Source organism: Corynebacterium sp. KPL4072 (genome assembly GCF_037908395.1).
GTDB lineage: Bacteria > Actinomycetota > Actinomycetes > Mycobacteriales > Mycobacteriaceae > Corynebacterium > Corynebacterium kefirresidentii.
The window spans coordinates 57,146-114,816 of the sequence record NZ_JBBMGE010000009.1; the positions used below are offsets into that span (position 1 = coordinate 57,146).

A 57,671-nucleotide genomic window follows, 5' to 3' on the forward strand; every position below is an offset into this window, starting at 1 on the left:
CAGGCTCTGTGCTTGTTGCACTGGGGTCATAAAGGCGAACGGGGCGTTGAGCCGGGTGAGAGCACCTGGGCGGGTATGCCAGGCCCAGACATCTGTGCGGGGTGCAGGGACTACGTGCTGTACAGAAAAACTCACCGTCGATGTACCTTTCTGGGTTGCCTCACCCGGATGGCGGGTGGAGTGCTAAAGTATCTTGTGTCTAACACCATAGACACTTTTGAGACCATCTATCGGCATCCTTTAAAGACCGCACCGTGAGGCGGGGAAGGAGGTCACGATGAGTGAAACTAACGCTACCGCGAAGCAATTGGAGCTTTTAAGCTCCGATGATGTCTCGCGTACCGTTGCACGCATCGCGCACCAGATTATTGAAAAAACGGCGCTCGATTCCGCGGAGGCTCCGCGGGTCATTCTGCTTGGCATTCCCTCTGGTGGCGTGCCGCTAGCACAGCGTCTTGCACTTAAGATCGCAGAATTTTCCGGGGTAGAAGTCCCATGGGGCTCCCTCGATATCACCCTCTACCGCGATGATTTGCTCAATAAGCCGCATCGCGCATTGCAACCCACCACCATTCCTACCGGCGGTATCGATAACGCGATTGTCATCCTGGTCGATGATGTTTTGTATTCCGGCCGCACGATTCGCGCCGCCCTTGATGCGCTAAGCGACGTAGGCCGGCCCGACATTATCCAGCTCGCCGTCCTGGTTGACCGCGGCCACCGCGAGGTTCCCATCCGCGCGGATTACGTGGGCAAAAACCTGCCTACCGCGCGAGAAGAAGACGTCACCGTATATAACAATGAGATTGACGGTCGAGACGCAGTCGTGCTGACCCGAGCTGCCGTCAACCTCGATGCCGCAGGCACTGAGAAGGGGGAGGCATAACCATGAAGCACCTCATCGATATGGCGGAGCTCGATAAGTCTGAAATTATCGGCCTGATGGATGAAGCGGATCGCTTCCGCGAGGCCCTCGAAGGCCGCGAAGTTAAAAAGCTTCCTACCTTGCGCGGGCGCACCATCTATACGCTTTTTTATGAAAACTCCACTCGCACCCGTTCCTCCTTTGAAACGGCCGGCAAGTGGATGTCGGCGGACGTCATCAACCTATCCGCCTCTACCTCCTCGGTAAAGAAGGGCGAGTCCCTGAAGGATACGGGCCTTACCTTGGCCGCCATCGGCGCCGATGCGATCATCATGCGTCACCCTTCCTCTGGTGCACCGCAGCAGCTGGCCCAGTGGGTAGCCCCTGAGGGCAAGGGCCCCTCCGTTATCAACGCCGGTGATGGCGCCCACCAGCACCCAACGCAGGCGCTGCTTGACGCGGTAACCATGCGGCAACGACTCGGCTTGCAGGGCGAGCAAGGCTTTGCCGGTCTCAAAGTGAGAATTGTGGGCGATTGCCTGCACTCGCGCGTGGTGCGCTCTAACGTGGATTTGCTTAACACGCTGGGGGCAGAGGTAACCCTCGTGGGGCCAGCTACGCTCATGCCCTTCGGGGTGGAGAATTGGCCGGTGCGCGTGTCCTATGACTTTGATGCAGAGATCGCCGAGGCCGATGTGGTCATGATGCTGCGCGTGCAGCAAGAGCGCATGAATGGCGGTTTCTTCCCGTCCCACCGCGAATACGCCAACCTCTTCGGCCTGTCCAAGGACCGCGCGGCGGCAATGCACAAAGACGCCGTTGTCATGCACCCTGGCCCTATGCTGCGCGGCATGGAGATCAACTATGGCGTGGCTGATCTGGATAAAACCGCCGTCCTGCAGCAGGTACACAACGGCGTGCACGCCCGCATGGCCGTGCTGTTTACGCTGCTGACCAATGGCGAAAACGCCGGCATTTAATATCGCGACCCGCAATCAACCTTAGGGAGAGAAAATGACTACTTACCCAGAAACCGGTCGCCTTTCCGCGCCGGCGGACACCCCGCTCCTCATCCAGAATGTGCGCTTGTATGGCGAAGGCGAGCCCACCAATGTGCTGGTTAAAGATGGCGTTGTTTCAGCCATTGGCGGTGACGTTGCGGCACAAGACGCTAAGGTCATCAACGGCGAGGGCAACGTTCTTCTACCGGGGCTCGTAGATATGCACGTGCACCTGCGCGAGCCCGGCCGTGAGGACACCGAAACCATCGAGACCGGCTCCAAGGCTGCCGCTAAGGGTGGTTTCACCGCCGTGTTTACTATGGCCAATACCAACCCGGTGACCGATCAGCCGATCATCGCGGAATCCGTGTGGGCTAAATCCCAGGCCTTAGCGCTGTGCGACGTCCACCCAGTGGGCTCTATTACCAAGGGCCTGGAGGGCAAGACCCTTACCGAGTTCGGCATGATGGCCCGCTCGGATGCCAAGGTCCGCATGTTCTCCGATGATGGCAAGTGCGTCCAGGACCCGCAGCTGATGCGTCGCGCCTTGGAGTACGCCAAGGGTATGGATGTACTGCTGGCTCAGCACGCCGAGGATGACCGCATGACCGGCGGTGCTTCGGCGCACGAAGGCGAGACCGCAGCCAAGCTAGGCCTGCGCGGCTGGCCGCGCGTGGCGGAAGAATCCATCGTGGCCCGCGATGCACTCTTGGCGCGCGACTATGGCAATCGCGTGCACATTTGTCACGCATCCACTCAGGGAACCGTGGAGCTGCTCAAGTGGGCCAAGGAGCAGGAAATCCCGCTGACCGCTGAGGTCACCCCGCACCACCTGTTGATGACTGACGATAAGCTGCGCACCTACGATGGCCTCTTCCGCGTTAACCCGCCGTTGCGCGAGAAGCGCGATACCGAAGCCCTGCGCCAGGCGCTGCTCGACGGCACCATCGACTGCGTGGCCACTGACCATGCCCCGCACGGCTCCGAAGACAAGTGCGTGGAGTTTGAAAATGCCCGACCAGGCATGCTGGGCCTGGAATCTTCCCTGGCCGTTATCGCCAAAATCTTCGTTGAGACCGGACTGGCCGATTGGCGTTTTGTCGCCCGCGTCATGTCCGAGCGCCCGGCGGAAATCACCCGCCTGCCGGGTCACGGTCGCCCCATCGCAGAAGGCGAGCCCGCGAATTTGACCATTGTGGACCCAGCCCACCACTGGGTGTCTGATTCCTCCAAGCTGGCATCCAAGTCCGAAAACAACCCGTATGCAGGTGAAGAGTTCGGCGCCCGCGTTACCCACACCATTTTGCGAGGAGCCGTCACTTTTGACTTGGCAGCCTCCGAAGAAGACTAACCTTGCACACTGAGACCACCTATATGGCAGAGAAAGGCCACGACGTGACTGATAGAACCCCAGCAATCCTCGTTCTCGCGGACGGGCGCACCTTCCGCGGTTATGGCTTTGGTGCCACCGGCACCACCTTGGGTGAGGCCGTATTCACCACGGCGATGACCGGCTACCAGGAAACCATGACGGACCCGTCCTACCACCGCCAGATTGTGGTTTCCGCAGCGCCGCATATTGGCAATACCGGGTGGAATGACGAAGACAATGAGTCCCACGGCAACCGTATTTGGGTTCCTGGCCTCGTTATCCGCGACCTCGCCCAGCGCGTATCCAACTGGCGCGCAGAGCGCAGCTTGAGCGAGGAGATGGAAAAGCAAGGCGTCATCGGTATTCGCGGCATCGATACCCGCACCTTGGTACGCCACCTGCGCAACTACGGCTCTATCGCCGCCGGACTCTTTTCCGGCGAGGATGCGCAGCGTCCAGTAGAGGAGCTGCTAGAGAAAGTTAAGTCCCAGGACTCCATGGAGGGCGCTGACCTCGCCGCGGAGGTATCTACGGATGAGCCCTACACGGTTGAGGCCGTGGGGGAGAAGAAGTACACCGTCGTTGCCTTCGATATGGGTGTGAAGACCGCGACCCCGCGCCACTTCTCCCAGCGCGGGATTGAGACCATCGTTGTGCCTGCAGATACCTCCTTTGACAAGGTGAAGTCCTATAGCCCGGATGGCGTCTTCGTCTCCAATGGCCCGGGCGACCCGGCTACGGCCGATGAGATGGTGGGCATCATCAAGCAGGTGCTTGAGGCAAAGATTCCGTTCTTCGGCATCTGCTTTGGAAACCAGCTCCTTGGGCGCGCGTTGGGCCTGGATACCTACAAGATGAAGTTCGGCCACCGCGGCATCAACGTTCCAGTGCGCAATAACTTAACCGGCAAGATCGATATCACCTCGCAGAATCACGGCTTCGCGCTCAAGGCGCCGGAGGGCTATGACCTAGCGGCCAAAGACGCCGAGTTTGATACCGACTTCGGTCCCGCGCAGGTTACCCACATCTGCCTGAATGATGACACGGTGGAGGGCGTTGCCTTGAAGAACGGCATGGCCTACTCGGTGCAATATCACCCCGAGTCCGCAGCTGGACCGCACGATGCCAACCCGCTTTTTGATCAGTTCGAAGAACTGATGGCTAACCACACCCCGAATAAGTAAACAACCAGGAAAAGGAAGAAAAACTATGCCAAAGCGCAACGACATCAACCACGTCCTGGTCATCGGCTCCGGCCCTATCGTCATCGGCCAGGCCTGCGAGTTTGACTATTCCGGCACGCAGGCCTGCCGCGTGCTCAAGGAGGAAGGCTTGAGGGTGACCCTGGTCAACTCCAACCCGGCCACCATCATGACGGACCCCGAGTTCGCGAACCACACCTACGTCGAGCCCATTGAGCCGGACTACATCGAAAAGATTCTGGTCAAAGAGCAAGAAGAGGGCCACCCCATTGACGCCGTGCTGGCCACCCTGGGCGGTCAGACCGCGCTGAATGCGGCGGTTCAGTTGGACCGCAAGGGGATTCTGGACAAGTACGGCATTGAGCTCATCGGCGCCGATATTGACGCCATTGAGCGCGGCGAAGACCGCCAGAAATTCAAGGATATTGTCGCCTCCATTGGCGGCGAGTCCGCTCGCTCCGCGGTATGCCACAACATGGATGAGGTACACGAGACCGTCGACAAGCTCGGCCTGCCTGTAGTGGTCCGCCCCTCCTTTACCATGGGTGGTTTGGGCTCAGGTCTGGCCTTCAATAATGAGGACCTAGACCGCATTGCCGGCGGCGGCCTGGCCGCGTCCCCTGAGGCCAACGTGCTTATTGAGGAGTCTATTCTCGGCTGGAAGGAATACGAGCTCGAGCTCATGCGCGATGGCGACGACAACGTCGTGGTCGTGGCCTCCATCGAAAACGTTGACGCCCTCGGCGTGCACACCGGAGATTCCGTTACGGTTGCCCCAGCGCTGACCCTGACCGACCGTGAGTTCCAGAAGATGCGCGACCTTGGTATCGCGATTATCCGTGAGGTCGGCGTCGATACCGGCGGCTGCAATATCCAGTTCGCCGTCAACCCGGATGATGGCCGCATTATCGTCATCGAGATGAACCCGCGCGTGTCTCGTTCCTCCGCGCTGGCGTCCAAGGCCACCGGTTTCCCCATTGCCAAGCTGGCTGCCAAGCTCGCCATCGGCTACACCTTGGATGAGGTACAAAACGACATCACCGGCGAAACCAAGGCCGCATTCGAGCCCACCTTGGACTACGTCATTGTCAAGGCCCCGCGCTTTGCCTTTGAGAAGTTCCCAGGCGCAGACGATACATTGACGACCACCATGAAGTCCGTGGGCGAGGCCATGGGAATTGGCCGCAACTACATCGCGGGCCTCAATAAGGTCATGCGTTCTTTGGAAAACAAGCCCAATGGCTTCTGGACCAAGCCAGATGAGTACTTCGCCGGCGAGCGCGCTGGTGACCTCAAGGCGGTACTCAAGGATCTAGAGCGCCCGACCGAGGGCCGCATGTACGACATCGAATTGGCCCTGCGCCTCGGCGCCTCGGTGGACGAGGTCCATGAGGCTTCCGGCGTAGACCCGTGGTTCATCGCTGAGCTGGCCACGTTGGTCGCCTTCCGCCAGGAGCTTATCGATGCCCCAGTGCTCACCGAGGAGCTGCTGCGCGAGGTCAAGGTCTTTGGGCTTTCCGACGCCCAGATTGCCGCCCTCCGCCCCGAATTCAACGGCGAAGATGGCGTACGCAGCCTGCGCTGGCGCATGGGTATCCGCCCTGTCTACAAGACCGTTGACACCTGTGCCGGCGAGTTCGAGGCACAGACCCCATACCACTACAGCTCCTATGAGCTTGATCCGGAAGCCGAGACCGAGGTTCGCCCCGCACCGGAGGGCTCCAAGGGTAAGGTCATTATTCTGGGCTCCGGACCGAACCGCATCGGTCAGGGTATCGAATTTGACTACTCCTGCGTGCACGCCGCCCTCGAGCTATCCGAGCAGGGCTATGAGACCGTGATGGTCAACTGCAACCCAGAGACCGTCTCTACCGACTATGACACCGCGGACCGCCTCTACTTCGAGCCGTTGACCTTCGAGGACGTTATGGAGGTCTACCACGCGGAGGCTGCTTCCGGTGATGTTGCCGGCGTCATTGTTCAGCTTGGCGGCCAGACTCCACTGGGCCTTGCAGCCCGGTTGGAGGAGGCAGGAGTACCAGTTGTTGGCACCAGCCCAGCAGCTATTGACTCCGCTGAGGACCGCGGCGAGTTTGGCAAGGTCCTCGACGAAGCCGAATTGGCAGCACCAGAGTATGGCACCGCCACCTCCTTTGCTGAGGCGCGCGAGGTTGCCTCCTCTATCGGCTACCCAGTATTGGTCCGCCCGTCCTATGTCCTGGGCGGCCGCGGAATGGAGATCGTCTACGACGAAAAGGCGCTGGAAGACTACATCGAGCGTGCTACCGAGCTTTCCCCGGACCACCCGGTCTTGGTGGACCGCTTCTTGGACTCCGCCATCGAGATCGACGTCGACGCACTCTGCGACGGCAACGAGGTCTACTTGGGCGGTGTGATGGAGCACATCGAGGAAGCCGGCATCCACTCGGGTGACTCTTCCTGTGCTCTGCCGCCTATGACGCTGGGGCCAGAGGATATCGAAAAGGTCCGCACCTCCACCCGACTTCTAGCGGAGGGTATTGGCGTCAAGGGCCTGATGAACGTTCAGTTCGCCCTGAAGGACGACATCCTCTACGTCATCGAGGCCAACCCACGTGCTTCCCGTACCGTGCCATTTGTCTCCAAGGCGACCGGCGTTCCACTAGCTAAGGCAGCTTCTCGCGTCATGATGGGCTCTACCATCGCGGACCTGCGCGCCGAAGGCATGATTCCTTCTGAATATGACGGTGGTTCCTTGCCGCTGGAGCACCCGATCGCAGTCAAAGAAGCGGTCTTGCCGTTTAACCGCTTCCGCCGGACCGATGGCAGCCTGCTCGATACGCTGCTGTCGCCGGAAATGAAGTCCACCGGTGAGGTTATGGGCTTGGCTACCAACTTCGGTGCGGCCTACGCCAAAGGCGAAATCGCTGCCTTCGCCGTGCCGCCTACGGAGGGCACTATCTTCGTATCCGTCGCCAACCGGGACAAGCGCACCTTGATTTTCCCGATCCAGCGCTTGGCGAACATGGGTTACAACATCGTCGCTACCGCCGGTACGGCGCAGATGCTGCGCCGCAATGGCATCGAATGTGAGGTTGCCGCCAAGGTCTCTGAGGCTAAGGAAGGCGAAGAGTCCATCGTGGATAAGATCTTCAACGGTGAAATCGACTGGATTCTCAACACCCCTGCGGGCTCTGCAGGCGCGCGCCACGACGGTTACGATATCCGCGCTGCCGCGGTCCACATGGAAATCCCGCTGGTAACCACCGTGCAGGGCGTAACCGCAGCCGTCCAAGGTATCGAAGCGATGCGCATTGGCAACCTGCAGGTACGCGCGCTTCAGGAGCTTGAGCATGGCCCACAAAACTAAGGGATTTGGTGAGCTGCTTGAGGCAGCGGGCCAGGCGCGTGGTCGCCTCTGTGTGGGTATAGACCCGCATCCGTATCTGCTGGAAAAGTGGGGACTGGAGCCCACCGCTGATGGTCTGCGGACCTTCAGCATGCGCTGCGTAGAAGCCTTCAGCGATACCGCTGCCTTGGTAAAGCCGCAGGTTGCCTTCTTCGAGCGCTTCGGTTCCCAGGGGTTTGCGGTCCTCGAGGACGTCTTGGCGTCCCTACGCGAGGTGGGATGCCTGACCGTGGCCGATGCCAAGCGTGGCGATATTGGCTCGACCATGGCCGGCTACGTAGATGCTTGGCTAGGTGATAGCTCACCCCTGCGCGCAGATTCGGTGACCGTGTCTCCCTATCTAGGCGTTGGTGCGTTAGGCCCGGTGTTTAGCAAGGCCGAAGAAACCGGCCGCGGCGTATTCGTCTTGGCGGCTACCTCCAACCCGGAGGCACGTGCCATCCAAGCCGTCCCAGTAGGCGAGGAGAGCACCATCGCACAAGGAGTGGTCGATGAATGTGCCGCGCTCAATGTAGCGGCGCACAAGGCCGACAAGCCGGGAGACATCGGGGTAGTCGTTGGGGCTACTTTGGACAATCCACCTCGCCTGGATGCGCTCAATGGCCCGGTTCTTCTGCCAGGCGTTGGCGCCCAAGGTGCTGGCCCAGAGCAGGTGCACAGCATTGTCTCTGCTCGGCCATCGCTGGGATTCGCGAACGTGTCCCGAGCAGTATTGGAACAAGGACCTGCTGTCGCTGACCTGCGCAAAGCGGTGAATCGCGTGGCGCAGGAGTTCCGGGACTAAAAGGGGCGGCGTGGCAGATTACTGGCCGCGCTGCTTACCTGGTACTTTGTTTAAGGTATGTGCGGTGACGTGCTAAAATAGGCGTGCTTTTGGACCCGCTAATCGTCACCGTTCAATGAGCAGTGCTAGGATTACCAGAAGTCGGTTTGCCCGAAGGTTATTGATAACTTTCCGCGGTGTATAAACTGCGTTAGGCAACCGTAATCTGGTACCAAGTACTAGACGTAACAGAATCAATCTAATGAATCGGAGGAAACCCGTGGCCCTTCCAAAGTTGACTGATGAGCAGCGCAAGGAAGCTCTCGCAAAGGCCGCTGAGGCCCGTAAGGCTCGCGCTGAGCTCAAGGCTGCGCTCAAGCGCGGCGAGACCGACCTGAAGGACGTGCTCGAAAAGGCTGAGACCGATGAGATCATCGGCAAGACCAAGGTTTCTGCACTCCTCGAGGCTCTGCCGAAGGTTGGCAAGGTCAAGGCTAAGGAAATCATGGAGGACCTGGAGATCGCTCAGACCCGTCGTCTGCGCGGCTTGGGTGAGCGTCAGCGTCGTGCTCTCCTCGAGCGTTTCGGTTACGGCGAATAGTTACAACCATGGCTGACGCAACTGCACGCGGTCGCCTCGTCGTTCTGGCGGGGCCATCCGCAGTGGGAAAATCCACCGTGGTTTCGCGTCTGCGCAGTGACGTCGAGGGGCTGTACTTTAGCGTGTCGATGACTACGCGCCAGCCCCGTCCCGGGGAGCAGGATGGTGTCGACTACTTCTTCGTCACCCCAGAAGCCTTCCAGCAGCGAATCGACGCCGGGGAAATGCTCGAATGGGCTGATATTCACGGTGGATTGCAGCGCTCTGGAACCCCTGCTCAGCCGGTAGAGGAAGCTTTGGCCGCAGGACGCCCAGTGCTCGTTGAGGTTGATCTTGCGGGCGCTAGGAGTGTTAAGAAAGCACTGCCGGAGGCAGACTTGGTCTTTTTGGCACCCCCATCATGGGACGTGCTTGTGGAGCGGCTCACCGGCCGCGGTACCGAGCCGCAAGACGTCATTGACCGTAGGTTGCAAACTGCGCATGAGGAACTAGCCGCACAGGATGAGTTCGACCACGTCGTTGTTAACGAGGATTTGGACCAGGCAGTGGCTGCCATCAGTGATATCCTGCAGGCATAGACCTCCTTTTTGACCATCTTCAATCAATGTAAAGGTGCATGTGACTAACGTGACCACCCCTTCTAACACTGAAGCCGCAAAGGCGGAGCCAGTATTTGATGATCCGATCGGCATTACTGATCCCCCGATCGATGAGCTTTTGGACAAGGTTTCCTCTAAGTACGCTTTGGTCATCTTCGCTGCTAAGCGCGCCCGCCAGATCAATAGCTACTACCAAGAGCAGGATGAAGGTGTCTTCGAATTCGTAGGCCCACTGGTTACTCCAGAGCCAGGCGAAAAGCCTTTGTCCATCGCATTGCGCGAAATTGACGCTGGCTTGCTGGACCACGAGGAAGGCAAGTAGCTAGCGCACAAGCGTGCAATAGCTTGTAGGCTCCACGCGTCGCCACGGACGTGTATCCCCGGCTAGGGGTGCACCTTCCCGGGGCGGCGGGTGGGGCCTTTCTTTGTGCCGCCAGGTACCATCGTGCGGTGTGATTGAAAAAGATAGCTCTCGCAATATTGTTGTAGGCGTTGCCGGCGGCATCGCCGCCTACAAAGCGTGCCACCTCGTGCGCAATCTCAAGGAGGCGGGCGATGATGTGCGCGTTGTCCCTACGGAAGCCGCACTAAACTTTGTTGGCGCTGCAACGTTTGAAGCCCTGTCTGGCCACCCGGTTTCCACCAGTGTTTTTGAGGCTGTGGATGAAGTGCAGCACGTTAACATTGGGCAGCGGGCGGATGCTGTGGTAATTGCACCCGCAACTGCCGATCTTATCGCGCGACTGGCCGCCGGTCGGGCTGATGATCTACTTACGGCGACCGTGTTGGTGGCGACGTGCCCGGTCATCATTGCTCCGGCCATGCATACAGAGATGTGGCACAATCCCGCCACGCAAGACAACGTCGCTACTTTGCGGCGGCGCGGTATTACGGTTATTGAGCCCGCCCATGGCCGTTTGACCGGCAAGGACTCAGGTCCTGGTCGCCTTCCGGAGCCGGAGCAGATTGTTGAGGTAGTGCGCACCGAATTGGCTGGTTACCGGGTTGAACATACCTGGCAAGACAAAAGGGTAGTCATATCAGCGGGAGGCACCCAGGAAGAACTGGACCCAGTGCGGTACTTGGGTAATCGATCTTCTGGTAGGCAGGGATTCGCGCTCGCGGAATGGGCCGCCCAGAAGGGGGCTCAGGTCACCCTTGTGGCTGGGAATACTGCGCAGCTGCCTGTCCCCAGCGGTGCGAAGGTGCGCCACATTGTTTCCACCCGGGAACTGGAGGAAGCGATGCACGAAGAGGCCCGTGATGCGGACGTGATCATTATGGCTGCCGCAGTTTCTGATTTCCGCCCCGCGGAGGCAGCTGAGTCAAAGATGAAGAAGGGGCAAGCAGACGACGCACTCTCGGCCCTACATTTGGTAGAAAACCCGGATGTCCTCAAAGGGCTTGTGGCCGCACGAGAGCGCTCGGAGATTCCGGCGGAGTGTGTGATTGTGGGGTTTGCCGCCGAAACGGGTGACGCCCACAAGTCTGCCTTGGAATATGCCCAAGAAAAGTTTGTTCGCAAAGGCTGCGATGTGCTTATGGCCAATGAGGTCGGTAGGGCCAAGACCTTTGGCCAAAAGTCGAATGAGGGATGGATTTTGCGGCCAGATTCCGCGCCGCAACGGGTGGAACATGGCTCGAAACAAGTAGTCGCCGCACAGATTTTGGCGGCTGTGAATGAAATGTTTCGGGTGTAGACAGCTAAAATTGCATTTATAGACCGCTTGGTCTAGGATTGCGAGGTATTAGGCTTGGGCGTAGAAAACCCACAGCATCGAATCAACAGTGAGAACGAAGGAAGTTTTTGTGACTGATAACGCTGCAGTGGCAACTCGTCTTTTTACCAGCGAGTCCGTTACGGAAGGCCATCCCGATAAGATTTGTGACGCCATCTCGGACGCCATCCTCGATGCCCTGCTGGAAAAGGATCCCGTATCCCGCGTTGCCGTTGAGACGTTGGTTACCACCGGTCAGGTTCACGTGGTGGGAGAGGTACGCACCGAGGCATATGTAGAAATCCCGGCGCTCGTGCGTGATACCCTAAAGTCCATTGGCTTTACCTCCTCTGAGGTGGGATTTGATGGCAATACCTGCGGTGTCAATATTGCCATCGGTGAGCAGTCCCAGGAGATCGGCGCCGGCGTAGATAACTCCACCGAAGCCCGCGCCCATGACGAGGACTATGACGAGGAAAATGACACCGCTGGTGCAGGTGATCAGGGCTTGATGTTCGGCTATGCCTCCAATGAGACCGCCGAGTATATGCCCCTGCCTATCGCCTTGGCACACCGGCTTTCTCGCCGCCTGACGCAGGTGCGCAAGGAGGGCATCGTGGATCACCTGCGTCCGGATGGCAAGACCCAGGTGACCTTCGCCTATACCGATGACAATGAGCCTTCCCACCTAGATACCGTGGTGATTTCTACTCAGCACGATACTGAGGTTGATAGCGCTTGGCTGGAGGGCCCATTGCGCAGCGAGGTCCTTGAATGGGTCATTAAGGACGCGGGCTTGGAGAAGTACTACACCGAAGACACGACGTTGTTGGTCAACCCTTCAGGGTCTTTCATTCTCGGTGGACCCATGGGTGATGCCGGTCTTACCGGCCGGAAGATCATCGTCGATACCTACGGTGGTATGGCTCGTCACGGCGGTGGCGCCTTCTCCGGTAAGGACCCCAGCAAGGTAGACCGCTCCGCTGCTTATGCAATGCGCTGGGTGGCTAAGAATATCGTCGCCGCTGGTTTGGCGGATCGCGCCGAAGTTCAGGTTGCCTACGCAATTGGTCGTGCTAAGCCGGTGGGCTTGTACGTGGAGACGTTCGGCACTGCCAAGGAAGGCCTGAGCGATGCGAATATTCAGGCTGCGGTAAATCAGGTATTCGACCTGCGTCCAGCCGCGATTATCCGCGAACTCGACCTGCTACGGCCCATTTATGCCCAGACTGCGGCTTATGGTCACTTTGGCCGTACCGATGTTGAGCTGCCATGGGAACAGTTGAACCTAGTAGAAGCACTGCGCGCGGCCGCCGGTCTGTAGAATCGGGGCTTATGCCTAAGAAAACACCCGCCACCCGGAAACCGGTTGTGCGGGTGTTGCCTCTTTTAGGGGTCGCGCACCTTGACCGGGGTTTTGATTACCTTGTAGAAGAAGCAGATTCGGAGGACGTTCAGCCGGGCATTAAGGTCCGCATCCGCTTTAATGGACGCTTGGTTGATGCGATAGTGCTAGAGCGCCTGCATGATTCTGAATTTGGCGGTAACCTGCGCTTTATCGAGCGCATCATCTCACCGTTCCAGGTGTATCCGCCGCAGCTTGCCCGGCTTATCGACGCCCTAGCGGACCGCTATGGCGGAGTGCGCTCAGATATTATCCGCTCTGCTATTCCACCTAGGCACGCAAAGGCGGAGGAATCCGATTTGGAAACCCCGTGGGAGGAGCTCGGTACCACGAGCGAGCCTGACCTTTCGGGGTGGTCTGCTTATGAGCATGGTGAGGCTTTCGTTGATTCAATCCTGTCTGGCAAGCTCGCCCGTGCCGCATGGCAAATCGCCCCGGGCGATGATTGGGCGCATGCCTTAGCTGCGCTCGCGGCCAAGGTGGCGTTAGACGGAGGCGGGGTGCTCTTAGTTGCCCCGGACCAGAAGAGCGTTGATGCGGTAGAAGCCGCCCTTCGACAGGTATTAGGGGCGAAGCAGATTACAGTGCTGACTAATAGTATGGGCCCGCAGGCCCGCTACCGCCGCTACCTATCAGCCCTGGTAGGCCAGGCGCGCATCGTAATTGGTACTAGGTCCGCCGCCTTCGCCCCAGTAAAACATCTACAGCTGGCGGTTATCCTCGATGATGGCAACGATAATTTGGTAGATAACCTCAAACCTTATGTCCATGCCAGGGAAGTGCTAACCACCCGTTCTGCTTTTGAAGGTTGCAGCATGGTCTTGGCAAACCATTCGCGGACTGCGGAAACGCAGCTCCTCGTGGAGTCAGGCTGGGCGCACGATGTGGTCGCCAAAGAACAAACGATCGGGGCGCGTTGCCCAGCCATTGAGGCGGTAGGCCCATTCGGTCTATCGATTGCTCGCGATTTAGAAGGCGGCACCACTTCAGTTCAGGCACAGGCCTTCCAAGCCGCCCATCAGGCGCTGGATAGGGGAGAGCCGGTATTGGTGCAAGTACCGCGCAAGGGATACGCACCAATTTTGGCCTGCGGCCGATGCCGCGCGCCGGCGCGCTGCCGGCACTGCAACGGGCCATTGGGGCTGCCGCCGACGGGGGCGTCGCCAAGCAAGGGCGGCGCGGAGGAGACAGGAATGCCCACCTGCCGCTGGTGCGGTCGCATCGAGGCGCGCCATCGCTGCAGTGAATGCGGATCCCCGCGCCTGCGCGCCATCGTTTTAGGCTCAGAGCGCACCGCGGAGGAATTGGGCCGTGCCTTTCCTAATACCCGGGTAGTGGTCTCTGGCGGAAATAAGATCCTCGAGGCAGTGGATAATGCGCCGGCCCTAGTCATCGCCACCCCTGGCGCCGAACCGAATGTACGAGATGGCGCCTACGGTGCGGCGCTGCTCTTGGACGCTGGTGCATTGCTCAACCGCCAAGATCTGCGTGCTACTGAAGACACGTTATCGAAGTGGGCGCAGGCGGCCACGCTAGTGCAGCCGCATTTCAAGGGCGGCCGGGTAATTGTAGCTGCCGATGAGTCTCTTAACGTGGTTCAGCATTTCTTGCGCTGGGATATGGTTGGCGCGGCCGCAGCCGAGCTTGCTGCCCGGCGAGAAGTACGATTCCCACCTGCGGTGCACTTTGCCGCCATTGACGGTGCGGATGCGTCCCTGGATGGCTTTGCTGAGCATGTGGATCTTCCTGAGCATGCGGAGGTTTTGGGCCCAGTTCCTCTTCCCCCGGGCCATAGCCTGCCCGGCGACTACGATAGCCAGCGCTTTGGTCCCGCGCAGCGGCTGGTGATCCGCACCCCACTGGGGCCTCGTTCCCAATTAGGGCGCGCCTTGCGCAGTGCAAACGCGGCGCGTAGCGCGCGCAAGGATGACTTGCCACTGCGTATCGTGGTTGATCCTATCCACGTGGGTTAGCCGTATCGGGTGGCTAGGGCTTATGCGCTAGTCTCGACGGGGAAACCCTCCATTGTCAGGCCGGCTTTATTTCGGCGCATCAGAAAGGTGTGATTGCCATGTCTCTTCGCGGAATCCGTATCTACGGCGACCCTGTCCTGGGCAGTCGCGCAGAAGAAGTAAGCACGTTCGATCGCGGACTGCGCATTTTGGCCAACGGTATGCTCGAGACCATGGACGAAGCTGGGGGAGTAGGGCTGGCGGCCAATCAAGTGGGCATACTCAAACGGATTTTTGTCTATGACTGCTCGCATACCCAATCTGGCTTGCGTGGCGCGATTGTTAATCCCGTCTGGACGCCGTTGGGCGCGCAGCAGCAAATAGGCCCGGAAGGATGTCTTTCTATTCCCGGCATTAGCGCGCAAACCACCCGCTTCAACCGCGTCTTTGTCAGCGGTCAGGATATAGAGGGCCGCCCCTTATCCATGGTGGCTGCGGGGCTGATGGCTCGGTGCATCCAGCATGAAACAGACCATCTCGATGGAGTGCTTTTCCTGCAGCGCCTCGATGCCGTGGACCGAAAAGACGTTATGCGCGCCATCCGTGAATCCGAGTGGTTTAACGCCTCATAGCCCGCTTACTGTGGCGGCAGCGCTACGGCGTTGTAGCCTAGTAGTTTGAACGAGATTAATAGGAGAGTTTCCCGCATGCGGATTATTTTTGCCGGTACCCCTGAGCCCGCTGTTGTGGCCTTGGAAAAGCTAATTGCCTCCTCGCATGAGGTGGTGGCGGTAATTACCCGCCCAGATGCTAGGAAGGGCCGCGGCCGTAGCCTTCACCCCAGCCCGGTGAAAGCAGTAGCCCAAGAACATGGCATCGAAGTGCTAACTCCTAGCAGCTTGCGTCCAGACACGGAGGACGGGCAGGCCCTGCGTGCCCGCCTGCGGGAGCTCGAACCCGAGGCAATTCCGGTGGTGGCTTATGGCAATCTGGTCACCAAGGACCTGCTGGAGCTGCCGCAGCATGGTTGGGTGAACCTGCATTTTTCCCTGCTCCCGGCATGGCGTGGCGCGGCACCGGTACAAGCTGCCATAGCTGCCGGTGATGAGATTACCGGCGCATCTACGTTCCGCATTGAAGAAGGCCTAGATACCGGTCCGGTGCTGGGCACCGTGACGGAGGAAATCCGCACCACCGATACTGCCGATGACCTGCTCACTCGCCTTGCCTATTCCGGCGGCGATCTGCTCGTCGCCACCATGGATGGCCTAGCGGCGGGTCAGTTGGAGGCACAACCGCAGCAGGGCGAGGCCACCTATGCCCCGAAAATCTCTACCGCACAAGCTCGCGTGGAGTGGTCCCAGCCTGCCTTTGCCATCGACCGGCATATTCGTGCGCACACCCCAGGTCCTGGCGCATGGACCATGTGGGACGAGGCCCGGGTAAAAGTGGGACCAGTAAGCCCCGTGGAGGCAGCAGCCGCGGTACCGGAGCACTTAGAGCCTGGGCAGCTCTACATTGCAAAGAACGCCGTTTTTGTTGGTACCGCAACGCAGCCGGTCCAGCTGGGTAAAATCCAGCCACCAGGCAAGAAAATGATGAATGCGGCCGACTGGGCCCGCGGACTAGGCAAGGATGCCGAGGTGAAGTTCCAATGAGTGGTGGTTTCCGTTCCCGTAGTAAATCTGGTGATAAGTCGCCGGAAGGCAAGCCGCAGGACCCCCGGAAATCCGGTGGAGCGAAAGGCCGTGGTGGCCGCCCGCACCAGCAGCAACATGGTGGACGTAACGGCCACCGCAGAGGTCGACAGGCTCATGCTTCTGGTCAGCGTTCCGGCAAGCGCCAGGAAGGCAGTCTGATTCAGGCTGCACTGACCGCTGGTGTGGACGCGCCGCGTGCGGTGGCTTTCGACGTCGTGCGTCGGGTGAGCGATGACGATGCCTTTGCCAACCTCATCTTGCCCACAGCACTGCGTAAGCAAAAGCTCACCGGGCGAGACGCCGCCTTTGCCACCGAGATCACCTACGGCACCCTCCGCACCCTCGGCGTAGTAGATGCCGTCATCGCAGAATGCTCCTCGCGCAGCCTCGAAGCCATTTCTCCAGCTGTGGTTGATGCCTTGCGCTTGGGCGCGTATCAGGTTCTCTATACCCGCGTGGAGGCCCATGCGGCGGTTGATACCACCGTGCGCTTGGTGGAAGCCAGCGGTGAGGTCAAGGCCAAGGGTTTTGCCAATGGCATTATGCGCACCATTACCCGCACGTCGGCCAAGGCGTGGCTGGACAAGCTTGCCCCGGAGGGAGAAATCGCCGGCATTGCCTTCAAACATGCCCATCCCACCTGGATCGCGGAATCGTTTAGTCGTGTGCTGGGGCTGGGCGAGCTAGAGGCCGCCCTGGCTGCGGACTCCGATAGGCCTGCGGTGCATCTGGTGGCCCGTCCCGGGGAAATCTCGGCCGAAGAATTAGCACTTGTGACCGGCAATGAGGAAGGGCGCTTTTCCCCCTACGCCGTGTATATGGAGTCCGGCGATCCCGGCCAATTGGAGCCGGTACGTCAGGGTTTGGCTGCAGTCCAAGATGAAGGCTCGCAGCTTATCGCCCGCGCGGTATGTGAAGCGCCGGTGGAGGGCGAAGACACTGGTCGGTGGCTGGATCTCTGCGCCGGTCCCGGCGGTAAAGCGGCCTTAATGGGTGCGCTTGCCCGCATCGACTCCGCGCACGTGGACGCGGTGGAGGTATCCCCCCACCGTGCGGCGCTGATTGAAAAAACGGTAAGTGATTTACCTGTGGACGTTCATGTGGCAGATGGACGCAATCCGGACGTGGGTCAGGGGTTTGATCGTGTGCTTGTCGATGCCCCGTGTTCCGGACTCGGCGCGCTCCGTCGCCGCCCCGAGGCGCGGTGGCGCAAGTCTGAGTCCGACATTGCCGAGCTTACTCAGCTGCAATTTGAGCTTTTATCCTCGGCCTTAAACCTGGTGCGCCCAGGCGGAGTGGTCATTTATTCCACGTGTTCGCCAGACTTGCGCGAGACTCGTGGCATCGTCGACCGCGCGGTGCGAGAGCTCGGCGCGACGGAGCTAGACGCACACGCGCTCATTCCGGATATGGGCGATGTGGGGCACGAAAAGTCCGTGCAAATGTGGCCACATCGGCACGGTACCGATGCTATGTTCTTTGCGGCTCTGCGCCGCGCTGCTGACTAATCGCGATAGACTAGTGGGCATGTCCGCACCGATTATTTCCCCTTCCATCTTGGCCGCTGATTTTTCTCGCTTGGGCGAGGAATTAGCGGCGATTGAAACCGCAGACTGGGTCCATGTGGACATTATGGACGGGCACTTCGTGCCCAACCTGTCCTTCGGCCCGGATATCACGGCAACGGTCCATCGGCTTACTAATAAACCATTGGATGTCCACCTCATGATCGAGGAACCCGAGCAATGGGTGGAGACCTATGCCAAGGCGGGTGCGCATACCATTATCTTCCACGTGGAGGCTGTCGCCGATGAGCAGGCGGCGGTGGATGTGGCGCAGAGCATTCGAGAACTAGGGGTGCGTGCTGCCTTTTCCATTAAGCCGGGTACGGCTATCGAACCGTGGCTGGATAAATTGCATCACTTTGATGAGGTGCTCGTGATGTCCGTGGAGCCTGGTTTTGGCGGGCAGAAATTCATGCCAGAGATGCTGGAAAAGGTCCGGGTGCTGCGCCAAAGCATTGATGAGCAGGGGCTCGACACCGTCATCGAGATTGATGGCGGAATTTCGCCAGACACCATCGCCCAAGCCGCCGCGGCTGGGTGCGATGCTTTTGTAGCTGGCTCGGCCGTATTCAAGGCAGAAGATCCCGCCGGGATCGTACATCAGCTGCGTGAATTGGCGGCTGGTGACTAGTGGGCGCGGAGCTAGAGGAGAGTACCCTTTCCGCAGCGCTGTCTCGGGCAATGGCCGCGGGAGCTGAGGTGCGTGGAACCACGAGCCCCAACCCGCCGGTGGGCGCGGTCATCGTGTCCACTGCCGGTGACATCGTGGGCGTTGGTGCTACGCAGCCCGTGGGAGGCGCGCATGCCGAGGTCATGGCGTTGCGCGAGGCTGGCGATAGGGCGCGAGGAGCCACCGCCGTGGTCACCTTGGAGCCGTGTGCGCATACCGGTCGCACGGGTCCGTGCGCACAGGCGCTTATCGATGCCGGCGTGGCTCGCGTGTACTACCTTCATGCAGACCCCACTCCGCAGGCCGCCGGTGGAGCGCGTGTGTTGGCGGAGGCTGGGGTGGACGTCGCCAAGCTTGAAAAGCCCCCGCACGCCGATGATGCGCTCGTGCCTTGGCTCTTTGCCATGAAAGCACGCAGGCCGCACGTAACCTTAAAGTTCGCCCAGACGCTGGATGGCTTTACTGCCGCAGCGGATGGGTCAAGCCAGTGGATTACGGGCGAAGGGGCGCGCGATTGGGTGCATGCAGATAGGGCTCACCGCGACGCCATCATCGTCGGCACCGGCACTGCGCTTGCTGATAACCCGTCACTTACCGCGCGGTTTAGCGACGGCAGTTTGCGGGAACACCAGCCACGCCGGGTGGTAATTGGCAAGCGAGATTTGGAATCGGCAGGCGATGCGGCAAGCAACCTACGCGAGTTGGGATATGAGCACTACGACAGCATCGAGGAAGCGTTATACGAGCTCTACGCCAGCGGGGCACGCGACGTCCTTGCAGAAGGCGGCGCCGGACTCGCCAGTAGCTTCCTCAAGGCCGACTTGGTCGATGCTATCTCTGCCTATATTGCGCCCCTGTTGCTGGGGGAAGGCCGTGGCGTGCTCGCCCATCCCGTGACCCAGACTCTGGCGGGGGCCACCCGATTCCAGCGCGTGGGAATGAAGGCGCTGGGTGATGACGTTCTAATTGAATATGTGCGCTAGGCGCTCGGATTAGCAGATAACGAGAAAGGCTGGATGTGTTTACTGGGCTAGTACAAGAGTTGGGCACCGTAGCCGGTATGGAACCGCACGCGGACGCCTTGCGCTTGAGCATTCGCGCCCCGCGCACCGTCGCGGAGGCTGCACTGGGGGATTCCATTGCTATCGATGGCGTATGCCTCACCGTGGCGGATCTATCTGGAGATATATTTTGCGCAGATGTGATGCAGGAGTCCCTCGACCGGACAGCTTTGGGCCGCCTAGCTGAGGGCGATTCGGTCAATGTGGAACCGGCATTGCTGCCTACCACCCGGCTAGGCGGTCACATCATGCAAGGACACGTGGATGGCACCGCGACGCTGCAGAGCCGGACTACCTCCGAGAACTGGGATATCCTCCGGTTTAGCTTGCCCGCCGAGCTTGCCCGGTACGTCGTAGAAAAAGGCTCAATTGCCGTTAGCGGCACCTCGCTGACTGTTAGCGCCGTGGGGCCGGACTGGTTCGAAGTATCCCTTATCCCCACCACTTTGCGGGACACTATTCACGGTGCATTGCCAGTTGGAGGAGAAGTCAACCTCGAGGTGGATGTGCTGGCCAAGTACGTAGAAAAGATGCTTCACCCCGAAGCGCTAACCCCTGAGGGCAAGGACTAGACTGCTACCTTATGAGCGCGAGTGATAATTGTATCCGTCTTGATTCCATTGAGCAGGCCATAGCGGATATCGCCGCTGGTAAGCCGGTAGTTGTTATCGATGACGAGGATCGCGAAAATGAAGGCGACCTGATTTTCGCCGCTGAGCTAGCCACCCCGGAACTGGTGGCCTTTATGGTGCGCTACTCTTCTGGATATATCTGCGCACCATTGTTGCCAGAAGATTGTAACCGCCTGAATCTACCGCCGATGTTGGCGGTCAACGAGGATGTGCGCGGCACCGCTTATACGGTGACGGTGGACGCAGCTACGGGTAGTACCGGTATTTCTGCGACCTCGCGGGCAGCAACTATTCGCCGGCTAGCAAACCCTGATACCACGCCGGGCGAATTCACCCGCCCGGGTCACGTGGTGCCGTTGTGCGCGCGCCCTGGTGGTGTTCTAGAGCGTGATGGCCATACGGAGGCTTCCATTGACCTTGCCCGATTGGCGGGCCTGCGCCCAGCCGGTGTGCTGTGTGAGATCGTCTCTGAGGATGACCCCACGGACATGGCACGATCGCCAGAGCTGCGCCGCTTCGCAGATAAGCACGGCCTGTCCATGATCTCTATTGCACAGCTCATCGAGTGGCGCCGCCATAATGAGAACCAGGTCATTCGCCAGGTAAGCACCCAGCTTCCCACCGAGTATGGTCATTTCACCGCCATTGGCTACCGCCATGAAATAGATGGACAGGAGCATGTCGCGTTGGTGGCAGGCGATCCCGCCCAACTGCGCGGCGCGCGTGAGGTCATGGTGCGAGTCCATTCGGAATGCCTGACCGGTGATGCCTTTGGCTCGCGGCGCTGCGATTGCGGTCCGCAACTGCATGAGTCCATGCGCCGTATCAGTCAGGAAGGCAGCGGCGTGGTTATCTACTTGCGCGGTCAGGAAGGCCGTGGCATTGGTCTTTTGCATAAGCTGGAGGCATACCGGCTGCAGGATTCTGGCATGGACACCGTCGATGCCAACTTAGAACAGGGCCTGCCCGAAGACGCACGCGAGTATTCCGTAGCCGGCCAGATCCTGCGTGATCTTGGCATAGAGTCCGCGAACCTGCTGACTAATAACCCACATAAGGGCGAGGGCCTGAGCGGTTTTGGTGTGGATGCAAGTCATCACACCCCGCTAGCAATCCCGGCGCATGCGGATAATATTGAATATCTCCGTACGAAGCGCGACCGCATGGGCCACGATCTTCCGCAGGTTGCCCAGTGGGATGAGGCGCATAAGTAGATCTTTAGTAGCTCTGTGGAGATCACGCGAAAGGAAAGAAATGAGTAAAGAAGGCCTACCCGAAATTGCCCAGGTAGATGGCAGTGGACTGCGCGTTGCCGTGGTGACTGCGACATGGAACGCGGAGATCTGCGATCAGCTCCACGCCCAAGCGGTAGAGACCGCTACGGAAAATGGCGCCGAGGTTGCCGAGTACCGCGTAGTTGGCGCCTTGGAACTTGGCGTTGTTGTCCAGGCGGCCGCCCGCACATACGATGCGGTGGTGGCATTGGGCTGCGTTATCCGTGGGGGAACGCCGCATTTTGACTACGTCTGTGACTCGGTTACCCAGGCGCTTACCCGCATCGCGCTCGATGAATCCACCCCGGTAGCGAACGGCGTCCTTACCGTCAATGACCAGCAGCAGGCCATTGATCGCGCCGGCTTTGCAGACTCGGCAGAAAACAAGGGCGCCGAGGCAATGATGGCGGCTTTAGATACCGCCCTGCAGTTGCGTAGACTAAACGCAGCAGAGAAGTAACTTTTAGCAATGCGTCAGCGCCCCACGCTAGATCACCACGATGGACTGTGGGGTGTTCCAGAGGAGTATGCACATGAACGAGGCGCAGGCCCCAAAGAATCCGCAGCGAAGCCGGCAGCTTAGCGACGCCGAAGTATTGGCCTATACCAGTGCCGATCCCTTTGCCCAGACAACGTCTAAGCCGTGGGAGTTTAAGGCGACCTCGCCCTTTTTGCGTAAGGTGGCAATCGGCTGGGTGATCCTCGTTATGGCTATCCATTTCTTCATGGGAATCACCTTGGATGTGTCTTTTACCGGCGCGCATGTCACCACCATTGATAAATTCGCCTTTCCCGGCGTGGGCCTCCTTATTTCCATTTTGTCTTGGGTTGCCCTTAACCGGCCGCGCCTGCGCGCCAATGAGGATGGGGTAGAGGTCCGCAATATTGTGGGTACCCGCTTTTATCCCTGGCAGGTGGTCTATGGGCTGTCCTTCCCCGTGGGCCAACGTATGGCGCGTCTTGAGCTGCCCGAGTTCGAGTTCGTTCCCGTCTGGGCTTTGCAGTCTGGTGACAAAGACACCGTCATCGACAACGTTCGCCGCTTCCGCGACGTGGAAGCTAAGTACATGCCACAGGATTAACAATTGGCTGACCCCACTACCTACCGCCCGGCTCCGGGAACCATTCCCACTGACCCGGGCGTCTATAAGTTCCGCGATGAAAACCGCCGCGTAATCTACGTGGGCAAAGCCAAGAATCTGCGCGCGAGACTATCGAACTATTTTCAGGACATCACTCAGCTGCACCCGCGCACACGCCAAATGGTGCTCACGGCCAATTCCGTGGAATGGACGGTAGTGGCCAGTGAGGTGGAAGCCTTGCAGTTGGAGTACACGTGGATTAAGCGCTTTGATCCCCACTTCAACGTCATGTACCGCGACGATAAAACCTATCCTATGCTCGCGGTTTCGGTCGGAGAAACGGTTCCTCGTGCCTTTTTCTACCGCGGCCCTCGCCGCAAGGGCGTGCGCTACTTCGGCCCGTATTCCCATGCTTGGGCCGTGCGCGAGAGCCTAGACCTGCTCACCCGCGTCTTTCCCATGCGCACCTGTTCCAAGGGCGTTTATAACAGGCACGAGCGCCTTGGGCGGCCGTGTTTATTGGGCTACATCGGCAAATGCGATGCCCCCTGCATCGGCCGGGTAAGCAAGGAAGAACACCGGGATACCGTCAATGAACTCGTTTCATTCATGAATGGAAACACCGGTGCAGTCCGCCGCAAACTCACCCAAGACATGGAGCAGGCCGCCGAGAACCTAGAGTTCGAACGCGCCGCACGCCTGCGCGATGACTTGGGCGCTATTGACAAGATCATGGAGCAACAGGCCGTGGTCTTCACTGACGGTACAGATGCCGATCTCATTGCTTTTAACTCTGATGAACTCGAAGCAGCGGTGCAGATCTTCCATGTGCGTGACGGACGCATTCGCGGGCAGCGCGGGTGGGTAGTAGAACGCGCCGGTGACCAAGCTAGCTCTGAGCCCTTGGAAGAAGGCCAGCCTGATCCCGCGCTGCCGGCATTGGTACAAAATTTCCTCATCCAGTTTTATTCGGATGCAGTGGAGCGCGAGAAGCAGGAGGCGCGCGAGGACGCCGCGCTTGCTGCGGACGTAAAACGGCGCGGGGTGGACCAGGAATCGCACATGAAGTCCCGCCGTGTCCAAGTCATCCCACGCCAAATTTTGGTGCAGGCCCTGCCGGATGAACCCGATCAGGTCGTCGCCCTTTTAGAGGAACTGCGCGGTGCCCAGGTGGACCTGCGCGTTCCCCAGCGCGGCGATAAAAAACAGCTCATGGCCACGGTGGAGAAAAACGCCAAGGAGCAGTTGCGCCAGCACAAGCTCAAGCGGGTGGGAGACCTCACCGCCCGGTCGGCGGCTTTGCAAGATACTCAGGAGGCTTTGGGCATGGAGCAAGCCCCATTGCGCATCGAATGTACCGATATCTCCCATATTCAGGGCACAGATGTGGTTGCTTCTTTGGTTGTTTTTGAAGATGGTTTGCCCAAAAAGTCGGACTATAGGCGCTACCGCATTAAAGAGGCAGCGGGCGATGGCCGCTCTGATGACGTCGGATCTATCGCAGAAGTCACTCGCCGTCGGTTTAAGCGCTATAAGGAAGACAAGCTGGCCCAACCGGATGAGGAAGTAGAAGAGTCCTCTTTCGCGGAAGAAAAAGTGGCGGAAGAATCTGCCGAGGCAGGCCGTCGCTTTGCGTATCCACCGCAGCTTTTCATTGTGGATGGCGGCGCACCCCAGGTTGCCGCAGCTCAAGAAGTATTCGATGAGTTAGGCATCGTGGATGTGACCTTGGTGGGCCTGGCTAAGCGCCTCGAAGAAATCTGGGTTCCCGGCGATGATGAGCCGGTCATTTTGCCGCGAAACTCGCAAGCTCTATTTCTCCTGCAGCAAATTCGCGATGAAGCGCACCGCTTCGCCATTACATATCACCGGCAGCAGCGCTCTAAGCGAATGCGCTCTTCAGTACTCGACTCAGTTCCGGGCCTAGGTCCGCAGCGGCGCACCGATCTGGTGAAGTATTTTGGCTCGGTGAAAAAGCTCAAGGCCGCCACGGTGGAAGAGATCTGTGAGGTTGATGGCTTTGGGCCAAAGCTTGCCCAGACCGTGTACGAGAATTTGCACGGTTCTGCGGCTAAATAAGCGGCATTCTCCTAGAAGCGGCGAATCCTAAAGCGCTAGACTGAAAGTCATGACGCATTTCGAAACTCCACCCATTTTGATAACCGGCATGTCCGGCGGCGGGTTGAGTTCCGCTGCCAAAGTATTTGAGGATAAGGGCTACTATGTGGCCCATAATATTCCGCCTCGCGCCATTGTGGATCTGCTTAAGCTGTGCAACCAGGAAGAAACCCCGGTGGGTAAGGTTGCTGCCGTAACGGATGTGCGCTCGCGCATGTTTCCAGGGTCTTTGCTAGAGATTATGGAAGAACTCACGGAATTGCATATGAAGCCCACTGTGCTCTTTTTGGATGCGCGTGATGATGTGCTCATTCGTCGTTTTGATTCAGTACGGCGCACCCACCCATTGCAGGAGGGCGACACCCTCAAGGTAGGCATTCAACGCGAGCGTCAAGCAGTAGCAGACGTGCGTGCTCATGCGGACATCATTATTGACACCACCAACCTATCCATTCATGATCTCCGGCGTGCTATTGAGGCGGCGTTTGGTGAGATGCAAAATGAAAAGCAGCATGTGACCGTTGAATCCTTTGGTTTTAAAAATGGTTCACCCCGCGATGCAGACTTGGTGGTTGATGTGCGTTTCCTACCCAATCCCTATTGGGTACCAGAGCTGCGTAGATACCGTGGCACGGATGAGCCGGTTGCTCAGTATGTGCTCTCACAGCCAGCGGCACAGGAATTCGTGGATAATTTCATAAGGATGTTTTCCACCATGCTGGATGGTTACCGGCACGAAGGGAAGAATTTCATAACTTTAGGCGTGGGCTGTACGGGTGGCCATCACCGCTCCGTTGCCGTAGCAGAGGCTATTGCGGCACGGTTGCGGGACAATGACACTTTGGACGTCAGCACCTTGCACAGGGATATTGCTCGAGGCTAGAGCGCAGGAGTTTTAACGCTTTTATGACCAATCCTTCACACATGGTCTGCCTAGGAGGCGGCCATGGACTTTATCAGACTCTTTTGTCCGCCCGATTGAGCGGAGCAGGCGACATTTCCGCCATTGTTACTGTTGCAGATGATGGTGGCTCCTCCGGCCGATTGCGCCGCGAGCTAGAAATAATCCCGCCTGGAGATCTGCGCATGGCGCTAGCTGCGTTGGCTAATAGTGATCCGGTGGGTGACCTCTGGGCGCGTACCTTGCAGCACCGTTTTAGAGGCACCGGTGCAATGGCGGGGCATGCGGTGGGCAATCTAATGATTGCAGGGTTGACCGAGGTGCTCGGTGATTACCAGGCCGCGTTAGATACCATCGCAGAGCTTACTAATTCCCAGGGCCGGGTATTCCCTGTGGTCAACCAAGCCTTAGAGATTGAGGCGGAAGTAGCCGGGCTTGACGACGACCCCCGTGTCATGCGCCAAGTCCGGGGGCAGGTCGCGGTTGCCTCCACACCGGGGCAAGTCCGGCGTGTGCGTATCGTGCCGGAAAACCCCAAAGCAAATCCGGATGTCCTCGATGCCATTGAGCGCGCGGACCTAATTACTATTGGCCCGGGTTCTTGGTTTAGTTCGGTATTGCCACATACTCTCGTGCCTGAGGTCGTGGAAGCCATTTCTGCGTCTGATGCGCTGCGCGTAGTTGTTTTAAACCTTTCCGCCGAGCCGGGCGAAACGCATGGTTTTTCCGCAGAGCGCCATTTGCATGTGCTTTCTCAGCACGCCCCGGATTTGCGCATTGATCGCATTCTGGTGGACGGGGCGGCTTTGCCTACTGATAGTGAGCGCGTGTATATCCAGCGCGCCGCCCAGTCCCTTGGTGCCCGTGCCACGTTCGCGGATGTGAGCGAAGTTGATGACAATGGTCGGAGCATCAATAAACACGATCCGGAGAAGCTGTCTGCGGCACTCCTCGACCTGTATTCGGACTATCGCAACACTGGCGATCCCAACCGGAGCTGATACATCTCGGCAAAGTCCCATCGCTCGCGTCGTTCGGGTTCGGCCGACTGCGCGGTGCCTGAGCGCGCGCGGTATGATGGCAGAAATCCTTTCACCGCACCGGGCCTTGCATAGTGGCCCTGGCCTGTGCGTATATCTTGTGACTGTGAGAAAAGAAATGGGGCGAACTAGGTGACCACACCATTGACCGACCAGGTCAAAGAAGAATTGACGGCTGTCGTTGTGCCACGCCAGTCCGCTCGCGCTGCCGAACTAGCCGCGATGCTGCGATTCGCCGGCGAGCTAGATATTTCCGGCGACAACATGGCCTATGAGTTGGAATTAGAAAGCCACGCTATTGCGCGGCGCGTGATCGCTGCACTCGATGAGCTTTATGGGATTTCCGCTGATAGTCACGTAGCGGGCCCAGCAGGAACCACGAAGAAATCCCGAGTTACGGTGCGCATTTCCACCGGGGCGAAGGAACTTACGCGCCGTCTCGGCCTTATTACCCGCTCCGGCCATGCGGTAGTGGGGCTTCCTCCGCAGGTTATTTCCGGCACCGTCGCTGATAGCGAAGCAGCGTGGCGCGGAGCCTTCCTAGCCCATGGCAGCCTCACGGAGCCGGGTCGTTCTTCTGCGCTTGAAGTTACGTGCCCGTGCCAGGAGGCGGCATTGGCCCTAGTGGGTTGCGCCCGCCGCTTGGGCATTTCTGCCAAAACTAAGGAGACCCGCGGGGAAGACCGCGTCGTTGTCCGCGATGGCGATGCCATTGGGGCACTGTTGACCCGTATGGGCGCTCAGGAGACGCGATTAAGCTGGGAAAAGAAGCGCGTCAAGCGAGAGGCGCACGATACGTCCCGGCGCTTGGACAATTTCGATGATGCAAATCTCCGTCGCTCGGCTCGTGCTGCAGTCACCGCGGCGGCCCGCGTTGACCGAGCGATGGAGATCCTTGGTGATGACGTCCCCGAGCACCTTGCTGATGCAGGACGCCTGCGCGTGCAGCACCGTGAGGCCTCGCTGGAAGAATTGGGCCGCTTGGCTGAGCCTCCCATGACTAAAGATGCGGTAGCCGGGCGTATTCGCCGCTTGCTTTCTATGGCCGATAAGCGAGCGGAAGAGCTTGATATCCCCGATACTAACCAAGCGATCACCGACGACCTCTTCAAAGAGTCCTAAACGCCGCAATCACCGGCACATACACAACTCCCCGCAGCGCGGATACCTGAGCGGTAGCCGTCACTGTGGGGAGTTTTCTCTGTGATAGCTAGCTGGTGGGGAAACCAGCTAGCCAGGGAGAGCTAGATGCCTAGGGAACGAGGAATCCTAGGGCGTTGGTCATCAAGAATACGATGATGCACACAACGGCCAAGAAGACCACGGAGTAGCCCACTACGTTTTTCAGGATGACAGACTCCTTGCCTTCCATCTTTACAGCGGTGGCCGCAATAGCGAGGGACTGCGGGGAGATCATCTTGCCCACAACGCCGCCTGCGGTATTGGCGGCCAGCATGAGGTCCGGGTTCACGCTGATACGCTCGGCCGCTGCTACCTGCAGGTTGGCGAAGAGGGCATTGGCGGAGGTATCGGAGCCGGTGACCGCGGTACCAATCCAGCCCAGTACCGGAGCGAAGAGTGCGAAGATGCCGCCTGCAGAAGAGACGAACTCACCAATAGCAATCGTTTGGCCGGAGTAGTTCATCGTATAAGCCAATGCCAGCACCAGAATGATGGTGAGGGCCGAGAACTTCATGCGGCTGGCGACGTCCCCAAAAGCGCTGACCGGCTGCCCGAAGCTGAGACTGTAGCGGCCATTTTCATTAAAGAAGTGGTAGACAACCGCAACGATAATGCCCGAGAGTAGAAGGAGCGTACCTGGGTTACCAAAGACGTTGAAGCTGAAGCTGGTGTCCATGAGGTTGCCGTCGGCGTCGACAATCGCGTCATCCAGCAAAGGCCAGGCAAAGTGGAGCTTGAGGAAACCAAAGATGGCTGGGGCCGCAGTAGCAACAGCAAAGACAATAGTTACTACAGCGTAGGGAAGTAGTGCCATCCAAATGCGGCGACCATTCAGGTCGGTGGTCGACTCAGCGGCGGGCAGCTCGAGGCGCTCGCGCAGCTCCTTAACACCCTTAGGCTTCCACACTCGGAGGAAGGCAAAGGCACAGCCCAGGGAAACGATGCAGGCGATAACATTGGTGAGCTGGTAAGCAAAGAACGTTGCGGCCAGCCACTGTGCCAAGGCAAAGGAAACGCCAATCACTGCGGCTGCCGGCGCAGTTTCCTTGACGCCGCGGACACCGTCCAAAATGAAGGCGATCAGGAAAGGCACGACGGCGGCGATGATGAGCACCTGCAAAGAGATAAGTGCGGCAATATCATGGGTTTGTTCAGCGCTGCGTCCAGCGACCTCGCCAGCGGTGGTCACTGGGATACCCACCGCACCGAAAGCAACCGGGGCCGTATTAGCAATGAGCACTACGATTGCTGCACGTAGGGGCTTTACACCGAGTGCCATAATCATGGTCGCGGTAATGGCTACGGGTGCGCCGAAGCCGGCGAGGGCCTCTAGCAAGCCGCCAAAGCAAAAGGCGATAAGAATTGCTTGGATGCGAATATCGCCATCGCCTAGAAGGTCGAAGGTTTTACGAAGGTCCTCGAAGCGTCCTGAAGCGACGGTGATTTCATAAAACCAGATTGCGGTAATGATTACCCAGACAATGGGAAGTAGTCCGAAAAGGCCGCCGCGCACGGCGGAGGACAAGGCCATATCTACCGGCATAGAAAAGCCGACGATGGCGATAAGAAGGGATACTGCGAGGGCGACGGCGCCAGAAGTGTGTGCGCGCGCTTTGACGCCGAGCAGCATGATAAAGAATGCGATGAGAGGGAGAATCGCCACCAGGGCGGTAAGCCCGAGGCTGTCACCCACAGCAGAGGTATTAATTTCGAACAAGAGACGTCCTTGGGTTCTACGGTGGTCCTGCCCGTTGAAGAATAACGAGCACCTGAAGCATTCTCACGGTGACCAACGATTGCGCTGGAACAGATGTAGTGGACTGAAACGCGAATGTGAGCCAGTGAGTATTGAAAGCATATCGTGTGATGGTCGAGGCGAAAACAATTCGGTCGACTTGATTGCCATCAGGACTGAGGCTCGGAAATGTCCGACCGGACAGAGGCGGGCGTAACCCTTGAGGATATACAGTGATATATTTCACGTTAACGGTGTCAAGTCCACATAAACCCACGTGTTCGGGCGTATCCAGCGGGTTTATGGCGGAGAAATAAAAAGGATCGGGAAAGTGTACGCTCTTTTGGATAATCTGTCATCCGATAGTTCTCAAGGCTGCTAGCGCACTGCACTGTTAAAAAACGCTCGGTAGTATCGGCATTGTAAGGGAAAACGCTCGGGCGCTTCTCAAGCACCGAATATATCGAAGGGCCCGCGCACATACCCATACGCACATTTACTCGACTCTTTGAGGAGAAATACAGTGACTATCCGCGTAGGTATCAATGGCTTTGGCCGTATCGGCCGCAACTTTTTCCGTGCAGTCGCTCAGGGCGACAACAACCTCGAAGTTGTTGCAGTAAACGACCTGACCGATAACGGTACGCTGGCTAACCTGCTCAAGTACGACTCCGTACTGGGCCGCTTCGATGGCGAGATTACCCATGATGATGAATCCATTACCGTTAACGGTAACCGCATCGTGGTTACCGCGGAGAAGGACCCGAAGCAGCTCAAGTGGGGCGAATACGACGTAGACCTCGTGATCGAGTCCACCGGCCGTTTCACCAATGGCGATGACGCCAAGGCTCACCTCGAGGCTGGTGCTAAGAAGGTCATCATCTCTGCTCCGGGCAAGGAAGTAGACGCAACCTTCGTCTATGGCGTTAACTCTGACACCTACGATCCGGCAAACCACAATGTTATTTCCGCAGCATCCTGCACCACCAACTGCCTGGCGCCGATGGCAAAGGTCCTCAATGACAAGTTCGGCATCGAAAAGGGCTTGATGACCACCGTCCACGCCTACACCGGCGACCAGCGCATCCAAGACGCACCGCACAAGGATCCGCGCCGCGCCCGCGCCGCTGCTGTAAATATGGTGCCTACCTCCACCGGCGCAGCTAAGGCTGTCTCCCTGGTACTGCCTGAGCTGGAAGGCAAGCTGGATGGCTACGCCATGCGTGTTCCAGTTATCACCGGCTCCGCTACCGACCTGACGTTTACCGCTTCCCGCGACGTAACCGTTGAAGAGATTAACGCCGCCCTGAAGGAAGCTGCTGAAGGCGAGCTCAAGGACACCCTCGCTTATACCGAGGACCCGCTGGTTTCCACCGATATCGTAACCTCCCCGCACGGCTGCATTTTTGACTCCGGCATGACCAAGGTCTCCAACGGCAACCTTGTTAAGGTTCTGGGCTGGTACGACAATGAGTGGGGATACACCTCCCAGCTTGTACGTATGACTAGCCTGGTGGCAGACAAGCTCTAAACTTAGAGCTTTAATAATGAGAGTCCGGCCCCGATGCAAGCCTAAACGGCATTGTGTCGCGGTCGGTATTCTTATATCTACAGCCTTGTGAACAATCCGAATTTAAGAAGGAGAAAATAATGGCTTTCCAGACTCTGGATGATCTTCTCAAGGAAGGCGTCGAATCTCGTCACGTCCTTGTTCGTTCTGATTTCAATGTTCCCCTTGATGAAGAAGGAAACATTACTGACCCGGGTCGCATTAACGCTTCTCTTCCCACCATCAAGGCTTTGGTGGAAGGCGGCGCTAAGGTCATTCTGTCCGCGCACCTTGGCCGCCCCAAGGGAGAGGTAAACGCTAAGTACTCCTTGGCCCCAGTCGCTGAAGCTCTGTCCGAGGCTCTTGGCCAGTACGTTGCCTTGGCCGGCGATGTCACCGGCGAGGACGCTCATGAGCGTGCGAACGGGCTCAACGATGGCGATGTCATGTTGGTGGAAAATGTCCGCTTCGACCCTCGCGAGACCTCCAAGGATGAAGCGGAGCGCGGCGCATTTGCTGATGAGCTCGTTGCTTTGGCAGCCGATAATGGCGCTTTCGTCTCCGATGGCTTTGGCGTTGTCCACCGTGCCCAGGCATCTGTGTATGACGTCGCAAAGCGCCTGCCGGCTTACGCAGGCAAGCTCGTAGAAAAGGAACTCTCCGTCCTTTCCACCGTGGCCCAGAAGCCGGAGCACCCATACGTAGTAGTACTTGGCGGCGCCAAGGTCTCGGATAAGCTCGGCGTAATTGAGGCGTTAGCAGATAAGGCAGACAAGGTCATTATCGGTGGCGGCATGTGCTACACCCTTCTGGCCGCCAAGGGCTACAACGTCCAGGAGTCCCTCCTGCAAGAAGACCAGATTGATAACTGCAAGGAGCTGCTCGAACGCTTCGGTGACAAGCTGGTCCTTCCTGTGGATCTCATTGCCGCAAGCAAGTTCGCAGCGGATGCGGAACACCAGGTTGTCGAGCTCGACGGCATCCCAGAGGGCTGGATGTCCCTAGACATCGGGCCAAAGTCTGTGGAGCACTTCGCAGAGGTGCTTGCTTCTTCCAAGACCGTCTTCTGGAACGGTCCGATGGGTGTCTTCGAAATGGAGGCCTTCTCCAAGGGTACTGCGGGCGTCGCGCAGGCTATTATCGACGCCACCGAAAACAACGGCTCCTTCTCGGTTGTCGGTGGCGGCGATTCCGCGGCCTCCGTGCGCATGCTCGGCCTGGACGAGGATGGCTTTAGCCACATCTCCACCGGTGGCGGCGCCTCCCTTGAGTACCTAGAGGGCAAGGAGCTTCCGGGCGTCTCCGTCCTTGAAGCCTAAAATCTGCTGAGTCACTTGCTAAAAGAGAGGAAAAATCATGGCACGTACGCCACTTATCGCAGGTAACTGGAAGATGAACCTCGACCACGTCGAGGCTATCGGTTCCGTTCAAAAGTTTGCGTTCTCCCTGCCTAAGGACTACTACGAAAAGGTCGACGTGGCCTATATGGTCCCGTTTACCGATATTCGCACCATCCAGACGCTGGTAGAAGGCGACAAGTTGCAGATCACCTACGGCGCGCAGGACATCTCTAAGCATGAGTCTGGCGCCTTCACCGGCGAGGTATCTGGTCAAATGCTAGCCAAGCTCGGCTGCAGCTGGGTAGTCGTGGGACACTCGGAGCGCCGTCAGTATCATGGCGAGACCGATAAGCTCGTCGCAGAAAAGGCCGCCGCAGCCTTGGATAATGACATTAGCCCCATCGTGTGCGTAGGCGAGCCACTGGCCGTTCGCGAGGCCGGTACTCACGTGGACTACGTGGTTAACCAGACCCGTAATTCTTTGGCTGGCCTTAGCGCTGAGCAGCTTGCCAAGACCGTCATTGCTTATGAGCCGGTCTGGGCCATTGGTACCGGCAGGGTAGCCTCCGCAGACGACGCACAAGAGGTTTGTGCCGCCATCCGCGAGCTCGTGAAAGAGCTCGCCGGTGACGAGGTAGCGGAAGGCATTCGTATTCTCTACGGCGGTTCCGTCAAGGTTGATTCCGTTGCGGAGATCGTCAGCAAGCCAGACGTAGACGGCGGCCTCATCGGTGGCGCCTCCCTGGTGGGCGAAGAGTTTGCCAAGTTGGCTGCCAACGCAGCTAATGCCCTGAACTAACAGGAGATATCACCTGTCACAGGTTCGCGTTCGGCGCGGGTTGGAATGGTTCCGGCCCGCGCCATCGTGTACAGTGGGCCGGTGTGACTGCTTTGCTGGACGCAAAGCCTAAAAGTACGATTCCGCGCTAGTGGGTGGCAAGAGTCAACCACAAGGCGCACGTTAGAAATAAGGATTATCCTCATGGTCTTGGCACTGGAAATCATCTTGGTCATCGCAGCTATTTTGATGTCCATCTTCGTGCTGCTGCACAAAGGTAAAGGCGGCGGCCTGTCCAGCCTCTTCGGCGGTGGCGTGCAGTCGAACCTTTCCGGCTCGACCGTCGTGGAAAAGAACTTGGATCGCTACACCGTGGTGATGGTTATCATCTGGCTGGCCTGCATTGTGGGCCTAAACCTGATCCAAGCCTTCGCTTAAGCGAAAAGCCAGGATAGCGAAAGCGCCGGCACTAGCTTCCTACCACTAATTTTCCTAGGGGATCTGAAAGTGGGGAAGCGGTGCCGGCGCTTTTCGATTGGCGTCAGGCGCTAAAAGCAATGTGCCCGCACGCACACTGCGGATTGCCTGCTTATATCTCGGAAGCAGCGTCATCGGCAAGGAAGAGAACGGTTTCCTTCCTACCGTGTACGCCGGCTGCCGGCCATTCCTCGGCCGCAGCGCCCTTTACCACGTGCTTGGCCGCTTCCGACTTGGCTTCGCCGGCCACAAGGAGCCAAATGCGATCGGATTTATTGACCGCCGGAAGGGTGAGGGTAATGCGCTCGCTGGGCGGCTTTGGGGAATCGTGGACGGGAACAGCTAGTTCTTCTTGCTCCCGAATAGCGGAGGAATGCGGGAACAAGGAATTAATATGGCCCTCCTCACCCATGCCTAGTAGGTGTAGGTCGAAACCATGAGGGGCAAATTCCTTCAACTCTGGTTCATATGCGCTTGCCGCTGCTTCCATAGACACCGCGCCCAGATCAAAACCGTGAATATTTTGGTTTGGGATATCTACGTGGTTGAGCAACGCATTGCGCGCCTGGCCCTCATTAGAATCTGCGTCGGAAACGGGTACATTGCGTTCGTCGCCGAAGAAAACGTGAACACGCGACCAATCGATGCGCTGAGCAGGAAAATTTTCACCTTGCTGCTGTGCGGCGAAATCCAAACGGGCCAACTCGTGGAGAACGCCAATTCCGGCTCCGCCGCCAGTGAGGACAACACGCGCGACACCATCGTCGTGGAGGCCGCCACCCGATGCTTGGATACGCGCTACGGTATCCACGAATTTCAGTGCGGCCTGGGAGATAAGGTCATCCACATCGCTCACGCGGTGAAGAGTTACCATTATGTATCGCTATCCTTTACAAAGATTCAGATTAAAGCCGTTTACTGATTACTGTAGTCTACCTGGGCTAGTGCACGGAGCGCTTGTGCATAGGTTTTATCGGCATCCAAATGGCGCAGTTCTTCAGAAAGCACCTCAGCTTGTGAGCGCTTATTGAGGCTCACCAAGGATTCCGGCGAACCCGGAACACACACACGCACCGTGCGCTCGTCAATGACATCGACGTCTACGTGGGTTGTCTCCCGATTGAACCGCAAATGAGTCACTGGGAAGTGGTCCTCCTCGGAGTCGGCCACTGTGCGATGTACGGGAACTGCCAAGCGGTCGAGCAACCATCCAGCGGCGAAATCCGGGGCTGGGTGGCCGGCCGGACCTGCTACCTCTACCGACTTCACCGGCTCGTGGGGATGACGGTCCAAGGCGGAGGCAACGACACCGCGCCACAAGGTGATGGCAGCCCAAGACATATCGGAATCACCCGGCGTGTACCCGGCAGATAAGGTGCGAAGATCTTCGCCGGTCACGCGTCCGTCAAAGGCAACGTTAGTTATGCGGCGCTGCGCCAACTTTCCCACCGAGCTGGAGGCAGGGTCCGGTGGGCACAGAGTAGGCCACCAAGCGACCAGCGGGGTATCAGGTAGTAGCAGCGGCGTGACTACTGCTTCGTCTTGGTTTGCCAAAGCACCGTGCAACTTCATGATGACCATCTCGGAGGCACCTGCTTCGCCGCCCACGCGTAGCTGTGCATCAAGGTGGGTTTCGACCTGCGGGTCTCCCGTTACTACGACCAACACACGTGACGGGTGCTCGTGGGAGGCATCGCGCACGGAAGCGAGAATGCTTTCAAGGTCATCATCCTCACGGGCCGCCACGATTAGAGTGAGCACTCGGCCGGTAGTCAGGGTGTAATGTTCTTGCGCCTCTACTAACTTCTTGGAGATTTCACGCGTAGTGGTATTGGGCAATGGAATAATCATTGTCTGCGTCCCTCCTATGGGCGGCGCCAGGAGTGACCCCGGCGACGCAGTATTTTATCGGCGGATTCTGGTCCCCAGGTGCCAGCGCGGTACTCCTCGGGCTGTCCTGCTTCGGCCCAGTAGTCGATGATGGGGTCCAAAATCGACCAGGAAAGTTCTACCTCTTCATTGGTGGGGAATAGCGAAGACTCGTCCAAGAGGGCATCCAAGATCAATCGCTCATAGGCCTCCGGGGATTCCTCGGTAAAGGCCTCAGCGTAGGCAAAGTCCATATTGACGTCGCGCACCTCCATAGTGGAGCCGGGCACCTTGGAACCAAAGCGCATGGTGACACCCTCATCCGGCTGCACGCGGATAACGACCGCGTTTCTGCCCAGCGCATCGGTTTGACCATCGACGAATGGCTGGTTAGGAGCCGCCTTGAAAACTAGCGCAATCTCGGTCACTCTGCGGCCCAAGCGCTTGCCCGTCCGCAGGTAGAAAGGTACTCCTCCCCAGCGGCGGGAGTTGACTTCCAAGGTACAGGCAGCGTAGGTCTCCGTTGTGGATTCCGGATCGAAGCCTTCTTCCTCGCGCAACCCCTTGACAAACTCGGAGCCTTGCCACCCCGCGGAATATTGGCCGCGAGCAGTGGTCTTATTCAGAGGGTGAACGGCGTGGGTAGCGCGCAAGACCTTTACCTTTTCAGCCCGCAATTCCTCCGGCTCAAAGGACGACGGTTCTTCCATCGCGACGAGGGCCAAGAGCTGCAAAAGATGGTTTTGGATGACGTCTCGAGCTGCGCCGATGCCATCATAGTAGCCAGCGCGACCGCCTAGGCCGATGTCTTCAGCCATGGTGATTTGGACGTGATCGATATAGTGGGCATTCCACATAGGCTCAAAAATCTGATTTGCAAAGCGCAAAGCCAAGATATTTTGTACCGTTTCTTTGCCCAGATAGTGGTCGATGCGGAACACCGCGGACTCAGGAAAGACAGCGTTGACAATCTCATTGAGCTTGCGTGCAGATTCCTGGTCATGGCCGAAAGGCTTTTCAATGATGACGCGGCGCCATGAGTCTGCAACGGAGTTGGCCATGCCCACCCGCTCCAGCTGGTGGCAGATATTGGAGAAAAACTCCGGTGGAACGGAAAGGTAATATGCCCAGTTGCTGCCGGTTCCTCGCTCTCGGTCTAGCTCGCCCAAGCGGGCGGAGAGGCGATCGAAGCCGGCATCATCGAAGGAACCTTGGACAAATTCGATGCCCTGCGACAGGTGCTGCCAGACATCTTCATTAAATTCGGTGCGCGAGCCCGCCACTACAGCTGACCGAACGTAGTCACAAAATGCGACCTTGTCCCAGTCACGGCGACCATAACCCACCAGGGTAAAACCAGCGGGCAAGAGACCTCGGCTCGCTAGGTCGTAGATTGCGGGCAGTAGCTTTTTATATGCTAGGTCACCGGTAACGCCGAAGATGACCATGCCCGCGGGTCCTGCGATTCGCGGCAATCGCTTGTCGCTGGCATTGCGCAAGGGGTTGACCCAAGCGGCTGAGTCGGTCACGAAGAATCCTTCCTGAGTTTATGGGCTTTTAGCTCGCTAATATTCTAGCGGCAGAATGCCCCGCCGAATTTTCGGCGGGGCACAAGTCACACGGCTAGTTTACGCGAGTCGTTCCTCGATGGAAGCAAGTAGTTCATTCCAAGCGGCAACAAACTTTTCTACTCCCTCGCGCTCTAGCACGGCAAAGACATCGTCGAAATCAATGCCAACCTCGTTTAGCTGGGCAAAGACGCCTTCTGCCGTCTCGCGGCTGTCCGATAGGGCATCTCCGTGAAGATTGCCTTGGTCGAGAACCGCATCGATGGTCTTTTCCGGCATGGTGTTGACCGTATGCGGACCGGCCAGCTCAGATACGTACAAGGTGGCTGGGTAATCGGGATTTTTCACACCGGTCGAAGCCCACAATGGACGCTGAAGGTGGGAGCCTTCTGGCAAGTCGGCGTCGTCAAGCAAAGTGTCCTGGAAGAGGGCATAGGCGCGCTGTGCATTGGCGACGCCCGCCTTGCCCCGCAGTGCTAGGGCTTGCTCGCTGCCAATGGCCTCCAAGCGCTTGTCTACTTCGGCATCCAAACGGGAAACGAAGAAGGACGCTACGGAGTGGATAGTTGCGACGTCCTTTCCGGACTCGGCGGCACGCTTGAGACCGGTACAGAAGGCCTCGATGACAGCGCGGTAGCGTTCCACAGAGAAAATGAGGGTGACATTGACACTGATACCTTCCGCCAGGGCATCCTCAATTGCTGGGAGGGAGCCGGTGGTGGCTGGAATCTTGATCATGACATTAGGGCGATCGACCTTCGACCACAGCTCACGGGCCTGTTCGAGTGTGGCGGTAGGGTCATCCGAAATTCGCGGATCGACTTCTATGGATACACGGCCATCTGCCCCATCAGTGGAGGAGTAAATATCCGCAAAGAGGTCACACGCATTTTGAACGTCTTCAATGGCAAGGGCGTATACCGCTTCATCGGCGCTGGCCTTTGACTCCTTTAGCGTTGCCAGCTCGGCGTCGTAAGCGGTGCCATTGGTCATCGCCGCAGCGAAAATCGCTGGGTTGGTGGTCACGCCCACAATGGACTTGGTCGAAATGATTTCCTTGAGGTTGCCGGAAACGAGACGCTCGCGAGAAAGATCATCAAGCCAGGTCGAGGTTCCCAGCTGGGCAAGTTCCGAGATATGGTTCATGCTTTATCCTTATCCAGTCCTGTTAGGGGTTACTTATTCGCGGCGGCTAGGGACTCCTGTGCCGCCTCAACTACCGCTGCAGTGGTGAATCCAAACTTTTCAAAGAGCTCGCCTGCAGGAGCAGATGCGCCGTAGTGCTCAATGGAGATGCTGCGGCCAAAGGAACCGGTGTACTTATGCCATGGCATTGCAATACCGGCCTCAATAGAAACGCGCGCCTGCACCTTGCTGGGGAGCACAGATTCGCGGTAAGCGTCATCCTGCTCATCAAACCACTCGAGGCAGGGTGCGGACACAACGCGGGTCGCCGTTCCAGCTGCCTCTAGCTCCTTCGCGGCAGCGACAGCCAGCTGCACCTCAGAGCCTGTAGCAAGAAGGATGACCTCTGGTGTCTCCTTTGACTCTTCCACCAGAACATAGGCACCGCGGCGGACGCCGTCATGCGCCTTTTCCTTGGTGCCTTCCAGCACTGGTAGTCCCTGGCGGCTCAGCGCCAGGCCCTTAGGCGCGGCCTTGTACTCAAGGGCTGCCGCCCATGCCTGTGCAGTCTCGTTGGCATCCGCAGGGCGGATAACGGACAGGTTGGGAATGGCACGCAGGGCAGAAAGAGTCTCTACTGGCTGGTGGGTAGGGCCATCTTCGCCCAAACCGATGGAGTCATGGGTCCACACGTAGTAGGTATCGGTCGACATCAGGGAACCCAAGCGCACAGCCGGGTACTGGTACTCGGAGAAGATAAGGAAGGTGCCGCCGTAGACGCGGGTATTACCGTGCAGGGCAATACCGCTCATAATCGCAGACATTGCGTGCTCGCGAATACCGAAGTGCAGGTTGCGGCCATAGGGTTGAGCCGACCACATATCGGTAGTAATGGCCGCGGGGCCGAAGGAATCCGCGCCCTTGATCACGGTGTTATTAGAACCGGCAAGGTCGGCAGAACCGCCCCACATCTCCGGCAGAGAAGCAGCCAAGGCCTGGATGGCGGCTTCAGAAGCCTTGCGGGTTGCCAAAGTTTCGCCTGGTTCCCATTCCGGTAGATCAGCACTGAAGTCTTGCGGCAATTCGCGCGCATTCATGCGGTCAAAAAGTGCCTTACTCTCCGGATTAGCTGCAGCCCATGCGTCGAACTTTTCTTGCCACGCTGAGTGTTTTTCTGCGCCGCGCTCGCGCAACATGCGGGTGTGCGCAATGACCTCATCATCGATGTGGAAGCTGCGCTCCGGATCAAAGCCCAAGACTTCCTTGGTGGCAGCTACCTCGTCATCGCCCAACGCAGCACCGTGGACACCGCCGGTATTCATCTTATTCGGGGCAGGGTAGCCGATAACCGTCTTTACGCGGATGAAGGACGGACGATCGGTTTCTGCTTGAGCAGCCTTGACAGCAGCCTCAATGGCTACGACATCTTCTCCGGATTCCACCGTTTGGACGTGCCAGCCGTAGGCCTCATATCGGGCCACCACATCTTCATTGAAGGCAATATTTGTATCGTCTTCAATAGAGATTCGGTTATCGTCCCAGAAGACGATCAAGTTGCCCAGCTTTTGCGTGCCAGCCAGAGAAGAAGCCTCCGCGGTAACGCCTTCTTGTAGGTCGCCATCGGAGGCGATGGTGTAGATGTAGTGATCGAAGGGGGATTCACCAGCAGGGGCTTCTGGATCGAAAAGGCCGCGCTCCTTACGCGCCGCCATGGCCATTCCAACGGAGGACGCTAGACCTTGGCCGAGGGGGCCAGTGGTGATTTCAACACCGTCGGTGTGGTGGACCTCGGGGTGGCCTGGGGTGCGTGACCCCCACGTGCGCAGCTGCTCGAGGTCTTCCATTTCCAAGCCAAAGCCGCCCAAGTAGAGCTGGATGTACTGGGTAAGGGAAGAGTGGCCGACCGAAAGTACGAAGCGGTCGCGGCCAGCCCAGTGCACGTCAGCGGGATCGTGATTAATGACCCGCTGGTAGAGCGTGTAGGCGAGGGGAGCGAGTGACATTGCCGTGCCGGGGTGACCGGAACCGCACTTTTGTACCGCGTCGGCGGCTAGTACTCGCACGGTGTCGATAGCGCGGGTGTCAAGCTCCGACCAATCCTCCGGATAACGGCGCTCAACCATAGTTTGGAGCTCTGGGGACAACTTATCTTTCGGCACGAAAAGCCTCGCTTACGTCTAGGCAAAAAGTACTTAACTTTATTAAGTCTAGTAATTTTTTAGCCGGCGGTGCGCAATTATAGAAAGCCAGGCATAACCGGTATGCTGGCATGGCTAAGCGGTGCACGCGAGCACGCAAAAGCGTGTGCCAAATCTAGCGGACATGGGTCTGTAACCTCTCGCGCCTGCGCCGAAAAATGTGAGTGAGAGAACTGGAACTTTTTCACGGGCATGTGCGACCGCTAGGGGTGACCGCGCGCAGGATACGTGCGAGGCACAGTTCACCAACGTTCAGATAGTGGAGGAATTCCTTGGAGACCATCAAGGCCTATTTTGCGCTAACGAAACCGAGGATCATTGAGCTCCTCCTCGTGGCCGCAATCCCGGCGATGCTCCAAGCGCAGCGCGGCGTGGAGGCTGTGTCAGACAATATCTGGCTTATCGTGTCGACCATTTTTGGCGGTTGGATGGGCGCTGCCGCCGCCCACACGTTTAATAACGTCGTGGACTACGAGCTGGATCAAAAAATGCAGCGCACGAGAGCCCGCCCGTTGGTAAGGGCCAAGATTTCTAAGCGAAACGCAGCAATTTTCGCCTGGGTAATGCTCATCCTTTCCGTGCTGTGGCTGGGCCTCCTTGCCCATTCTTGGCTCGCAGCTTTCTTCGTCGTGTTGACGAACTTCTTCTATGTCTTCGTCTACACCAAGTTTTTGAAGATGCGCAATGCGCAAAACATCGTCTGGGGCGGCCTCGCAGGCTGTATGCCGGCCATGGTTGGCTGGGCCGTAATTCGGGATAACGCCCCAGCCGGAGAGCCTGACCGCTGGTGGCAGGCAGTGGTGCTCTTCCTCATTATTTTCTTCTGGACTCCGCCGCACACATGGGCGCTGGCCATGAAGTACAAGGAAGACTACCGAAAAGCCGGCGTGCCGATGCTGCCTGTAGTGGCAGGCGAAGCGGAAGTCACTCGCCAGATCGTGTGGTACACCGTGGGAACGGTGATCGTGACCCTACTCATCGTCCCCGCAGCATCGTGGATCTACTTGGTCGCAGCGCTTGCTTCGGGTGCGGTATTCCTGTGGATGGCTATCCGTTTGCATAAGGGAGTTAAAAATGGCGCCAAGGTTAAACCGATGCGCTTGTTCATTTACTCCAATAACTACCTTTCGGTGCTCTTTATCGGTTTGTCCATCGACGCAGTCTTAGGCTGGGAGCCCTTGGGCCGGATGCTGGGCTGGTCGGCCACGTTATTCTAACTGTGCCCCATTCCAAGAGCGGGGCAAAAAGAGCGCGGGAGAAGCAGTGCTGCTTTTCTCCCGCGCTCTAGGTGTAGGTGGGTGAAACCTAGTCCTTGTCCCCGTCTCCGTCGCCGTCTTGGACGCGCAGAACGATGGAGCCGGTAGTCTTGCGCTCCTGCAGGTCGCGGTGAGCCGCAGCGGCTTCTGCCAAAGGATAGGAGGCCGTGACGTTAAAGCGTAGGTCGCCGTCCATGACAGCTTGGACGACTGCTTGGGCGCGCATTTGAAACTCGCCTTCTTGTGCCGTCCATGCGCCGATGGAAGGCCGCGTCAGGAAGATGGACCCATGCTTGTTCAGCAGCTGTGGGTCGATAGGCTCAACCGGGCCAGAGGCGGCACCAAAAAGCGCGACGGTGCCGCGTGGGCGTACTGCCTCTAGCGATTCCTGGAAGGTAGCTTTGCCGACGCCGTCATAAACCACGTCGACGCCCTTGTCACCGTTGTAGCGGCGAACTTGCTCGGCGAGCCCCTCGCCGTAGCGAAAAACCTTATCCGCCCCGGCCGCGTAGGATAGTTCTTCCTTTTCGTCCGTGGACACGACCGTATAAACGGTAGCACCTAGCGACGATGCCATCTGGGTGAGGATTTGCCCCACGCCGCCGGCACCGGCGGTAATCAGGCAAGAAGCACCTTCGCCCAATTGATAGACCCCGTGCGCTAGATAGTGCGCGGTAATGCCTTGGAGCAACATGGATGCTGCGACCTCAGGTTGGAAATCGTCTGGGACTGCCACCAGTCCCTCGCGCGGGACGCAGACCTTTTCGGCGTAGGAGCCGAAGGCCTGGTTCCACGCCACCATTGTGCCTTCCGCAATTTCTCCCTTTGGATCGTGGACGACTCGCCCAGTACCTTCGAATCCGGGAATGAAAGGGGCGGTCGCATTATAGATACCCTCACGGTAATAGGTATCGATGTAGTTGACGCCGGCCATGATGACGTCTACCAAGACCTCATCGTCATTCGGGGTGGGGGCGGGAACTTCGGTATAGCGAAGTACTTCTGGTCCGCCGGTTTCTGTGACCTGAATTGCGTGCATATAGCCAGGCTAGCGCAAAAAGCCGGCCGAGTGCAGGACTTCGGCCGGCTGGTTGCGCTGCGCGTTAAGCCGTCACGCGTGCTGCTTCTAGCGAGGCTTGGCGTGCGGCGTACTTTTCATCGCCGCTAGGGGAGCCGGTGATGAGATCTGCGGTGCCATCGGTACGGCGTACGCCGTGTGCCCACAGTAGTGCGGTATAGGCCGTGACAAAGGAGGATAGCCCAATGTGGAAAGGAACAGTCCAGCGCGGAATGCTCATATAGAACTGGTAGACGCCTACGGCCCACTGGATAAGGATGCAGGCGATGAGGACCCAGCCCGCCTTCTTCGCGTCCTGTGGGGCACGGTTCTTATAGAGCAGGAAGATGGTAATCACGGTAAGCGTCAGGTAGGCGTACATGCACATGGCGTGGGTGACGGCCATGGCTTCGGTATCCACCTGCAAGCGGCCTTCCATTCCGACCCCGGAATCGCCAGAGTGGACGCCCGAACCGGTAACCATAGTGCCGGTGATAAGGACAATGCTGAGGGCAACGGTAGCGACTGCAGCGAGTAAGCGAATCGCCTGGGGGAATCGTGCTCGTGGCGTTCCGTCATCGGGTTCCAAGATGCGGGAATAGAGCATTGCCGCCAGCCATACCAAGAGCATTGATGGCAGGAAGTGCAGTGCTACAGACCACCAGCGCAGGTCGAGATGGACAGAAATTCCGCCAATGACCGCCTGTAGCACAATGCCAGCGACATTGAGCCATGCATACACCTTAAGCTCTGTGCGCCGACGTGCCATGCGCATGGCGATGACGGCGGCTACCGCCGCAGCGGTGACGACGAACGTGAGCAGGCGGTTACCAAACTCGATGGCCTGGTGCAGTGCAGGAGCGGCGCCTTCCATGGGGACAAGGGAGCCAGGCTGGCACTCGGGCCAGGTAGGGCAGCCGAGTCCCGAGCCGGTCACGCGGACAATGGACCCAGACACGGTAATGCCACCCTGGCATAAGAGAAGGATGAGCGCGATGAGGCGCTGTTGCTGCAGCGTAGGGGCGGCTTCTTTAAAGAAGCGCTTGATTTTTGTCCAGTAATTCACGCATAGCATCCTACTAGTCGGGAGATTTTGGGCATAAAAATTCCTCTTGTTTCGGGCGGAACCGGACAAAAGTCACATTTAGCCCTCGAAGCGGAACCAACGGACCGCTGCGAACGACGCCACGGCGAGCCAAGCTACCAAGGAAATAAGTTCGAGGCCGGGGAAAGTGGAATTGGAGGCGTCGGTAAGTGCGCCTGCCAGAGCGACGGTGGGGACCACGTTGAGGATGCCATTATCGCCCAATCCCTGGGAGTATAGGGTCCACCCGACCACGCCGAGGAGCAGGAACCAGATGAGGTTGGCCAGCGCGAGCACCATCTCTGAACTAAGCGTGCCGCCAAGCAGTAGCCCCATGGCGGTAAAAGCCGCGACGCCAAAGAAAAGAGAGAGGAGCATGAGCAACACCCCACCCGCGCTGATACGCAGACCCAAAATGAAGGCGGCTATGCCCAAGACAAGGATTTGGAATACCACCATCGTGAGCACGCCGAGGATTTTGCCGCCGATAATGGCCCATGCCGGCACCCCGGATGCCCCGGTGCGCTTGAGGGCCCCGTAGCGTCGGTCAAAGGCAAGTGAAATAGCTTGACCTGTAAAGCCCGCAGAGGTGGCCGCAACTGCAAGCACCATGGGGAAAACCTCGTGCAGGCCGTGCTTGGTAACGGACTCCAAGTGGGCCGCACCAATGAGGATGGCCAGTGGAATGATGACGCTGAGCAGTTGCTGCTCGCCGTGGCGCAGCATGAGCTTAGCTTCCATCGTGCCTTGCGCGAGCAGCATAGCGCCGGCGCTGGTCCGCTTGGGGGCGGGAGTAAAGGTCCCGGGTTTAAAGGTGGTGCTCATAAATGGCTTCTTTCCTCGACACAATGAATTGAATATTTTCCCAAGATGGGATTGCAGCTAGCTGCGCAAGTGGCGGCCCGTGAGGTCAAGGAATACCTCTTCCAGATTGCGGTGGGCCGCATCTAAGTACCGCAGTAAGACTCCTTGGCGGGCGAGCTCAGCGCTGAGCGTGGCGATGGTCTCGGGAGTGCCGGCTTGGCTCAAGCGGTAATGCAGGGGACGGGATTTGGTGGCATTAATCCCCGCCGCAGCTAGGGCCTCCATATCTACGTCGATGTTGGTGCTGAAATTAAGCCCTGCCGATTCCGTCTGGGCGGTAAGTTCTGCGGGGGTGCCGTGAGCTACCAGCTGACCATGATCCATGATGGCCAAGCGGTCTGCCAGCGACTCCGCCTCATCCATCAGGTGGGTGGTTAGAACGATGGTTACGCCATCCCGCTGCAGGGCTCGGACTAGGTCCCAGACCGCCAACCGGGATTGTGCATCCATGCCTGCCGTAGGTTCATCCAGAAAAACCAACTCGGGTCGTCCGATGATAGCCAAGGCGAGGGACAGGCGTTGCTGTTGTCCTCCAGATAGCCTGCGATAAGGGGTGCGAGCCACCCCCTCAAGCCCCAACGTTTCTAGTAGCCACTGCGGGGAGAGAGGCCGGGCGCTGTATCGGGCAGAAAGCTCCAGCATTTCTAGCACGCGGATGCCGGAATAGGAACCGCCGCCTTGGAGCATGATACCGACCTTTTCTCGCACCCTATCTGGTTCGGTACTTGGGTTTAGCCCTAGGACGTCGATGGTGCCGCTGGTGGGATGGAGAAAGCCCTCTGACATTTCAATCGTCGTGGACTTTCCGGCACCATTGGGGCCAAGGAGACAAAAGACCTCGCCCTGGGCAACGCTGAGGCTAAGGCCGTTTACGGCAGTGGTGGAGCCAAACTTCTTCACCACGTTGTCCAAGGTTAGGGCTGGGCGGTCTGCTGAAATGGAATTCACGTGGCATTAGTTTAGGACACGGATTCCGCTGCGCCGCACTGCAACCCACCACAGGGTGGCGATAGCAGTGAAGGCACAGGCGGCTGACACGTAGACCACAATGATGGTGCTGGGGGGAAGGCCGAGACCGCGCGGCAGCACAAAGAAGCTCATCGCTGCGGAATAGGCTACGACGCTGAAGCGGAAAATGAGCCTATTAGCCCACGCGGCCAAAGGTAGTACGGCCCATAGGATGTACCACGGATGGACGACGGGGAAAAAGATAACCAGTACTAAAGAGGCGATGCCGAGTCCTCCCACGGGGTGGATGTGGCCGCGCAAGGTGGCAAAGAGCATGCGGGCCATGAAGGCTACCGCCACGAGAACACCAAAGGTGCGGGTGACTGTGAGAATGGCTTCGGTGTGGTCGCCAAGGCCTAGGAGCATTCCGATAAAACCGGTACCTACGCCTACGGCGGTGGACGTAGAAAGCCACGAGCGAATGGACGCCGCCCCGCCTTGCCCGGTAATCCACCCCAAGCTAATGCCGGTGCAGACGCTAATAAGAGCAACGGTTGCTACTAAAACGATTATTTGCAAAGCGATGGCGTAGGCCAGGGCCTTCCAGCGTGCCGTACCGTGTGCGTTGATGAGGCGGCGAGCGTAGGCCATGCCCACAAAGCCCAGCCCAATAAAGCCAGTAACCTTGACCATTCCGGCACAGGAAAGGCAAAAACCGGAAGCTACCAGGGCTAGGTAGGCACTGCGTCGGGAGGCATCCAGCTTGTCGACGCCGCGGAGACCCAGTTCCATGCCCACCAATAGCAAACCCAACATGATGGACTCATTATGGATTCCGCCCACTAGATGCAAGATGGTCAGCGGGTTGAGGATGCCGAGCCACAGTGCAGATTCTGGAGATACCCGGCAGCGCCGCGCGAGACAGCTTATGGCCCAACCAGCAACAATAATCCCGGCGATGGACAATAGGCGATGGGTGATAACGCCCAAGAGGATGGAGTTAGAAGTAACCGCGCTGACCACAGCTGCTAGGCCGAGTGCTACCGGGCCATAAGGGGAAGGGGAATTAGCCCAGATAAACGGCACGGAGCGGGCGAGCTTATTACCTGCCCCTAGCAATTGAACGGGCCCGGCAGAATATGGATCCATGCCCTGTGCCACGATGGAACCATTAGCCAAGTAGGAGTAGATATCTTGGGTGAATAGCGGGGCGGTAAAAATCAACGGGATGACCCACCCCGCCCAAGTTTGCCACAGTTGATGCGTGGTCACCGGACGGCGAGCACCCGCTGGGGCGGTGGCCTTGTCCTGAGGTTGGCGCAAGGGGGTTCCGACAAAGGGGGCGAGGAACACCCAAGCGGAGACCAATAGGCCTACTCCCACCATTACTATGGCGGAGGAGGTTTGCAACATGCGGGACATCAAGGAGCCGAAGGGCACGTTGTCGTAGGGATTGCCCACCACGGGGAGTGCGCCGGCGCCTAGGGCGCCGAACGCAATGAGCAGGGAGCCTACCGTGCCTACCCAGCGCAGAATGAAAAATGTCCGCCACTGTGCTGTGGTGGTGCGCTTGAGGCCATCCGCATTGGCGGGGACAAAATCAAACCGAGAATCAGGTTCGGCGGCCCCCGTGTCTTCGGCGTGTAACCGTGCCGACCGGGAACCAGCGGTACCCAGCTGCGGCAGCTCTGCCTTCACGCCAGAAAATAAGCCGCGGATTTTGCCTGTCATGGCATATGACTTTACGCGAATCAATTGCTTAAACCCCAGCGGGCCCGCCCACATCGTGGGCAGCACGGTCGAGTCGGGCCGTTAGGGGAGTGTTGCCACCCCCGTGCCACGCCGAAGTTTGGCCAATGGTGGCATTCCGGAATGAATTAAGGAACACTAGTGTTGTCTAATATTGAAGGCGCTGTTGAACTGCGGCGAGCATCCCGGAGCTACGGGAGGACGTTGCGGGGCGGCAGTAAGTGTCTGAAGCGCGAAGGGAGGTCCCAACATGAGCAGTCCGCAACGTAGTGTGGCTACGCCGAAGCCGGCGAAGGAATCCCGCACCACGGATGGTGATACCCGCCGTCAAGTTATGCTGTTGCTGTTGAAAGACGGGCCCGTTACCGCTTCCCACTTGGGTGAACGCCTTGGCCTTTCTGCTGCCGGAATTCGCCGGCACTTAGACAACTTGGTGGAAGAGGAACTGACGGAGGTCGTGCGCCGCCGCCCCGCTCCCCGCGGCTCTGCGGTCAGCGGTTCTGGTCGCGGGCGACCAGCCAAATACTTCCGCCTCACCGATCGTGGCCGCGCACAATTCGGTCACGCTTATGATGATCTGGCCTCAGAAGCCCTGACAGCTTTACGCGCGGTCGGCGGGTCCGAGGCCGTCAAACACTTTGCCAAAGTCCGCTTTGAGCGCCTCGTGGCAGATGTTCGGCCTCTGATAGAAGAGGGCGAGTCTGTTGAAGACGTGGCTCGCAAGCTGGCCGAGGTCTTGGATGAGCACGGGTACGCCGCCACGGTGGACCGCGCCGGCCAAGGAGTGCAGATCTGTCAACACCATTGTCCGGTCTCCCACGTGGCGGCCGAGCATCCAGAGCTGTGTGAGGCGGAACAGGAAGTCTTTTCTGCTTTATTAGGCAAACACGTACAGCCTTTGGCTTCCATTGCTGGAGGTCACGGAATCTGTACCACTAACATCCCCTTGACACCCGTTAATACAAATACTGAAAGGAGCGAGTCATGACCCAGGCACAATCGGCACCCGACAACAAGATGACCGATGATGAAATCATTGATTCCATTGGTGCATATGAGTACGGCTGGCACGACTCGGACGCGGCTGGTGCTTCTGCTCGCCGCGGCTTAAACGAAGATGTAGTACGCGATATTTCCGCCAAGAAGGGCGAGCCAGAATGGATGCTTAACCAGCGCCTAAAGGCTCTCAATATCTTTGATAAAAAGCCCATCCCCACGTGGGGCGCGGACCTATCTGGCATCGATTTTGACCAGATTAAGTACTACGTGAAGTCCACCGAGGAGCAGGCTCAGACGTGGGAAGACCTCCCGGATGACATTAAGGCCACTTACGATAAGTTGGGCATTCCAGAGGCCGAAAAGCAGCGCCTCGTTGCAGGCGTGGCAGCCCAGTACGAATCTGAGGTTGTCTACCACCAGATTCGTGAGGACCTAGAAAGCCAGGGCGTTATCTTCGTCGATACCGACACTGCGCTGCGTGACTACCCAGAGCTCTTCAAGGAGTATTTCGGTACCGTCATCCCCGCGGGCGATAATAAGTTCTCCGCGCTGAACTCCGCCGTGTGGTCGGGTGGCTCCTTTATTTACGTGCCAAAGGGCGTGCACGTGGATATTCCGCTGCAGGCTTATTTCCGCATCAACACGGAAAACATGGGTCAGTTTGAGCGCACCCTCATCATCGTTGATGAGGACGCCTATGTGCACTACGTCGAGGGCTGTACCGCACCTATCTATAAGTCTGACTCTTTGCACTCTGCAGTAGTGGAGATCATTGTGAAGAAGGGCGGCCGTTGCCGCTACACCACCATTCAGAACTGGTCCAGCAACGTCTACAACTTGGTGACCAAGCGCACCAAGGTAGAAGAGGGCGGCACCATGGAATGGGTCGACGGCAATATTGGTTCCAAGGTCACGATGAAGTACCCGGCAGTGTGGATGACCGGACCATATGCAAAGGGCGAGGTCCTCTCCGTTGCTTTTGCTGGTGAGGATCAGTTCCAAGACACCGGTGCCAAGATGACCCACATGGCCCCGCACACCTCTTCCAATATCGTTTCCAAGTCGGTGGCACGTGCCGGCGGTCGCGCCGCTTACCGCGGCTTGGTGCAGGTCAATCAGAACGCGCACCATTCCACTTCGAACGTCGAATGCGATGCGCTGTTGGTCGACAACATCTCGCGTTCGGATACATATCCGTATAACGACATCCGTAATGACCACGTCACGCTGGGCCATGAGGCAACCGTTTCCCAGGTTTCTGAGGAGCAGTTGTTTTACTTGATGTCCCGCGGCATTGCGGAAGAAGAAGCAATGGCGATGATCGTGCGTGGCTTCGTTGAGCCGATTGCTAAGGAGCTGCCGATGGAGTACGCCCTCGAGCTCAACCGCCTCATCGAACTGCAAATGGAAGGATCGGTCGGCTAAAGAAAATGGTCGCTTCGAACGAATTCAATCCGGATAAGATCACCAAGGGTGATGTCTTTACCTCCACCAACGTGGAGGACTTCCCGGTGCCGCACGGCCGTGACGAGGTCTGGCGCTTTGTTTCCCTGCGCAAGCTCCGTGGCCTGCATAATGGCGACTTTGCTGAGGCTGTAGCCCAGGATGTCACCGTGAGCGAGCACCAGGGCGTAAGCTCCGAGACCGTCGCTCGTGAGGATGAACGATTGGGCCGTGTAGGTACCCCGTCTGATCGTGTCGCGGCACAGGCATGGACCTCCATGCCAGAAGGCCAGGTTGTCACCATCGATGCAGAGGCTCAGGTCGAAGAACCCGTCGTCATCACCTATACCGGCAGGGGAGAGGGCGTAACGTCCTTTGGCGCCACCTCCATCGAGGTAGGCCACCACGCCGAAGCTACCGTCATTTTGAAGTATGTCGGCTCCGGCACCCACGCGGATAACGTCGAGTTCATCGTGGGCGATGGTGCTCACTTGACCGTTGTCGTTGACGTTGACTGGGAAGACGATGCGGTTCACCTGTCCAACCACGTTGCCCAGCTCGGCCGCGATTCCGTGCTACGCCATAACTCTGCCATTTTTGGCGGCGAAGTAGTACGCATCGTGCCGCGCGTGAACTTCACCGAGCAAGGTGGCGACGCAGAGCTATTGGGCGTGTACTTCGCGGACGAAGGCCAGTACTTTGAGAACCGCATGCTCGTGGATCACTCCGTTCCTAACTGCCGCTCCCATGTTCTTTATAAGGGCGCGCTGCAGGGTACTAAGCAAAATGAGGCCCGCACCTGCTGGGTGGGCGATGTTCTCATTCGCTCCAATGCACAGGGCACTGATACCTACGAGACCAATAACAATCTGATCCTGACCGAGGGCGCTCGCGCGGATGCAATCCCTAACCTGGAGATTGAGACTGGTGAAATTACCGGCGCTGGCCACGCAGCCACCGTTGGTCGCTTCGATGACATTGAGTTGTTCTACCTCATGTCTCGCGGCATTCCAGAGGCTGAAGCCCGCCGCCTCATCATCCGTGGCTTCTTCAATGAGGTCATCCACCGCATCCCGGTGCAGTCCCTGTCTGAGGAATTGGAAGACCGCATTTCCGAAGAACTGGAAAAGATCTCCGCCTAAAGCTTTCATAGAAGGAAACCACACACATTATGTCTACTCTGGAAATTAAGAACCTCCACGCTCAGGTGCTGCCGACGGAAGAAGGCGGCGAGCCGAAGGAAATTCTCAAGGGCGTCAACCTGACCATCAACTCTGGCGAGATCCACGCCATTATGGGCCCGAACGGCTCCGGCAAGTCCACCTTGTCCTACACCATCGCCGGCCACCCAAAGTATGAGGTCACCGAGGGCGAGGTGCTGCTCGACGGCGAAAACCTACTGGACATGCCCGTCGATGAGCGCGCTCGTGCCGGCCTTTTCCTGGCCATGCAGTACCCCACTGAGGTCCCAGGCGTAAAGGTCTCCCAGTTCATGCGTTCCGCCGTCACCTCCATCCGTGGTGAGGCACCGAAGCTGCGTGAATGGAATAAGGAGCTTACCCAGGCCCGCGAGAACCTGAAGATCGATAAGTCCTTCATCTCCCGCTCCGTTAACGAGGGATTTTCCGGTGGCGAGAAGAAGCGCCATGAGGTTATGCAGCTGGATATCCTCAAGCCAAAGTTCGCGGTGATGGATGAGACGGACTCCGGCTTGGACGTTGACGCCTTGCGCATCGTTTCTGAGGGCATCAACAGCTACCAGAAGGAAACCAATGGTGGCATTTTGATGATTACCCACTATAAGCGCATCCTGAACTACGTGAAGCCGGATTTTGTCCACGTCTTCGCTGATGGCCACGTCATCAAGACCGATGGGGCTGAATTGGCCGATCAGCTCGAGTCTGACGGCTACGACCAGTTCCTCAAGTAAGGACCGGCCACCGGCCGGTCAACCGAGACTATCCTAAGAAGATTCATGTCTGGATTTGATGTAAACGCAATCAGGGAGCAGTTCCCGATTCTCCAGCGCACCGTCCGTGGTGATAAGCCTCTGGTGTATCTGGATTCAGGCGCTACCTCCCAGCGCCCGCTGCCGGTGTGGAAGGCGGAAGAGGAGTTTGTGTTGCACACGAACGCCCCTGTTCACCGCGGTTCCTACCAGTTGGCGGAAGAAGCCGATGATGCCTATGAGTCCGCGCGACAGGCTATCGCCGCGTTCGTAGGCGCGGACCGCGATGAAATCGCCTTTAGCAAAAACGCCACCGAGGCCCTGAACGAGGTTGCTTATGTGCTTAGCGACGAACGCGCGGGGGACCTCTACGTAGGCGAGGGCGATACCGTTGTGATCACCGAACTGGAGCATCACGCTAACTTGGTGCCGTGGCAGGAGCTTTGCGCTCGTACCGGCGCTACGTTGAAGTGGTACTCCATGACCGAAGACGGCCGCATCGATCTCGATTCGCTCGAACTCGATGAATCCGTCAAGGTCGTTGCGTTTACCCATCAGTCCAATGTGACCGGTGCTGTGGCGGATGTGGATGAGCTGGTACGCCGCGCCCGCGCGGTTGACGCCATGGTTGTACTCGACGCTTGCCAATCCGTACCGCACATGGCGGTAGATTTCCACGCCTTGGATGTGGACTTCGCGGCGTTTTCCGGTCATAAGATGTGTGGCCCCAGCGGCGTCGGTGTGCTCTACGGCAAGGAGGAACTGCTCAAGAAGCTGCCGCCTTTCTTGACCGGTGGTTCCATGATTGAGATTGTCAAAATGGAAGAGACAACCTTTGCCGAGCCGCCGACACGCTTTGAGGCAGGCACGCAGATGACCAGCCAGGTAGTAGGCCTCGGCGCCGCGGTGAAGTTTTTGGAAGAAGTGGGCATGGATAATATCCACGCGCACGAAAAGAAACTTACGGAGCGCGCACTGCGCCAGTTGAAAGAAATCCCGGGACTGCGCATCATCGGACCGGAAACCACTGAAAACCGCGGCGGTGCCATTTCTTTCACCGTGGACGGCGTTCACCCGCATGACTTGGGCCAGGTCCTCGATGACCACGGCGTGTCCATTCGCGTTGGCCACCACTGCGCGTGGCCATTGCACCGCGCCTGCGGGGCACAATCCACTGCTCGCGCCAGCTTCTACCTCTATAACACCGAGGAAGAAGTAGATAAGCTGGTGGAAGCAATCAAGGCCGCCCGCGAATTCTTTGGAGTTGCCTCATGAACCTAGATTCCATGTACCAGGACGTCATCCTGGACCACTACAAGAACCCGCAGCACGCCGGATTGAGGGAGCCTTATCAGGCTGAGGTTCACCATGTGAACCCGTCCTGCGGAGATGAGCTGACCCTGCGCGTGCGCCTTTCCGATGACGGCAAGACCGTTGAGGACGTCTCCTATGACGCGGAAGGCTGTTCCATCTCGCAGGCTTCTACCTCGGTTATGGCTGAAGAAATCGTTGGGCTACCGCTCGCGCAAGCCAATGAGAAGCTGGCCGATTTTGAAAAGATGATCACCTCTCGCGGCCAGGACGAGGGCGATGAAGACCTCATCGGTGATGGCGTAGCCTTCGCCGGAGTGTCCCAGTACCCAGCGCGCGTAAAGTGTGCGCTCCTCGGATGGAAGGCCTTCCAGGCTGCTTCCGCCGATGCACTAACAGAAGTGGAGAGCTAGATGACCGATCCCGTAGATCCTTATCAGAACGAGAATTCCTCTTTCTCCGGCAGCGGCGAGCGACCGGAGCAAACCGAAGAGCAGATTTCCAAGGCATTTGACGTCACCGAATTTATGCGAGACGTCATTGACCCTGAGCTCGGGATCAACGTTGTTGACTTGGGCCTTGTCTATGATCTGTGGTTCGAAGAGGACAATGGCAAGGAAATCGTCATGATCAATATGACGTTGACCTCGCCGGCCTGCCCATTGACCGATGTCATTGCTGAGCAGGTGGAAGACATCGTCAAGGCCAATAAATTGGCCGATGCCGTCCGTATCAACTGGGTATGGATGCCGCCATGGGGTCCGCAGATGATTACGGAAGAGGGCCGCGAGCAACTTCAGGCCCTCGGCTTCGCGGTTTAAATCGCGTCCTACGTACACGCCTCCAGCAGCGCATTTCCCGGTCTAGGGAGACAGTTGTTGGGGGCGTTAGCGCGTCTTAGCGTCGGCAGCGTCGATTGCTAGACTGTTTCTTCGTGATTGTAACCAATGATTTCGAAGTCAGGGTAGGAGCGCGCACGCTTCTCGAAGCCCCCGGGCAGCACTTGCGTGTGCAACCCGGTGACCGCATCGGGCTTATCGGCCGCAACGGCGCGGGCAAGACGACGACTATGCGCATTTTGGCAGGGGAGACCGAGCCCTATGGCGGCTCAGTAACTCGTTCGGGCCCCATTGGTTATTTGCCCCAAGATTCCCGCGAAGGAAATATTGAACAGACCGCGCGAGAGCGCGTTCTCTCCGCCCGCGGTTTGGATGATCTCAAGCGCCGCATGGCCAAGCAACAAGAGCTTATGGAATCGGCCACTGACGATAAGTTCCGGGATAAGGCCATCCGGAAATACTCCCGCTTGGAGGAGCAATTCGAGTCGCTTGGCGGCTATGAAGCCGACTCCGAGTGCGCGCAAATATGCGATAATTTGGGTCTGCCGCAGCGCGTCCTAGACCAGCAACTCAAAACTCTCTCGGGTGGTCAGCGCCGCCGCGTGGAGCTAGCGCAAATTCTCTTTGCCGCTACCGAGGGGTCCGGAAAATCCCAGACCACCCTGCTCCTCGATGAGCCGACGAACCACTTGGACGCGGATTCTATTACGTGGCTCCGCCAATTCCTGTCCAAGCATGAGGGCGGGCTCATTATGATTTCTCACGACGTCGAGCTGCTTGAGGCCGTGTGTAATAAGGTGTGGTTCCTCGATGCGGTTCGCGGCGAGGCCGATGTATACAACATGGGGTATAAGAAATACCTCGATGCTCGTGCTACCGATGAAGCGCGCCGTCGCCGAGAGCGGGCCAATGCGGAAAAGAAAGCATCCGCACTGCAAAAGCAAGCCGCTAAGTTGGGCGCCAAGGCAACGAAGGCCGCCGCGGCCAAGCAGATGCTCCACCGCGCTGAACGCATGATGAGCCAGCTCGACGAGGTACGGGTGGCCGATAAGGTGGCCAATATCAAGTTCCCCGAGCCGGCTCCGTGCGGTAAGACACCCATGAATGCTAAGGGGCTGACCAAAATGTACGGCTCCCTAGAGGTCTTCGCCGGGGTGGATTTGGCCATCGATAAAGGGTCAAGAGTAGTGGTGCTGGGCTATAACGGCGCGGGTAAGACCACGCTGTTGAAATTGCTGGCCGGAGTGGAGCGCACCGACGGTGAAGGTGGCATCGTCAGCGGCCACGGCTTGCGGATCGGCTATTTTGCGCAGGAACACGACACCATCGATCCGGATAAGTCTGTATGGCAAAACACCATTGACGCCTGCCCAGACGCGGATCAGCAGGAACTGCGTAGTCTGCTTGGTGCCTTCATGTTCTCCGGCGAGAAGTTGGAACAACCCGCGGGCACTCTATCCGGCGGTGAGAAGACGCGCCTAGCCTTGGCCGCGCTGGTCTCTAGCCGCGCGAATGTGCTGCTGCTGGATGAGCCGACGAATAACCTGGATCCGATTTCGCGCGAGCAGGTGCTTGATGCGCTCAAGACCTACACCGGTGCTGTGGTGCTGGTAACACACGACCCGGGTGCGGTTAAGGCCTTGGACCCAGAACGCGTCATCATCATGCCCGATGGTGACGAAGATTTGTGGTCCGATGACTATATGGAAATTGTGGAGCTAGCGTAGGAGCATATGAAGACGCTGCTGGAGAGGATGCCCGCCTGGCGGGAGAAATTTTGGCTTATCCCGGCTGTGGCGGTGGCGATCGCCGCAGTGGGTGCGGAGCTGCTTATTGCGATTGGTAGCACTTTCGATGTGGCAGCCACGCCTTTTTATGATGGCAGCGCTGATAGCGCGCAGGGCATTTTGAGCGCCGTAGCTACGTCCTCGCTGTCATTGGCCGGCACAGTCTTCTTCATCACGCTGACCGCACTATCTGGTGTGGTCACGGTGATGGGCCCACGCCTTTTACATGAGTTTTTAAAAGACCGCTCCATCCAATCTACTTTGGCGATCTATCTTGCCACTTTCACCTTTGCGCTGCTGTCCCTCCGCGCGGTGCGCACTGGCGGCGATGGGGAAGAAGAGCACGTTCCTTCATTGAACGTGGCGGTGACGGTTCTGCTGGCCCTCGCGTGCGTGGTGTTCCTTATCTACTTCATTGTGCATATTGCGCAATCGATCAGCATGTCCCACGTGGTTCACGTAGTTGCACAAGACGTAGAGGACCACATGCGCCGACTTATCCAGCGCGGCGAGCAGGAAAAGGAGGCTAAGGCGCCGGGGCCGGAATTTTACGAAGCTGCGGAGAAGCGGCGCAGCAGCGAGACTGGTTACCTTAAATTCGTGGATTATGACGCCATCGCGCAGGCGGCGGCGCAGGAGAACTGCGCGGTGCACCTGGGCGTGGCACCGGGAGACTTGGTGCTGGAAGGAGAGGTCATCGCACACGGCGTGCCGCATTTGCCGGAAGATATTGAGCGTCACATCGTGCTCACGCAGCACCGCGAAAATGCCTCGGCCCACGACCCACGATTTACCGCCCGGCACCTCGCGGAAATCGCCGCCCGCGCTTTGAGCACCGGCGTCAATGACCCCTATACGGTCATAGACATCATTGACCGCTTTACCCAGATTCTTACCGTGATTGGGGATAAGCGGTTGCCGCAGGGCATTGTGCACGTGGCTGGGCAATTCCGGCTCGATTATCAAACCTTTAGCTACGAGGAAATTGTTGAGGCGATGTTCGCGCAGATTCGGCGCGATGCGGCAGATAATGCAGAAATCTACCTTAGCCTGCTGGATAACTTGGCCAAGGTCGTTGCCCTGTTGCGTACTGCTGAGCGCCGGGGCGTGCTTGCCGACGCCGCCCGGGCCATCTCCTCCGATGCCCGCCGCCAAGTCTGTGGCGAGGTGGAGCGACACCAGCTGGAGTCTTCTTACCAGCACTTCCAGGCCAACTTAGCCGAATGGGCGGAGTCGGAAAAACCTGGCGAAGAGCACGCCGCGGACTAGGCCGCGGCGCGGTTGCCGCTCTCCTTAGTTGCGGAATCCATGCACTGGGGCGGGGATGAAGCCGCCGCGGTTAATGAACTGCGCATTACCCACTTTATTGACCGGGATTACCGGTGCGTAGCCCAGGAGGCCGCCGAAGCTCACCTCGTCGCCCACCTGGGCGCCAGGAACCGGGATCACGCGTACCGCCGTGGTCTTATGATTCATCACGCCGATAGCGGCCTCGTCAGCAATCATGCCCGAAATGGTCGCGGCCGAGGTATCGCCCGGCAGCGCAATCATGTCAAAACCCACCGAGCAAATGGCGGTCATGGCCTCCAGCTTGTCCATGGAGATAGAGCCGGACTTAACCGCATCGATCATGCCCTTATCCTCGGAGACTGGGAT

Annotated in this window: 52 protein-coding genes (2 of these 52 running past the window's edge); 39 read left to right on the forward strand and 13 right to left on the reverse strand. The window is 58.3% G+C overall.

The features are described from left to right. Positions 1-135, reverse strand: the start of a protein-coding gene (locus tag WMP97_RS09900; RefSeq protein WP_239207654.1) for a TIGR01777 family oxidoreductase. The gene continues 1,209 nt to the left of window position 1, outside the view; 135 of the gene's 1,344 nt are visible here — the first part of the coding sequence; it begins with the start codon at positions 133-135; its stop codon lies off the left edge, out of view. A gap of 142 nt (positions 136-277) precedes the next feature. Here WMP97_RS09900 and pyrR point away from each other — a divergent pair, with 142 nt between their 5' ends. The 25 genes from pyrR (at position 278) to whiA (ending at position 28,031) form a co-directional block, all read left to right on the forward strand. Next, positions 278-886, forward strand: a complete 609-nt coding sequence (gene pyrR, locus WMP97_RS09905; protein WP_049360744.1) for a bifunctional pyr operon transcriptional regulator/uracil phosphoribosyltransferase PyrR — start codon at positions 278-280, stop codon at positions 884-886. A gap of 2 nt (positions 887-888) precedes the next feature. Then, complete coding sequence (locus tag WMP97_RS09910) at positions 889-1,845, forward strand: aspartate carbamoyltransferase catalytic subunit (RefSeq protein ID WP_340440419.1); 957 nt, start codon at positions 889-891, stop codon at positions 1,843-1,845. A gap of 34 nt (positions 1,846-1,879) precedes the next feature. Beyond that, on the forward strand, positions 1,880-3,217 hold the full coding sequence (locus WMP97_RS09915; protein WP_340440420.1) for a dihydroorotase: 1,338 nt from the start codon (positions 1,880-1,882) through the stop codon (positions 3,215-3,217). 23 nt (positions 3,218-3,240) lie between these two features. Beyond that, positions 3,241-4,422, forward strand: a complete 1,182-nt coding sequence (carA, locus tag WMP97_RS09920; protein WP_340440445.1) for a glutamine-hydrolyzing carbamoyl-phosphate synthase small subunit — start codon at positions 3,241-3,243, stop codon at positions 4,420-4,422. Positions 4,423-4,447: 25 nt separating this feature from the next. Next, positions 4,448-7,789, forward strand: a complete 3,342-nt coding sequence (carB, locus tag WMP97_RS09925; RefSeq protein ID WP_340440421.1) for a carbamoyl-phosphate synthase large subunit — start codon at positions 4,448-4,450, stop codon at positions 7,787-7,789. Next, complete coding sequence (gene pyrF, locus WMP97_RS09930; protein WP_340440422.1) at positions 7,773-8,612, forward strand: orotidine-5'-phosphate decarboxylase; 840 nt, start codon at positions 7,773-7,775, stop codon at positions 8,610-8,612. Before carB ends, pyrF begins: the two co-directional genes overlap by 17 nt. Positions 8,613-8,871: 259 nt before the next feature. Further along, positions 8,872-9,192 (forward strand): integration host factor, actinobacterial type, encoded by a 321-nt coding sequence (mihF, locus tag WMP97_RS09935; RefSeq protein WP_005328460.1) that lies wholly within the window; start codon positions 8,872-8,874, stop codon positions 9,190-9,192. Positions 9,193-9,200: 8 nt separating this feature from the next. Next, positions 9,201-9,770: a guanylate kinase gene (gmk, locus tag WMP97_RS09940; RefSeq protein WP_023021478.1), complete on the forward strand. Its 570-nt coding sequence runs from the start codon at positions 9,201-9,203 to the stop codon at positions 9,768-9,770. Between the two features lie 40 nt (positions 9,771-9,810). Then, complete coding sequence (rpoZ, locus tag WMP97_RS09945) at positions 9,811-10,113, forward strand: DNA-directed RNA polymerase subunit omega (RefSeq protein WP_005324891.1); 303 nt, start codon at positions 9,811-9,813, stop codon at positions 10,111-10,113. A 130-nt stretch (positions 10,114-10,243) separates the two neighbouring features. Next, positions 10,244-11,491, forward strand: coding sequence for a bifunctional phosphopantothenoylcysteine decarboxylase/phosphopantothenate--cysteine ligase CoaBC (gene coaBC / locus WMP97_RS09950; RefSeq protein ID WP_340440423.1), 1,248 nt, complete (start codon positions 10,244-10,246; stop codon positions 11,489-11,491). 109 nt (positions 11,492-11,600) lie between these two features. Beyond that, on the forward strand, positions 11,601-12,833 hold the full coding sequence (gene metK, locus WMP97_RS09955) for a methionine adenosyltransferase (protein WP_340440425.1): 1,233 nt from the start codon (positions 11,601-11,603) through the stop codon (positions 12,831-12,833). 11 nt (positions 12,834-12,844) lie between these two features. Continuing rightward, the gene (locus tag WMP97_RS09960) at positions 12,845-14,887 is read left to right on the forward strand and encodes a primosomal protein N' (protein ID WP_340440426.1); all 2,043 of its coding nucleotides are present in this window, start codon (positions 12,845-12,847) and stop codon (positions 14,885-14,887) included. Positions 14,888-14,985: 98 nt separating this feature from the next. After that, positions 14,986-15,498, forward strand: a complete 513-nt coding sequence (gene def, locus WMP97_RS09965; RefSeq protein ID WP_023021482.1) for a peptide deformylase — start codon at positions 14,986-14,988, stop codon at positions 15,496-15,498. A gap of 75 nt (positions 15,499-15,573) precedes the next feature. After that, positions 15,574-16,524, forward strand: a complete 951-nt coding sequence (gene fmt, locus WMP97_RS09970; RefSeq protein ID WP_023021483.1) for a methionyl-tRNA formyltransferase — start codon at positions 15,574-15,576, stop codon at positions 16,522-16,524. Continuing rightward, a complete protein-coding gene (locus WMP97_RS09975) occupies positions 16,521-18,074 on the forward strand; it encodes an RsmB/NOP family class I SAM-dependent RNA methyltransferase (protein WP_340440427.1) in 1,554 nt (517 codons plus the stop codon). The genes fmt and WMP97_RS09975 overlap by 4 nt, the downstream gene beginning before the upstream one ends. A 19-nt stretch (positions 18,075-18,093) precedes the next feature. Beyond that, the gene (gene rpe, locus WMP97_RS09980; protein WP_340440428.1) at positions 18,094-18,762 is read left to right on the forward strand and encodes a ribulose-phosphate 3-epimerase; all 669 of its coding nucleotides are present in this window, start codon (positions 18,094-18,096) and stop codon (positions 18,760-18,762) included. Beyond that, positions 18,762-19,784, forward strand: coding sequence for a bifunctional diaminohydroxyphosphoribosylaminopyrimidine deaminase/5-amino-6-(5-phosphoribosylamino)uracil reductase RibD (ribD, locus tag WMP97_RS09985; protein ID WP_340440429.1), 1,023 nt, complete (start codon positions 18,762-18,764; stop codon positions 19,782-19,784). The genes rpe and ribD overlap by 1 nt, the downstream gene beginning before the upstream one ends. A gap of 35 nt (positions 19,785-19,819) precedes the next feature. Continuing rightward, the gene (locus WMP97_RS09990; protein WP_248098433.1) at positions 19,820-20,434 is read left to right on the forward strand and encodes a riboflavin synthase; all 615 of its coding nucleotides are present in this window, start codon (positions 19,820-19,822) and stop codon (positions 20,432-20,434) included. A gap of 11 nt (positions 20,435-20,445) precedes the next feature. Next, positions 20,446-21,708 (forward strand): bifunctional 3,4-dihydroxy-2-butanone-4-phosphate synthase/GTP cyclohydrolase II, encoded by a 1,263-nt coding sequence (locus WMP97_RS09995; RefSeq protein ID WP_340440430.1) that lies wholly within the window; start codon positions 20,446-20,448, stop codon positions 21,706-21,708. 40 nt (positions 21,709-21,748) lie between these two features. Continuing rightward, on the forward strand, positions 21,749-22,228 hold the full coding sequence (gene ribH, locus WMP97_RS10000) for a 6,7-dimethyl-8-ribityllumazine synthase (RefSeq protein WP_086587628.1): 480 nt from the start codon (positions 21,749-21,751) through the stop codon (positions 22,226-22,228). Positions 22,229-22,301: 73 nt separating this feature from the next. Next, positions 22,302-22,850, forward strand: a complete 549-nt coding sequence (locus WMP97_RS10005) for a PH domain-containing protein (protein ID WP_340440431.1) — start codon at positions 22,302-22,304, stop codon at positions 22,848-22,850. A gap of 3 nt (positions 22,851-22,853) precedes the next feature. Next, entirely contained in the window at positions 22,854-24,929 is a 2,076-nt protein-coding gene (gene uvrC / locus WMP97_RS10010) for an excinuclease ABC subunit UvrC (RefSeq protein ID WP_340440432.1), read from the forward strand. A 40-nt stretch (positions 24,930-24,969) separates the two neighbouring features. Next, positions 24,970-25,851, forward strand: a complete 882-nt coding sequence (gene rapZ, locus WMP97_RS10015) for an RNase adapter RapZ (protein ID WP_259824682.1) — start codon at positions 24,970-24,972, stop codon at positions 25,849-25,851. A gap of 23 nt (positions 25,852-25,874) precedes the next feature. Then, positions 25,875-26,870, forward strand: a complete 996-nt coding sequence (locus tag WMP97_RS10020; protein ID WP_200287481.1) for a gluconeogenesis factor YvcK family protein — start codon at positions 25,875-25,877, stop codon at positions 26,868-26,870. A gap of 171 nt (positions 26,871-27,041) precedes the next feature. Next, positions 27,042-28,031, forward strand: coding sequence for a DNA-binding protein WhiA (gene whiA / locus WMP97_RS10025; protein WP_023021494.1), 990 nt, complete (start codon positions 27,042-27,044; stop codon positions 28,029-28,031). A gap of 130 nt (positions 28,032-28,161) precedes the next feature. On the opposite strand, the gene WMP97_RS10030 is transcribed toward whiA, so the two are convergent. Further along, positions 28,162-29,808, reverse strand: a complete 1,647-nt coding sequence (locus WMP97_RS10030; RefSeq protein ID WP_239204022.1) for an L-lactate permease — start codon at positions 29,806-29,808, stop codon at positions 28,162-28,164. A 541-nt stretch (positions 29,809-30,349) separates the two neighbouring features. Between WMP97_RS10030 and gap the strand changes: the two genes are divergently transcribed. From gap to secG, 4 genes are all read left to right on the forward strand, one after another. After that, positions 30,350-31,357, forward strand: coding sequence for a type I glyceraldehyde-3-phosphate dehydrogenase (gene gap, locus WMP97_RS10035; protein WP_239204020.1), 1,008 nt, complete (start codon positions 30,350-30,352; stop codon positions 31,355-31,357). Positions 31,358-31,476: 119 nt separating this feature from the next. Next, a complete protein-coding gene (locus tag WMP97_RS10040) occupies positions 31,477-32,694 on the forward strand; it encodes a phosphoglycerate kinase (protein ID WP_301715729.1) in 1,218 nt (405 codons plus the stop codon). A gap of 37 nt (positions 32,695-32,731) precedes the next feature. After that, positions 32,732-33,514 (forward strand): triose-phosphate isomerase, encoded by a 783-nt coding sequence (tpiA, locus tag WMP97_RS10045; protein WP_340440433.1) that lies wholly within the window; start codon positions 32,732-32,734, stop codon positions 33,512-33,514. 183 nt (positions 33,515-33,697) lie between these two features. Beyond that, positions 33,698-33,931 carry a preprotein translocase subunit SecG gene (secG, locus tag WMP97_RS10050; protein WP_005324856.1) on the forward strand — a complete coding sequence of 78 codons (234 nt, stop codon included), beginning with the start codon at positions 33,698-33,700 and terminating at the stop codon, positions 33,929-33,931. Positions 33,932-34,082: 151 nt separating this feature from the next. Here secG and pgl read toward each other — a convergent pair whose 3' ends face one another. From pgl to tkt, 5 genes are all read right to left on the reverse strand, one after another. Continuing rightward, a complete protein-coding gene (gene pgl, locus WMP97_RS10055; RefSeq protein ID WP_239204016.1) occupies positions 34,083-34,844 on the reverse strand; it encodes a 6-phosphogluconolactonase in 762 nt (253 codons plus the stop codon). A 41-nt stretch (positions 34,845-34,885) separates the two neighbouring features. Next, positions 34,886-35,821 (reverse strand): glucose-6-phosphate dehydrogenase assembly protein OpcA, encoded by a 936-nt coding sequence (locus WMP97_RS10060; RefSeq protein WP_023021500.1) that lies wholly within the window; start codon positions 35,819-35,821, stop codon positions 34,886-34,888. A gap of 14 nt (positions 35,822-35,835) precedes the next feature. Continuing rightward, entirely contained in the window at positions 35,836-37,368 is a 1,533-nt protein-coding gene (gene zwf / locus WMP97_RS10065) for a glucose-6-phosphate dehydrogenase (RefSeq protein ID WP_023021501.1), read from the reverse strand. Positions 37,369-37,467: 99 nt separating this feature from the next. Next, positions 37,468-38,553 carry a transaldolase gene (tal, locus tag WMP97_RS10070; protein ID WP_340440434.1) on the reverse strand — a complete coding sequence of 362 codons (1,086 nt, stop codon included), beginning with the start codon at positions 38,551-38,553 and terminating at the stop codon, positions 37,468-37,470. A 29-nt stretch (positions 38,554-38,582) separates the two neighbouring features. Further along, positions 38,583-40,655: a transketolase gene (tkt, locus tag WMP97_RS10075; protein ID WP_340440446.1), complete on the reverse strand. Its 2,073-nt coding sequence runs from the start codon at positions 40,653-40,655 to the stop codon at positions 38,583-38,585. 347 nt (positions 40,656-41,002) lie between these two features. Here tkt and WMP97_RS10080 point away from each other — a divergent pair, with 347 nt between their 5' ends. Continuing rightward, positions 41,003-41,947, forward strand: a complete 945-nt coding sequence (locus tag WMP97_RS10080) for a heme o synthase (protein ID WP_239204010.1) — start codon at positions 41,003-41,005, stop codon at positions 41,945-41,947. 88 nt (positions 41,948-42,035) lie between these two features. On the opposite strand, the gene WMP97_RS10085 is transcribed toward WMP97_RS10080, so the two are convergent. From WMP97_RS10085 to mptB, 5 genes are all read right to left on the reverse strand, one after another. Then, positions 42,036-43,025 (reverse strand): quinone oxidoreductase family protein, encoded by a 990-nt coding sequence (locus tag WMP97_RS10085; protein WP_239204008.1) that lies wholly within the window; start codon positions 43,023-43,025, stop codon positions 42,036-42,038. A gap of 64 nt (positions 43,026-43,089) precedes the next feature. After that, the gene (locus WMP97_RS10090) at positions 43,090-44,118 is read right to left on the reverse strand and encodes a COX15/CtaA family protein (RefSeq protein WP_239204006.1); all 1,029 of its coding nucleotides are present in this window, start codon (positions 44,116-44,118) and stop codon (positions 43,090-43,092) included. A 69-nt stretch (positions 44,119-44,187) separates the two neighbouring features. Beyond that, the gene (locus WMP97_RS10095; RefSeq protein WP_239204004.1) at positions 44,188-44,952 is read right to left on the reverse strand and encodes an ABC transporter permease; all 765 of its coding nucleotides are present in this window, start codon (positions 44,950-44,952) and stop codon (positions 44,188-44,190) included. A 57-nt stretch (positions 44,953-45,009) separates the two neighbouring features. Next, positions 45,010-45,939: an ABC transporter ATP-binding protein gene (locus tag WMP97_RS10100; protein WP_340440435.1), complete on the reverse strand. Its 930-nt coding sequence runs from the start codon at positions 45,937-45,939 to the stop codon at positions 45,010-45,012. 6 nt (positions 45,940-45,945) lie between these two features. After that, positions 45,946-47,670: a polyprenol phosphomannose-dependent alpha 1,6 mannosyltransferase MptB gene (gene mptB / locus WMP97_RS10105; protein ID WP_340440436.1), complete on the reverse strand. Its 1,725-nt coding sequence runs from the start codon at positions 47,668-47,670 to the stop codon at positions 45,946-45,948. Between the two features lie 268 nt (positions 47,671-47,938). On the opposite strand from mptB, the gene WMP97_RS10110 reads away from it, so the two are divergent. The 9 genes from WMP97_RS10110 to WMP97_RS10150 all read left to right on the forward strand — a co-directional run bounded on the left by WMP97_RS10110 (position 47,939) and on the right by WMP97_RS10150 (position 57,284). Beyond that, positions 47,939-48,676, forward strand: coding sequence for a helix-turn-helix transcriptional regulator (locus tag WMP97_RS10110; protein WP_239203998.1), 738 nt, complete (start codon positions 47,939-47,941; stop codon positions 48,674-48,676). After that, positions 48,673-50,112 carry a Fe-S cluster assembly protein SufB gene (gene sufB, locus WMP97_RS10115; RefSeq protein ID WP_023021511.1) on the forward strand — a complete coding sequence of 480 codons (1,440 nt, stop codon included), beginning with the start codon at positions 48,673-48,675 and terminating at the stop codon, positions 50,110-50,112. Before WMP97_RS10110 ends, sufB begins: the two co-directional genes overlap by 4 nt. 5 nt (positions 50,113-50,117) lie before the next feature. Continuing rightward, entirely contained in the window at positions 50,118-51,272 is a 1,155-nt protein-coding gene (gene sufD, locus WMP97_RS10120) for a Fe-S cluster assembly protein SufD (RefSeq protein WP_239203996.1), read from the forward strand. Positions 51,273-51,301: 29 nt separating this feature from the next. Continuing rightward, positions 51,302-52,060 carry a Fe-S cluster assembly ATPase SufC gene (sufC, locus tag WMP97_RS10125; protein ID WP_340440437.1) on the forward strand — a complete coding sequence of 253 codons (759 nt, stop codon included), beginning with the start codon at positions 51,302-51,304 and terminating at the stop codon, positions 52,058-52,060. 45 nt (positions 52,061-52,105) lie between these two features. Further along, the gene (locus WMP97_RS10130; RefSeq protein WP_239203994.1) at positions 52,106-53,353 is read left to right on the forward strand and encodes a cysteine desulfurase; all 1,248 of its coding nucleotides are present in this window, start codon (positions 52,106-52,108) and stop codon (positions 53,351-53,353) included. After that, entirely contained in the window at positions 53,350-53,802 is a 453-nt protein-coding gene (sufU, locus tag WMP97_RS10135; protein WP_340440438.1) for a Fe-S cluster assembly sulfur transfer protein SufU, read from the forward strand. Before WMP97_RS10130 ends, sufU begins: the two co-directional genes overlap by 4 nt. Continuing rightward, a complete protein-coding gene (locus WMP97_RS10140) occupies positions 53,803-54,210 on the forward strand; it encodes a metal-sulfur cluster assembly factor (RefSeq protein WP_023021516.1) in 408 nt (135 codons plus the stop codon). Between the two features lie 113 nt (positions 54,211-54,323). Further along, on the forward strand, positions 54,324-55,955 hold the full coding sequence (locus WMP97_RS10145; protein WP_023021517.1) for an ABC-F family ATP-binding cassette domain-containing protein: 1,632 nt from the start codon (positions 54,324-54,326) through the stop codon (positions 55,953-55,955). A gap of 6 nt (positions 55,956-55,961) precedes the next feature. Next, complete coding sequence (locus WMP97_RS10150) at positions 55,962-57,284, forward strand: DUF2254 domain-containing protein (protein ID WP_340440439.1); 1,323 nt, start codon at positions 55,962-55,964, stop codon at positions 57,282-57,284. A 24-nt stretch (positions 57,285-57,308) separates the two neighbouring features. Here WMP97_RS10150 and WMP97_RS10155 read toward each other — a convergent pair whose 3' ends face one another. Next, positions 57,309-57,671: the 3' end of a PFL family protein gene (locus WMP97_RS10155; RefSeq protein ID WP_340440440.1), read on the reverse strand. Its footprint extends 1,002 nt past the window's final position; only the last 363 of its 1,365 coding nucleotides appear in the window; its start codon lies off the right edge, out of view — the gene reads right to left on this strand; it ends in the stop codon at positions 57,309-57,311.

Bases quoted from the DNA above. Each gene is read 5' to 3' on its own strand.
- pyrR (WP_049360744.1), top strand. From the start codon at position 278: ATGAGTGAAACTAACGCTACCGCGAAGCAATTGGAGCTTTTAAGCTCC.
- WMP97_RS09910 (WP_340440419.1), top strand. From the start codon at position 889: ATGAAGCACCTCATCGATATGGCGGAGCTCGATAAGTCTGAAATTATC.
- WMP97_RS09915 (WP_340440420.1), top strand. From the start codon at position 1,880: ATGACTACTTACCCAGAAACCGGTCGCCTTTCCGCGCCGGCGGACACC.
- carA (WP_340440445.1), top strand. From the start codon at position 3,241: ATGGCAGAGAAAGGCCACGACGTGACTGATAGAACCCCAGCAATCCTC.
- carB (WP_340440421.1), top strand. From the start codon at position 4,448: ATGCCAAAGCGCAACGACATCAACCACGTCCTGGTCATCGGCTCCGGC.
- pyrF (WP_340440422.1), top strand. From the start codon at position 7,773: ATGGCCCACAAAACTAAGGGATTTGGTGAGCTGCTTGAGGCAGCGGGC.
- gmk (WP_023021478.1), top strand. From the start codon at position 9,201: ATGGCTGACGCAACTGCACGCGGTCGCCTCGTCGTTCTGGCGGGGCCA.
- WMP97_RS09960 (WP_340440426.1), top strand. From the start codon at position 12,845: ATGCCTAAGAAAACACCCGCCACCCGGAAACCGGTTGTGCGGGTGTTG.
- def (WP_023021482.1), top strand. From the start codon at position 14,986: ATGTCTCTTCGCGGAATCCGTATCTACGGCGACCCTGTCCTGGGCAGT.
- fmt (WP_023021483.1), top strand. From the start codon at position 15,574: ATGCGGATTATTTTTGCCGGTACCCCTGAGCCCGCTGTTGTGGCCTTG.
- WMP97_RS09975 (WP_340440427.1), top strand. From the start codon at position 16,521: ATGAGTGGTGGTTTCCGTTCCCGTAGTAAATCTGGTGATAAGTCGCCG.
- rpe (WP_340440428.1), top strand. From the start codon at position 18,094: ATGTCCGCACCGATTATTTCCCCTTCCATCTTGGCCGCTGATTTTTCT.
- WMP97_RS09995 (WP_340440430.1), top strand. From the start codon at position 20,446: ATGAGCGCGAGTGATAATTGTATCCGTCTTGATTCCATTGAGCAGGCC.
- ribH (WP_086587628.1), top strand. From the start codon at position 21,749: ATGAGTAAAGAAGGCCTACCCGAAATTGCCCAGGTAGATGGCAGTGGA.
- WMP97_RS10005 (WP_340440431.1), top strand. From the start codon at position 22,302: ATGAACGAGGCGCAGGCCCCAAAGAATCCGCAGCGAAGCCGGCAGCTT.
- WMP97_RS10020 (WP_200287481.1), top strand. From the start codon at position 25,875: ATGACCAATCCTTCACACATGGTCTGCCTAGGAGGCGGCCATGGACTT.
- WMP97_RS10040 (WP_301715729.1), top strand. From the start codon at position 31,477: ATGGCTTTCCAGACTCTGGATGATCTTCTCAAGGAAGGCGTCGAATCT.
- tpiA (WP_340440433.1), top strand. From the start codon at position 32,732: ATGGCACGTACGCCACTTATCGCAGGTAACTGGAAGATGAACCTCGAC.
- secG (WP_005324856.1), top strand. From the start codon at position 33,698: ATGGTCTTGGCACTGGAAATCATCTTGGTCATCGCAGCTATTTTGATG.
- pgl (WP_239204016.1), bottom strand. From the start codon at position 34,844: ATGGTAACTCTTCACCGCGTGAGCGATGTGGATGACCTTATCTCCCAG.
- WMP97_RS10060 (WP_023021500.1), bottom strand. From the start codon at position 35,821: ATGATTATTCCATTGCCCAATACCACTACGCGTGAAATCTCCAAGAAG.
- tal (WP_340440434.1), bottom strand. From the start codon at position 38,553: ATGAACCATATCTCGGAACTTGCCCAGCTGGGAACCTCGACCTGGCTT.
- tkt (WP_340440446.1), bottom strand. From the start codon at position 40,655: ATGGTTGAGCGCCGTTATCCGGAGGATTGGTCGGAGCTTGACACCCGC.
- WMP97_RS10085 (WP_239204008.1), bottom strand. From the start codon at position 43,025: ATGCACGCAATTCAGGTCACAGAAACCGGCGGACCAGAAGTACTTCGC.
- WMP97_RS10090 (WP_239204006.1), bottom strand. From the start codon at position 44,118: ATGCTATGCGTGAATTACTGGACAAAAATCAAGCGCTTCTTTAAAGAA.
- WMP97_RS10095 (WP_239204004.1), bottom strand. From the start codon at position 44,952: ATGAGCACCACCTTTAAACCCGGGACCTTTACTCCCGCCCCCAAGCGG.
- mptB (WP_340440436.1), bottom strand. From the start codon at position 47,670: ATGACAGGCAAAATCCGCGGCTTATTTTCTGGCGTGAAGGCAGAGCTG.
- WMP97_RS10110 (WP_239203998.1), top strand. From the start codon at position 47,939: ATGAGCAGTCCGCAACGTAGTGTGGCTACGCCGAAGCCGGCGAAGGAA.
- sufB (WP_023021511.1), top strand. From the start codon at position 48,673: ATGACCCAGGCACAATCGGCACCCGACAACAAGATGACCGATGATGAA.
- sufD (WP_239203996.1), top strand. From the start codon at position 50,118: ATGGTCGCTTCGAACGAATTCAATCCGGATAAGATCACCAAGGGTGAT.
- sufC (WP_340440437.1), top strand. From the start codon at position 51,302: ATGTCTACTCTGGAAATTAAGAACCTCCACGCTCAGGTGCTGCCGACG.
- WMP97_RS10130 (WP_239203994.1), top strand. From the start codon at position 52,106: ATGTCTGGATTTGATGTAAACGCAATCAGGGAGCAGTTCCCGATTCTC.
- sufU (WP_340440438.1), top strand. From the start codon at position 53,350: ATGAACCTAGATTCCATGTACCAGGACGTCATCCTGGACCACTACAAG.
- WMP97_RS10140 (WP_023021516.1), top strand. From the start codon at position 53,803: ATGACCGATCCCGTAGATCCTTATCAGAACGAGAATTCCTCTTTCTCC.
- WMP97_RS10150 (WP_340440439.1), top strand. From the start codon at position 55,962: ATGAAGACGCTGCTGGAGAGGATGCCCGCCTGGCGGGAGAAATTTTGG.